General features: G+C 62.7%; 52 protein-coding genes and 5 pseudogenes (2 of these 57 only partly in view). 26 read left to right on the forward strand and 31 right to left on the reverse strand.

Annotation, left to right across the window (positions count from 1 at the left end; translation table 11 throughout):
• Positions 1–451 carry the 3' portion of a DUF1501 domain-containing protein gene (locus P3R82_RS15170; protein ID WP_283194443.1) on the forward strand. Its footprint begins 722 nt before the window's first position, so 451 of the gene's 1173 nt are visible here — the last part of the coding sequence; its start codon lies beyond the left edge, outside the window; its stop codon occupies positions 449–451.
• 26 nt (positions 452–477) lie between these two features.
• Here the strand turns inward: P3R82_RS15170 and P3R82_RS15175 are convergent, their stop codons facing one another.
• From P3R82_RS15175 to P3R82_RS15185, 3 genes are all read right to left on the reverse strand, one after another.
• A complete protein-coding gene (locus P3R82_RS15175) occupies positions 478–741 on the reverse strand; it encodes a helix-turn-helix domain-containing protein (protein WP_283196352.1) in 264 nt (87 codons plus the stop codon).
• Between the two features lie 96 nt (positions 742–837).
• Positions 838–1284 (reverse strand): SRPBCC family protein, encoded by a 447-nt coding sequence (locus P3R82_RS15180; RefSeq protein WP_283194444.1) that lies wholly within the window; start codon positions 1282–1284, stop codon positions 838–840.
• Between the two features lie 81 nt (positions 1285–1365).
• Positions 1366–1752, reverse strand: a complete 387-nt coding sequence (locus P3R82_RS15185) for an acyl-CoA thioesterase (protein ID WP_183898933.1) — start codon at positions 1750–1752, stop codon at positions 1366–1368.
• Positions 1753–1991: 239 nt separating this feature from the next.
• Here P3R82_RS15185 and P3R82_RS15190 point away from each other — a divergent pair, with 239 nt between their 5' ends.
• From P3R82_RS15190 to P3R82_RS15220, 7 genes are all read left to right on the forward strand, one after another.
• Positions 1992–3653, forward strand: coding sequence for an alpha/beta-hydrolase family protein (locus P3R82_RS15190; protein ID WP_283194445.1), 1662 nt, complete (start codon positions 1992–1994; stop codon positions 3651–3653).
• A gap of 157 nt (positions 3654–3810) precedes the next feature.
• Positions 3811–3969, forward strand: a complete 159-nt coding sequence (locus P3R82_RS15195; protein ID WP_183898931.1) for a hypothetical protein — start codon at positions 3811–3813, stop codon at positions 3967–3969.
• A 170-nt stretch (positions 3970–4139) separates the two neighbouring features.
• A complete protein-coding gene (locus P3R82_RS15200) occupies positions 4140–4379 on the forward strand; it encodes a hypothetical protein (RefSeq protein WP_183899414.1) in 240 nt (79 codons plus the stop codon).
• Positions 4380–4677: 298 nt separating this feature from the next.
• Entirely contained in the window at positions 4678–5964 is a 1287-nt protein-coding gene (locus P3R82_RS15205; RefSeq protein ID WP_283194446.1) for an extensin family protein, read from the forward strand.
• A gap of 76 nt (positions 5965–6040) precedes the next feature.
• Positions 6041–6289, forward strand: coding sequence for a hypothetical protein (locus P3R82_RS15210; RefSeq protein ID WP_183898929.1), 249 nt, complete (start codon positions 6041–6043; stop codon positions 6287–6289).
• 149 nt (positions 6290–6438) lie between these two features.
• On the forward strand, positions 6439–7365 hold the full coding sequence (locus tag P3R82_RS15215; protein ID WP_183898928.1) for an ABC transporter ATP-binding protein: 927 nt from the start codon (positions 6439–6441) through the stop codon (positions 7363–7365).
• Positions 7362–8123: an ABC transporter permease gene (locus tag P3R82_RS15220; RefSeq protein WP_183898927.1), complete on the forward strand. Its 762-nt coding sequence runs from the start codon at positions 7362–7364 to the stop codon at positions 8121–8123. The genes P3R82_RS15215 and P3R82_RS15220 overlap by 4 nt, the downstream gene beginning before the upstream one ends.
• A 7-nt stretch (positions 8124–8130) precedes the next feature.
• Here P3R82_RS15220 and P3R82_RS15225 read toward each other — a convergent pair whose 3' ends face one another.
• Genes P3R82_RS15225 through P3R82_RS15235 form a run of 3 tightly spaced genes read right to left on the reverse strand, consistent with a single transcriptional unit; the run spans position 8131 to position 9840 of the window.
• The gene (locus tag P3R82_RS15225; RefSeq protein WP_183898926.1) at positions 8131–8832 is read right to left on the reverse strand and encodes a TIGR02281 family clan AA aspartic protease; all 702 of its coding nucleotides are present in this window, start codon (positions 8830–8832) and stop codon (positions 8131–8133) included.
• Positions 8829–9038 (reverse strand): DUF1289 domain-containing protein, encoded by a 210-nt coding sequence (locus P3R82_RS15230; RefSeq protein WP_283194447.1) that lies wholly within the window; start codon positions 9036–9038, stop codon positions 8829–8831. The genes P3R82_RS15225 and P3R82_RS15230 overlap by 4 nt, the downstream gene beginning before the upstream one ends.
• 19 nt (positions 9039–9057) lie before the next feature.
• Positions 9058–9840: an adenosylcobinamide-GDP ribazoletransferase gene (locus tag P3R82_RS15235; protein ID WP_283194448.1), complete on the reverse strand. Its 783-nt coding sequence runs from the start codon at positions 9838–9840 to the stop codon at positions 9058–9060.
• 137 nt (positions 9841–9977) lie between these two features.
• Between P3R82_RS15235 and cobT the strand changes: the two genes are divergently transcribed.
• Both cobT and P3R82_RS15245 read left to right on the forward strand, forming a co-directional pair.
• Positions 9978–11000 (forward strand): nicotinate-nucleotide--dimethylbenzimidazole phosphoribosyltransferase, encoded by a 1023-nt coding sequence (gene cobT / locus P3R82_RS15240; RefSeq protein ID WP_183898923.1) that lies wholly within the window; start codon positions 9978–9980, stop codon positions 10998–11000.
• A 135-nt stretch (positions 11001–11135) separates the two neighbouring features.
• Positions 11136–11515: pseudogene (locus tag P3R82_RS15245) on the forward strand (diacylglycerol kinase).
• 5 nt (positions 11516–11520) lie between these two features.
• Here P3R82_RS15245 and P3R82_RS15250 read toward each other — a convergent pair.
• Positions 11521–13056 (reverse strand): HAMP domain-containing sensor histidine kinase, encoded by a 1536-nt coding sequence (locus tag P3R82_RS15250; RefSeq protein WP_183898920.1) that lies wholly within the window; start codon positions 13054–13056, stop codon positions 11521–11523.
• A 105-nt stretch (positions 13057–13161) separates the two neighbouring features.
• On the opposite strand from P3R82_RS15250, the gene P3R82_RS15255 reads away from it, so the two are divergent.
• From P3R82_RS15255 to P3R82_RS15265, 3 genes are all read left to right on the forward strand, one after another.
• Complete coding sequence (locus P3R82_RS15255; RefSeq protein ID WP_283194449.1) at positions 13162–13701, forward strand: thermonuclease family protein; 540 nt, start codon at positions 13162–13164, stop codon at positions 13699–13701.
• A complete protein-coding gene (locus P3R82_RS15260; RefSeq protein ID WP_283194450.1) occupies positions 13695–14330 on the forward strand; it encodes a uracil-DNA glycosylase family protein in 636 nt (211 codons plus the stop codon). The genes P3R82_RS15255 and P3R82_RS15260 overlap by 7 nt, the downstream gene beginning before the upstream one ends.
• A 66-nt stretch (positions 14331–14396) precedes the next feature.
• A complete protein-coding gene (locus tag P3R82_RS15265) occupies positions 14397–14885 on the forward strand; it encodes an Lrp/AsnC family transcriptional regulator (protein ID WP_037178648.1) in 489 nt (162 codons plus the stop codon).
• A gap of 86 nt (positions 14886–14971) precedes the next feature.
• Here P3R82_RS15265 and P3R82_RS15270 read toward each other — a convergent pair whose 3' ends face one another.
• Positions 14972–15841, reverse strand: coding sequence for an NAD(P)-dependent oxidoreductase (locus P3R82_RS15270; RefSeq protein WP_283194451.1), 870 nt, complete (start codon positions 15839–15841; stop codon positions 14972–14974).
• 260 nt (positions 15842–16101) lie between these two features.
• Between P3R82_RS15270 and P3R82_RS15275 the strand changes: the two are divergent.
• The 4 genes and pseudogenes from P3R82_RS15275 to P3R82_RS15290 all read left to right on the forward strand — a co-directional run bounded on the left by P3R82_RS15275 (position 16102) and on the right by P3R82_RS15290 (position 20044).
• Positions 16102–17063 (forward strand): annotated as a pseudogene (locus P3R82_RS15275) (aliphatic sulfonate ABC transporter substrate-binding protein).
• A 28-nt stretch (positions 17064–17091) separates the two neighbouring features.
• On the forward strand, positions 17092–18267 hold the full coding sequence (gene ssuD / locus P3R82_RS15280) for an FMNH2-dependent alkanesulfonate monooxygenase (RefSeq protein ID WP_283194452.1): 1176 nt from the start codon (positions 17092–17094) through the stop codon (positions 18265–18267).
• Positions 18268–18365: 98 nt separating this feature from the next.
• Positions 18366–19214 (forward strand): ABC transporter permease subunit, encoded by an 849-nt coding sequence (locus P3R82_RS15285; protein ID WP_283194453.1) that lies wholly within the window; start codon positions 18366–18368, stop codon positions 19212–19214.
• Between the two features lie 10 nt (positions 19215–19224).
• Positions 19225–20044 (forward strand): annotated as a pseudogene (locus P3R82_RS15290) (ATP-binding cassette domain-containing protein).
• A gap of 18 nt (positions 20045–20062) precedes the next feature.
• Here P3R82_RS15290 and P3R82_RS15295 read toward each other — a convergent pair.
• From P3R82_RS15295 to P3R82_RS15320, 6 genes are all read right to left on the reverse strand, one after another.
• On the reverse strand, positions 20063–20749 hold the full coding sequence (locus P3R82_RS15295) for a glutathione S-transferase family protein (protein ID WP_283194454.1): 687 nt from the start codon (positions 20747–20749) through the stop codon (positions 20063–20065).
• Between the two features lie 94 nt (positions 20750–20843).
• Positions 20844–21659, reverse strand: coding sequence for a methyltransferase (locus tag P3R82_RS15300; RefSeq protein WP_283194455.1), 816 nt, complete (start codon positions 21657–21659; stop codon positions 20844–20846).
• Between the two features lie 82 nt (positions 21660–21741).
• Positions 21742–22008, reverse strand: a complete 267-nt coding sequence (locus P3R82_RS15305; protein WP_018900581.1) for a USG protein — start codon at positions 22006–22008, stop codon at positions 21742–21744.
• A gap of 158 nt (positions 22009–22166) precedes the next feature.
• The gene (locus P3R82_RS15310; RefSeq protein ID WP_283194456.1) at positions 22167–22997 is read right to left on the reverse strand and encodes an ABC transporter permease; all 831 of its coding nucleotides are present in this window, start codon (positions 22995–22997) and stop codon (positions 22167–22169) included.
• Positions 22994–23797, reverse strand: a complete 804-nt coding sequence (locus P3R82_RS15315; RefSeq protein WP_183898909.1) for an ABC transporter permease — start codon at positions 23795–23797, stop codon at positions 22994–22996. Before P3R82_RS15315 ends, P3R82_RS15310 begins: the two co-directional genes overlap by 4 nt.
• 108 nt (positions 23798–23905) lie before the next feature.
• Positions 23906–24682, reverse strand: a complete 777-nt coding sequence (locus P3R82_RS15320; RefSeq protein ID WP_283194457.1) for a transporter substrate-binding domain-containing protein — start codon at positions 24680–24682, stop codon at positions 23906–23908.
• Between the two features lie 316 nt (positions 24683–24998).
• Here P3R82_RS15320 and P3R82_RS15325 point away from each other — a divergent pair, with 316 nt between their 5' ends.
• Entirely contained in the window at positions 24999–27200 is a 2202-nt protein-coding gene (locus tag P3R82_RS15325) for an OmpA family protein (protein ID WP_283194458.1), read from the forward strand.
• A gap of 70 nt (positions 27201–27270) precedes the next feature.
• Here the strand turns inward: P3R82_RS15325 and mobB are convergent, their stop codons facing one another.
• The 4 genes and pseudogenes from mobB to moaA all read right to left on the reverse strand — a co-directional run bounded on the left by mobB (position 27271) and on the right by moaA (position 30522).
• Entirely contained in the window at positions 27271–27792 is a 522-nt protein-coding gene (mobB, locus tag P3R82_RS15330) for a molybdopterin-guanine dinucleotide biosynthesis protein B (protein ID WP_283194459.1), read from the reverse strand.
• Positions 27789–28436 carry a molybdenum cofactor guanylyltransferase MobA gene (mobA, locus tag P3R82_RS15335; protein WP_283194460.1) on the reverse strand — a complete coding sequence of 216 codons (648 nt, stop codon included), beginning with the start codon at positions 28434–28436 and terminating at the stop codon, positions 27789–27791. Before mobA ends, mobB begins: the two co-directional genes overlap by 4 nt.
• Positions 28436–29342, reverse strand: a pseudogene (locus P3R82_RS15340) (DMT family transporter). Before P3R82_RS15340 ends, mobA begins: the two are co-directional and overlap by 1 nt.
• Before the next feature lie 133 nt (positions 29343–29475).
• Entirely contained in the window at positions 29476–30522 is a 1047-nt protein-coding gene (gene moaA, locus P3R82_RS15345; protein WP_283194461.1) for a GTP 3',8-cyclase MoaA, read from the reverse strand.
• A 134-nt stretch (positions 30523–30656) separates the two neighbouring features.
• Here moaA and P3R82_RS15350 point away from each other — a divergent pair, with 134 nt between their 5' ends.
• Together P3R82_RS15350 and P3R82_RS15355 are read left to right on the forward strand one after the other, a co-directional pair.
• A complete protein-coding gene (locus P3R82_RS15350; protein ID WP_183898902.1) occupies positions 30657–31031 on the forward strand; it encodes a DUF971 domain-containing protein in 375 nt (124 codons plus the stop codon).
• A gap of 99 nt (positions 31032–31130) precedes the next feature.
• Positions 31131–31742, forward strand: coding sequence for a pyridoxamine 5'-phosphate oxidase family protein (locus tag P3R82_RS15355; RefSeq protein WP_283194462.1), 612 nt, complete (start codon positions 31131–31133; stop codon positions 31740–31742).
• Between the two features lie 31 nt (positions 31743–31773).
• Here the strand turns inward: P3R82_RS15355 and P3R82_RS15360 are convergent, their stop codons facing one another.
• Positions 31774–32841: a GGDEF domain-containing protein gene (locus P3R82_RS15360; RefSeq protein WP_283194463.1), complete on the reverse strand. Its 1068-nt coding sequence runs from the start codon at positions 32839–32841 to the stop codon at positions 31774–31776.
• Positions 32842–33194: 353 nt separating this feature from the next.
• Between P3R82_RS15360 and P3R82_RS15365 the strand changes: the two genes are divergently transcribed.
• Positions 33195–33410 carry a hypothetical protein gene (locus P3R82_RS15365; protein ID WP_283194464.1) on the forward strand — a complete coding sequence of 72 codons (216 nt, stop codon included), beginning with the start codon at positions 33195–33197 and terminating at the stop codon, positions 33408–33410.
• Positions 33411–33414: 4 nt separating this feature from the next.
• Here the strand turns inward: P3R82_RS15365 and P3R82_RS15370 are convergent, their stop codons facing one another.
• Both P3R82_RS15370 and fumC read right to left on the reverse strand, forming a co-directional pair.
• Entirely contained in the window at positions 33415–35022 is a 1608-nt protein-coding gene (locus tag P3R82_RS15370; protein ID WP_283194465.1) for a fumarate hydratase, read from the reverse strand.
• 193 nt (positions 35023–35215) lie between these two features.
• Entirely contained in the window at positions 35216–36607 is a 1392-nt protein-coding gene (gene fumC / locus P3R82_RS15375) for a class II fumarate hydratase (RefSeq protein ID WP_283196353.1), read from the reverse strand.
• 404 nt (positions 36608–37011) lie between these two features.
• Here fumC and P3R82_RS15380 point away from each other — a divergent pair, with 404 nt between their 5' ends.
• Positions 37012–38889 carry a L,D-transpeptidase family protein gene (locus P3R82_RS15380; RefSeq protein ID WP_283194466.1) on the forward strand — a complete coding sequence of 626 codons (1878 nt, stop codon included), beginning with the start codon at positions 37012–37014 and terminating at the stop codon, positions 38887–38889.
• A gap of 73 nt (positions 38890–38962) precedes the next feature.
• On the opposite strand, the gene recG is transcribed toward P3R82_RS15380, so the two are convergent.
• Entirely contained in the window at positions 38963–41080 is a 2118-nt protein-coding gene (recG, locus tag P3R82_RS15385) for an ATP-dependent DNA helicase RecG (protein ID WP_283196354.1), read from the reverse strand.
• Between the two features lie 91 nt (positions 41081–41171).
• Between recG and P3R82_RS15390 the strand changes: the two genes are divergently transcribed.
• Together P3R82_RS15390 and mfd are read left to right on the forward strand one after the other, a co-directional pair.
• Positions 41172–41486 (forward strand): succinate dehydrogenase assembly factor 2, encoded by a 315-nt coding sequence (locus P3R82_RS15390; protein WP_283194467.1) that lies wholly within the window; start codon positions 41172–41174, stop codon positions 41484–41486.
• Positions 41486–44986 carry a transcription-repair coupling factor gene (gene mfd / locus P3R82_RS15395; RefSeq protein WP_283194468.1) on the forward strand — a complete coding sequence of 1167 codons (3501 nt, stop codon included), beginning with the start codon at positions 41486–41488 and terminating at the stop codon, positions 44984–44986. Before P3R82_RS15390 ends, mfd begins: the two co-directional genes overlap by 1 nt.
• 160 nt (positions 44987–45146) lie before the next feature.
• On the opposite strand, the pseudogene P3R82_RS15405 reads toward mfd, so the two are convergent.
• A pseudogene (locus tag P3R82_RS15405) lies at positions 45147–45819 on the reverse strand (DsbA family oxidoreductase).
• 137 nt (positions 45820–45956) lie between these two features.
• A complete protein-coding gene (locus P3R82_RS15410; protein WP_283194471.1) occupies positions 45957–47762 on the reverse strand; it encodes an extracellular solute-binding protein in 1806 nt (601 codons plus the stop codon).
• A 269-nt stretch (positions 47763–48031) separates the two neighbouring features.
• On the opposite strand from P3R82_RS15410, the gene P3R82_RS15415 reads away from it, so the two are divergent.
• Positions 48032–48685, forward strand: coding sequence for an invasion associated locus B family protein (locus P3R82_RS15415; protein WP_283194472.1), 654 nt, complete (start codon positions 48032–48034; stop codon positions 48683–48685).
• A gap of 143 nt (positions 48686–48828) precedes the next feature.
• Here the strand turns inward: P3R82_RS15415 and hspQ are convergent, their stop codons facing one another.
• From hspQ to P3R82_RS15430, 3 genes are all read right to left on the reverse strand, one after another.
• Positions 48829–49158 carry a heat shock protein HspQ gene (gene hspQ / locus P3R82_RS15420; protein WP_183901851.1) on the reverse strand — a complete coding sequence of 110 codons (330 nt, stop codon included), beginning with the start codon at positions 49156–49158 and terminating at the stop codon, positions 48829–48831.
• Positions 49159–49309: 151 nt separating this feature from the next.
• The gene (gene glnA / locus P3R82_RS15425; protein WP_018900557.1) at positions 49310–50719 is read right to left on the reverse strand and encodes a type I glutamate--ammonia ligase; all 1410 of its coding nucleotides are present in this window, start codon (positions 50717–50719) and stop codon (positions 49310–49312) included.
• A gap of 53 nt (positions 50720–50772) precedes the next feature.
• A complete protein-coding gene (locus tag P3R82_RS15430) occupies positions 50773–51111 on the reverse strand; it encodes a P-II family nitrogen regulator (protein ID WP_018900556.1) in 339 nt (112 codons plus the stop codon).
• Between the two features lie 342 nt (positions 51112–51453).
• On the opposite strand from P3R82_RS15430, the gene P3R82_RS15435 reads away from it, so the two are divergent.
• The gene (locus P3R82_RS15435) at positions 51454–52929 is read left to right on the forward strand and encodes an NAD(P)H-hydrate dehydratase (RefSeq protein WP_283194473.1); all 1476 of its coding nucleotides are present in this window, start codon (positions 51454–51456) and stop codon (positions 52927–52929) included.
• A 16-nt stretch (positions 52930–52945) separates the two neighbouring features.
• On the opposite strand, the gene P3R82_RS15440 is transcribed toward P3R82_RS15435, so the two are convergent.
• The 4 genes in view from P3R82_RS15440 to uvrA are tightly spaced (each overlapping or abutting the next) and all read right to left on the reverse strand, a layout consistent with a single transcriptional unit that may run on beyond the window.
• The gene (locus tag P3R82_RS15440) at positions 52946–53752 is read right to left on the reverse strand and encodes a DUF72 domain-containing protein (RefSeq protein ID WP_283194474.1); all 807 of its coding nucleotides are present in this window, start codon (positions 53750–53752) and stop codon (positions 52946–52948) included.
• Complete coding sequence (locus P3R82_RS15445; RefSeq protein ID WP_283194475.1) at positions 53749–54012, reverse strand: hypothetical protein; 264 nt, start codon at positions 54010–54012, stop codon at positions 53749–53751. The genes P3R82_RS15440 and P3R82_RS15445 overlap by 4 nt, the downstream gene beginning before the upstream one ends.
• The gene (locus P3R82_RS15450) at positions 54009–54335 is read right to left on the reverse strand and encodes a DUF4258 domain-containing protein (protein ID WP_283194476.1); all 327 of its coding nucleotides are present in this window, start codon (positions 54333–54335) and stop codon (positions 54009–54011) included. Before P3R82_RS15450 ends, P3R82_RS15445 begins: the two co-directional genes overlap by 4 nt.
• On the reverse strand, positions 54332–55787 hold the 3' portion of the coding sequence (gene uvrA, locus P3R82_RS15455) for an excinuclease ABC subunit UvrA (RefSeq protein ID WP_283194477.1). It continues 1466 nt past the right edge of the window; the window shows 1456 of its 2922 coding nt (coding positions 1467–2922); the start codon falls outside the window, past its right edge — the gene reads right to left on this strand; its stop codon occupies positions 54332–54334. The genes P3R82_RS15450 and uvrA overlap by 4 nt, the downstream gene beginning before the upstream one ends.

The following is a 55787-nucleotide window of genomic DNA, read 5'->3' on the forward strand; positions in this document are numbered from 1 at the left end:
TTACCGGATCGCCAGCTTCTCCATCACCGGCTGGGACACGCATGTCGGCCAGATCGGACAATTCAAGCGTCCGGTGCAGGATCTGACGGAGGCGATCACCACGCTGAAGTCGACGCTGGGGCCGGATATCTGGTCGAAGACTGTGGTGCTGGCGATGACCGAGTTCGGGCGGACGGTGCGGGAGAACGGGTCCGGAGGGACCGACCACGGCACGGGCGGCTGCGCGGTTCTGGCGGGCGGCGCGATCAGTGGCGGTCGCATTCTCGGCCGCTGGCCGGGCCTTGGCGACCAGCAGCTTCTCGACGAGCGCGATCTGGCGCCGACGGCCGACGTGCGCGAGCTTGCGGCCGCCATGCTCTACCGACAGTTCGACGTGACGGTGGACGATCTGACGGCGAAGATATTTCCCGGCGTCAGCTTCGACAAGGGATCGCAGTTCCTGCAGGCTTGAACCGGCGCGCCGGTTCGTCCGGGCCCTCAGCGCTCGACGAAGGCGCGCAGGCGTTCCAGCGCATCGTCCCACTGCCGGGAGACGCCGTCGAGATAGCCGCGCATGATATCGATGCCGTCGCGCCGGAAACTGTAATGGCTTTCGCGGCCGACCTTGATGCTTTCGACGAGGCCGGCTTTTTCGAGCACGATCAGATGCTTGGTGACCGCCTGGCGTGTCAGCTCCGTGCCGCCGGAGAGACTGGAGATCGAGGATGTGCGGCCGTCGCTCAGCGCCGTCAGCAGGGACAGGCGAGTGGGGTCGCCGAGGGCCGAAAAAGTGCCGCGGCGTCCCGGCCGCTGGTCTCGGCATCGACCTGCGGCATGCTTTCACCGTTCGGCATTCGATCAGCGCTCGACATGGGCCTTGATGTTCTTCACCTGCTCCGCCCAGCCGCCCTCGTTCATCCGCAGTGCTTCGGCGCGGCGATATTCGGGGACCTTGTCGAAGCCGGATTCGGTGATCGTCAGGCGCGTGCCCTTCGATGTCGGCTCGAGGCGGAATTCGACCAGCGTCGGCGTTTCGCTGGAGTAATCGGTATCGGGATCGACCGCGTAGGGGATCCAGGTGAAGGAAAACAGCGTCGGCTCGTCCATGCACTTGATCGTGGCGGTCCAGCGAACATGCTCGTAGCCGGGATAGGTGATCTGGCCGGTTGCGACCTCACCCGAGACGAAGGGGGCGTCGATCCTGACGCGGAACCACTCGCCGAATTCGCGATGATCGGTGATGGCCTGCCAGACTCTGCTGACAGGGGCATTCAGTTCGATGGTCTTCTCGATGCGATCTGACATATTGGCAACCTCCCGGTTGCCTTTTATCGCCCCGGTTCGATTGGAAAGGCAACCAAAAAGTTGCCTTTCCTCGTTTGTGACCTATTCGGCCGGCACGGGCGTCGGCTGACCATTCTCGTCGAGCGCCACCATGATGAAGGTGCCGGCGGTGACTTTTTCCATCTTGTTGTAGCGGGCTCGGGTCGCCCAGGCCTCGACACAGAGGGTGATCGAGGTGCGGCCGACGCGTTCGATGTCGGTATAGATGGACAGCGTATCGCCGATCTTCACGGGCAGGGCGAAGGCCATCTCCTTGACGGCGGCGGTGACGACGCGCGCCTTGGCGCGTTCGGCGGCCGAGATGCCCGATGCAAGGTCCATCTGCGCCATGACCCATCCGCCGAAGATGTCGCCGGCCGGGTTGGCATCGGCGGGCATCGCCATGGTCCTGAGGGTCAGCGTGCCTCTCGGCTTTTGTTCTTCGGTCATCGGCGCTCCTTTTGACGGCGGGTTTTCTGGTCGATTCCGACGGACCCTAGCGTATCGGCCTGAAAACCGAAATCGCAGCGTGCCGACAAAGTGCGGCTTCGTGAGCGGACCGGCGAGTGGATGCTTTCGGTGGGGTGGAAACGCTTGAGTTTTCGCGTTCCGATAGTAAGCTTCGCGGCGTCTGTCCGGTTCCTGTCGTGGCCGAGGGCGGGCTTGTCCGTACGGGGATGGGGAAGCGTATGAGGCGTCTGCTCGGTGGTCTTTTTCGCTCGCTTTCGGTCGTCGGGCTGGCGCTCGCCTTCGCTTTCTTCGCCGCGTCGCTGACGCCGACGCTGATGCCGCGATCCTACATCGTCCAGGGCGTTCTGTCGGGTGTTTGCGCGGCTGTGGGTTATCTCATCGGCGTGGCCGCCGTCAGTCTCTGGAAGTATCTCGAACTCCCGTATCGCGGGCCGCTCCTGTCGCAGCGGATCGCAGTTCTGATCTGCGGGTTGATCGTTGCGGTCGTCTTCCTGTGGCAGGCGGCCGGCTGGCAGAATTCGATCCGGGAGCTCTGGCGGATGCAGCCGCTCGAAAGCGCCGAGCCCTTCAAGCTCGGAGCGCTGGCTTTCGTCGTCTTCCTTGCGGCCGTGCTTATCGGGCGATTGTTCCTGCTGACCGTTCGATGGACATCGCGGCGGCTCGATCGCTTCGTGCCTCGGCGTGTCTCCAACGTGATCGGTTTTGCGATCGCCGTGGTGCTGTTCTGGTCGGTTGCCGAGGGCGTGCTGCTGCGCGGGGCGCTGCACGCGATCGATTCCTCGATGCAGCGGCTGGACGCGCTGATCGAGGACGACGTGCCGATGCCCGCGGATGCCGCCAGGACGGGAAGCAAGGCGTCGCTGGTCACCTGGGACGGCCTCGGGCGGCAGGGGCGGCATTTCGTTGCCTCCGGTCCAAGCGCTTCCGATATCGGCGGCTTCTGGAAAGGCGAGGCGCGCGAACCCATACGCGTCTATGTCGGTCTCAACAACGCCGATACGATCGAGGCCCGCGCCAGGCTTGCGCTCGAGGAGCTGAAGCGCAACGGGGCTTTCGAGCGATCCATGCTTGTCATCATCGCGCCGACCGGCACCGGATGGGTCGATCCCGCCGCGATGGACACGCTCGAATATCTCAAGCGCGGCGACGTCGCCAGCGTGGCGCTCCAATACTCCTACCTGTCGAGCTGGTTGTCGCTGCTGGTTGAATCGGAATATGGCGCGCAGTCGGCAAAGGCGCTATTTCGCGAGGTCTATGGCTACTGGACGACGCTGCCGCGCGACAAGCGGCCGAAGCTCTACCTGCACGGCTTGAGCCTCGGCGCGCTGAACTCGCAGCTGTCCGCCGACATCTTCGACGTCATCGCCGATCCGTTCCAGGGCGCGCTCTGGAGCGGGCCGCCTTTCGAGAGCAGCATGTGGAACGCGGTGACGGCAGGACGCAATCCGCAATCGCCGGCATGGCTGCCGACATTCCGCGACGGCTCGATAATCCGGTTCACCAACCAGGAGAACCAACTCGATTTTCCCGGCGCTGCGCCATGGGGGCCGATGCGGATCGTCTATCTGCAGTATGCGAGCGACGCGGTGACGTTCTTCGATCCGCGCTCCTTCTACCGGGAGCCCGCATGGATGCAGGCGCCGCGCGGGCCGGATGTTTCCAAGAGCCTCAGATGGTTTCCTGTTCTGACCATGTTCCAGCTGCTGTTCGACCTGATGATTGCGACGACGTCGCCGATTGGCTATGGCCATGTCTACGCGCCCGAACACTATATCGATGCATGGATCGCCGTTGCCGCGTTGACCGTCGATCCTGGCGAGGTGGCCGCGCTCAAGGCACGTTTCGCTAATGCGGCGGCGCAACAGGGCGACAACGATTGAACTGGAATCTGGCCGCGCGTTCACCGTCTGTCCGGTTTCGAGTGTTCATAAGCGGGAATATCGTCCCGATTAACCACGTTTGTTATGGGTTCGTTTAGGCTCTCATAGCAGTTTGCCCGCGAGTGGCTGGGAAACCACATCTTTGAGGTTCAAACTGATGACTTATAGCGGGTTGCTTTTTTCCGCCGTCGTTGCCGGCCTGGTCACGATCCTTGCCATCGGCAGCCGTCCTGCATCCGAGACCGCGTCCAACTGGCCGCAGATGAATCTGGAGAAGACCGATCGCATCGTTACCGGAAGCGTGCAGGCGCGGTAACTCCACGGATCGGGTGAAGCCGCTGCGCGCAGCTTTGCCAATGCCATCGCGGCGGTGGCCGTCGGGAAGGTGCGGAATACAATAAATCATCCATTCGTTTTCACGGGTGGCGCAAAGAAACAATTAATCGGCCGCAACCTAGGAGAGTGAGGTAGTGAAGGCGTTTACTGATGAATAGCTCCAGACCACGTTACGATGTCATTTGCGATCCGCTCGATATGTGGATGGTCTGGGATCATCAGACCGACGAGCCTGCATGCTTTGGCGGCCAGATTCTCAACGGATTGACCGAAGGCTATGCCGTCGAGGTCGCCAAGATCATGAACGAGATCTACGGAACCGGCCGCCCGGCTGGTCATCGCGTCGCGATCAAACTGTCCGACGACAAGGAAGTGCTTTACGCCAACTGACGCCTGATGCGACGCGGCTTGCGTATTCGCGCCGCCATACTTTCATCCGCTTCTTCAAATTCCTGATCGCCGCGTGCAGTCGCGTGACGAGAAGCCCGTTCGCATCGCCGGCTGGTGACTTTCGCGCCGTGATCATCGCATTCCCGCAGCCGAACAGGGCTATTGTTTCAAACTTCCCGGCAATCGTGATCGGTGAGCCCTCGGTCGCTCAACCCGGGGTAAGGTTTCGTTCACCGCTTTTTATTAAATTTGAACTGAAGTTTCTTGGTCACTGCCGATCTCAGGAAGCGATAAGAGTATGGCGTTTGTTTCCACCATGCGGCGTTACGTGCTGCCCGTGCTGTTGTCGACGGCGCTGGTGACGTGCTCGACGGACGCGCTTGTTCCGCCCGGCAGCGTGGATCGCGGCACGAAGGTCGGGTCCATCTCGCCGCCACGACGCCAGGCGCCTGTCGACATTCCGTCCTCCGCCACTGAACAGGCCTATCCCGCCAGCAGCCAGCCGGTCCAGGGCTCAGCCGATTATCTCAATACGGCCGATCGTGCCGGCCGCGGGCAATCGACCGCGCTGCCGCCGATGAACAGCGATCAGGCGTCCGCGGGCGCGCGCGGTGTCGCGGGCCAGTTCGGCGGCCAGCCGGCGAGCTGGGGCGGAACGCAGTCGCTTGCCGTGCCGGCCGAGGGCGTCAACATGGATGCCGAACTCGGAGCCGAGCCGGTCACCGGGCTTGCGGAGGAACAACAGCAGCAGATCGCCGAGGGGCAATCGGACCAGCCTGTCGTCGATGGTATCGGCACGGACAATCCCACGCAGTTGAACAGCATGCGTTCACCAGGATCGCGAAGTCAGCCGACGGGCGGGCAGGAGCAGATATGGAACGACGCCAGCACTGTCGCGGCGCCGTCGCGGGTGCCTGAAGAGAGCGAGCCGCAGGACGTGGCGATGCTGCGGCCGAACGATCCGATGGCGAACGACCGGATGGCGAGCGAGCCCCAGATGAGCCAGCCGGCGGTGCCGGACGTGATGCCGAGTTCGGAACTGGCCTGCCGGCGCGAGCTGAAGCGCATGGGCGTGATCTTCACCGACAAGCCGCCGATCTCCAACGGGGCGGCGTGCCAGGTGCCTTACCCGATTTCGCTGCAGGGTCTGTCCGGCAATATCGGCGTGCGCCCGGCGGCGACGCTGAACTGCCAGGTGACGCTGGCCTTCGCCAAGTGGGTGAAGAACGAGCTGGCGCCATCGGCGCGGTATCGCTACTGGTCCGGCATCAAGACGATCGAGCCGCTCGGCGGCTATAGCTGCCGCCGGATGAACAACAGCCGGCAGAAATACAATCCGATGTCCGAGCATTCGCGCGCCAACGCGATCGATGTCGGCAAGTTCGTGCTGAAGAGCGGGCAGGAAATCGACGTACGCAAGAAGGGGCTGTTCTCCTTCCGCGAGGGGCGGCTGCTGCAGGCCGTGCGTTCCGACAGCTGCAAGTATTTCAACACGGTGCTCGGTCCGGGCAGCAATGCGGAGCACTGGAACCACTTCCATTTCGATCTGCGCGAGCGCAAGAGCGGCAAGATCTATTGCGACTGAGCGTGTGGGCGGTCCGGCATCGACGTAGCCGCGGAATCGCTTTAAACGGGCTCCCCATCGATAAGAGGAGACCGCCGTGGTCGAAGGCAAGCGCCCCAATATTCTGTTTTTCGTCGCGATCGTCGTCATTGCCGCCGTCGCGGTGTTCGGCGGCCGTTGGTACATGTATGTGGCCTATGCGAGCGATCCGTTCGATGAGGTCGGTATCAGCCTCAACATGAAGATGCCGGAATTCATTCGCGCCAAGGGCTGCGAGATGCTGAAAGAGCGCTTCGAGGGCAAGACGCTGCCGCCGGCGGGCTGCAGCGTCAATGGTGCCTGGTAGGCGGGACGCTTGCCGGAAGGCGAAACCGCGTTTTCAATTGCGTCGTTTTCGAGCAAATGAATACTCTGTTCGGCGTGCATGGGATGTCAAATTGTCGCCGAGCGGCTATATAGCGGCGAAATCCTTCCGTTCGTCTTCAAGAGCCCTGCATGGCCCCCATCATTTCCATCCGCAATCTTACGAAAATCTACAGTAACGGCTTTCAGGCCCTGAAAGGCATCGATCTCGATGTGGAGAAGGGCGAGATCCTCGCGCTGCTCGGTCCGAATGGCGCCGGCAAGACGACGATGATCTCGATCGTCTGCGGCATCGCCAATCCGAGCGGCGGGACCGTGCTCGTCGGCGGCCACGATGTGGTGAAGGATTTCCGGGCGACGCGGTCGATGATCGGCCTCGTGCCGCAGGAGTTGACCACCGACCAGTTCGAAACGGTATGGAACACGGTGAGTTTCTCGCGTGGCCTGCACGGCAAGAAGGCCAATCCCGCGCATATCGAGAAGGTCCTGCGCGACCTGTCGCTGTGGGACAAGAAGGACAATACGCTGCGCCAGCTCTCGGGCGGCATGAAGCGGCGCGTCCTGATCGCCAAGGCGTTGAGCCACGAGCCTGAAATCCTGTTCCTGGACGAACCGACGGCCGGCGTCGATGTGGCCCTGCGCAAGGACATGTGGCACGTCGTGGAAAAGCTGCGCGAGGCGGGCGTCACGATCATCCTGACGACACACTACATCGAGGAGGCGGAGGAGATCGCCGACCGCGTCGGCGTGATCAATGGCGGCGAGTTGCTTCTGGTCGAGGACAAGACGGCGCTGATGGCCAAGCTCGGACGCAAGCAGTTGATCCTGGAGCTGACCGAGCCGCTCGACGCGCTGCCGGAGAGCTTCCTCGGCAACGGCCTGGCGATCACATCCGGCGGCAACCGTCTGACCTACGACTTCGACGCCGAGAACGATCAGGAAAGCATCGCCGCCCTCCTGAAGCGGCTTGCCGAACACAACATCCATTTCAAGGACCTGTCGACGCAGCAGAGTTCGCTCGAAGACATTTTCGTGGCGCTCGTGGGAGGCGCAAAATGAACTTCGAAGCCATCAAATCCATCTATCTCTTCGAAATGGCCCGCACCCGCCGCACTTTGCTGCAGAGCGTGGTCTCGCCCGTGATCTCGACGTCGCTCTACTTCATCGTCTTCGGCGCCGCCGTCGGTTCGCGCATCCAGGAAGTCGAGGGGATTTCCTATGGCGCCTTCATCACGCCGGGCCTGATCATGCTGACTCTGCTTGGGCAGTGCATCGGCAATGGTTCCTTCGGCATCTATTTTCCGAAGTTCACCGGCACGATCTACGAAGTTTTGTCGGCACCCGTGGCGATGGCCGAGATCCTGCTCGGATATGTCGGGGCAGCCGCGACCAAGGGGCTGATGATCGGCGTGATCATCCTTTTGACGGCGAACTTCTTCGTCGAGGTCAGGATCGAGCACCCGTTCATGATGGCGCTGTTCTTCGTGCTGACGGCCGTGACCTTCAGCCTGTTCGGCTTCATGATCGGTCTGTGGGCGAACAATTTCGAGCAGCTGAACCTGATCCCGATGCTGGTCGTTCCACCGCTGACATTCCTCGGCGGCAGCTTCTATTCGATCAACATGCTGCCGCCCTTCTGGCAGGCGGTCAGCCACTTCAATCCGGTGCTCTATCTGGTCAGCGGCTTTCGCTGGAGCTTTTACGGCATCGCCGATGTCAATCCGCTGATCAGCCTCGGGATGATCTCGCTGTTCCTGGCGATCTGCCTGGGAACGCTCGGCTGGATGTTCAGGACGGGTTACAAGCTGCGCAACTGACGCGGCTCTAATCGCGCATCCTGAGTTCGTCCGGCTGCATCTGCAGCGAGCCCAGCGTTCCGAGGAAGCTCATGCCGAGCAGGCTCTGGTCGAGCCGTCCATCCTCGGCGACGCTGCCGGCGATGTTGTTGCGCACGATGGGGCCGATCGCCACTTCCGACAGCGTGACAGGCGCTGCCTGGGTGCGGCCGTTGGCGGTGGTGACGCTCATGGAATAGGTCAGGTTGTCGGGGATGATGCCGACGCGCTCGGCATCCTGGCGCGAGAGCGCGATCATGCTGGCGCCGGTATCGACCAGCATCGAGATGGTCTGGCCGTTGATCTGGACATCGGCCTCGAAATGACCGTTCTGCAGCTTGTACAGGATGACCTCCTTGCTGCCGTCGCTCGTGGTTGTGACGACGGCCCGGCCGGGTATCAGCCCCGCCAGCAGGCGGTTGCCGACGCTGAGTGCGTCGTAGCGGTAGAGGTAGGCGGTGGCGAGGCCGAGGATCAGCACCAGCCAGATCATCATATGGCGCATTGTCTCGCCGACGCTGATGCGTCGTCCCCATATGCCGGCGGCCAGCATCAGCGCGATGGGAAGGAGATAGAGCATGCGGCCGAAATCGTCGGTCCTGACGCCGAGGATCCTGGGGCTGTCGCTGTTGAAGAGCAATATGAGAAGGCCGATGCCGAGACCGCCAAGTCCAATCGTCAGCCTGTTCATGCGGTGAGCTCCGTGCTTGCCGTGGTCGCGGGCGATGTCGAGGGCCCAATCATTTTCATCCGGGCGGGCAGCAGGCGCATCACCGCGTGCCGCTCTTCATCTGAAAACGCCGCCCAGCCGGCGATTTCCTCGATCGTTCGGCCGCAGCCCGCGCACAAGCCGCTGGATGAAGCAATGGAGCAGATGTTGATGCAGGGGCTGACCATGAGAAATCATATCGTTGTTTCACAAAGCCATGGCAAGAGCGCACAGCGCCGCCATCTCGGAAATTTGAGCGGTGGCGCCCAGCGTATCACCGGTATGGCCGGATAGGGTAAGACGGGCCAGTCGGGTGAAGATCATCGCGCTCAGACCGGCGGCGAGCAGGGCGCAGATGAGCGGCAAGAGGCCCAGGCTCGGCCAGATCAGCAGTGCCGCCAGCGCGCAGGCCGAGACGACCGCCATCTGCATGACGCCTTCGCTCGGCTGGCCGACGGCGGCGGCCACGCCATCGGCTTTCGCCGGCGGCAGGCGGTGCCAGTGCCAGACCAGCGCGCCGCGGCTCATGCAGCCAACGGCGGGCAGGGCGAGGGCGGCCGCGAGCGGAACCGCGCCGCGGGCGATCGCGGCAATGGCGGCGGCGCGAATGGTGAAGGAGAGGATCAGCGCGATGGCGCCATAGGTGCCGATGCGGCTGTCCTTCATGATCGACAGGCGGTGGGCGCGATCGCGGCCGCCACCGATGCCGTCGGCGCAATCGGCAAGGCCGTCCTCATGCAGGGCGCCGGAGACGATCGCCTGTATGGCCAGCGCCACCAGGGCCGACATCAGCCGGTCCGCTTGCAAAGCGAGCATCACCAACAGAACCGCCGCCGGCAGCAGGCCGATGACGATGCCGGCGACCGGAAAGGCGCGCGCGACGCGGCCGAGTTTTCCGTCGTATCCCGCGAAGGCGGCTTTCGGCATCGGAATGCGGCTGAGGAACGCGGTGGCGCGCGCGATATCCGCCACATAGGTTGCGATGTTCATGCGCGTCCGCTCCCGGGGATGATATTAGGCGCTTTTTAGAGTTGTTCCGCTTCGCGGCTGGATTTAAGAGTGGCCGCGAAAGAAGCTGATTTGCAGCCATAAGACAAGATTACAGACGAGACAAGGAAGCCGCATCCATGAGCGTTTCAGGCCTGCCGTTCGACGATTTCCGGGCACTTCTGCGCGATCTGCCGGGGCCGGACCCACGGGCTCTTGTCGCCGCCCGCGAGCGCGATGCCCAGTTGACCAAGCCGCCGGGCTCGCTCGGGCGTCTCGAGGAAATCGCTTTCTGGCTGGCCGCCTGGACCGGCCGCACGCCCGCCGTCAACCGGCCGCTGGTGGCGATCTTCGCCGGCAACCACGGTGTCGTGAAGCAGGGCATCACGCCCTTTCCGCCGACGGTGACGCAGCAGATGGTCGAGAATTTCGCGGCCGGCGGGGCTGCGATCAACCAGATCTGCGTGGCCTACGATCTCGGGCTGAAGGTGTTCGACCTGGCGCTCGATTACCCGACCGGTGACATCACCGAGGAGCCCGCGCTTTCGGAGCGCGACTGCGCCGCGACCATGGCCTTCGGCATGGAGGCCATCGCCGGCGGCACCGATCTGCTCTGCATCGGCGAGATGGGCATCGGCAACACGACGATCGCAGCCTCGATCAACTACGCGCTCTATGGCGGCAACGCCCGCGACTGGGTCGGCCCCGGCACCGGTTCGCAAGGGGACATGTTCGAGCGCAAGGTCGCCGCCGTCGAGAAGGCGGTGGCGCTGCACAGCGATCACCTCGACGATCCGCTGGAGATCATGCGCCGCCTCGGCGGCCGCGAGATCGCCGCGATGGCGGGGGCGATCCTGGCGGCGCGCGTCGAACGCATCCCTGTGCTGATCGACGGTTACGTGGCGACGGCGGCGGCCGCCATCCTGCAGGCGGCCAATCCTTCGGCGCTCGATCACTGCCTGATCGGTCACGTTTCCGGCGAGCCCGGCCATCTCAAGGCAATCGAGATGCTCGGCAAGACGCCGCTTCTGGCGCTTGGCATGCGGCTCGGCGAGGGCACGGGGGCAGCGCTTGCCGCCGGTATCGTCAAGGCCGCGGCGGCCTGCCATTCCGGCATGGCGACGTTTGCACAGGCGGGTGTGACAAACAAGCACGAGCACTGAGCCCATCGCCTGTATTCAGGTTCGTGACAGGTTTATGACAGAAGGCTTGCGATACGGGCGTGCGCACGCTATTCGCATTTTTCTGATATGAAGCGGCAGGCATTGCCGCCATCTACCTGACGACGAGGACGCCTGATGAAACCTGCCGTGACCAAACTCACCGGCATCAGCCACTTTTTGCCGCCGCCGGCTACTCGCTCGGCGGCTTCAGGCGGCTGATCAAGGAAGCGGCGTTCCGGCAGGAGCTTCTATTCGCCGTCGTGGCGCTTGTCCTGCTCCTGGCGGTGGACGCGACGCTTGCCGAACTGATGATCGCCGTCATCCTGTTTCTCACCGTCTTCGCCATCGAAGCGCTCAACACCGCGATCGAGGAAGTCATCGATCGCATTTCACCGGAAATCTCGAGCGTCGGCAAGCACGCCAAGGATCTCGGCTCGTTCGCCGTGCTCTGCATGCTGACGGCCTGCGGCATCTTCATGCTGTTTACGATCGGCAAGCATTTGATGTTCGGCTGAGGATATCAAGCAAAGCTGCGGCGCTTGCGGGAGACGGCCTGGGCGTCCTCGACGGCCGGAACCGATTGCAGCACGCGCCTTGCCGGCAGGATGGCGATGACTTCGGTGCCTTCGCGCAGCTTGGACTTCAGGATGAACTGGCCGTCGTGCTTGGCGAGGATCGCCTGAACGATCGGCAGGCCGAGGCCGGTGCCCTGTTCGGCGCTCTTGATGGCGATCGAGCCCTGGCCGAAGGCGGATAGGACGACCGGTATCTCGTCCTCGGGAATGCCCGGTCCGTTGTCCTTGATCGAGATGTACTGGCCGCCGCCGGCCGTCCAGCCGACCTTGACCATGATCTCGCCGCCCTGCGGCGTGAACTTCACGGCATTGGACAAGAGGTTGAGGATCACCTGGCGCATCGATTTCTCGTCGGCCCAGACCGCGGGAAGTTCGAGCTCGAACTGCTGCGAGATGGTGATGTTCTTGCCGCGTGCGCGCAGCTGCACCATGCCGATGCAGTCTTCGGAAATATCCAGCAGCGAGATCGCCTCCTCGCTGAGCTCGTATTTTCCGGCCTCGATACGGGAAAGGTCGAGGATTTCGTTGATCAGGTTCAAGAGATGCTGGCCCGAGCGGTGGATGTCGCTCGTGTATTCCTTGTAGGTCGCGTTGTTCAGCGGTCCCATGACTTCGGCCGACATCACCTCGGAAAAGCCCAGGATGGCGTTCAGCGGCGTGCGCAGCTCATGCGACATGGATGCGAGGAAGCGGGACTTGGCGAGGTTTGCCTCTTCCGCCCGGCGCCGCGCCTCGTCCGACATGGATTTGGCGACTTCGAGTTCGGCGATCAGGTCGTCCTTCTCAGCCTGATAGGCGAGGATGCGCAGGTTCTGCCGAAACAGCTGGTCGCTGATGTAGTGAAAAAAGATGACGGTCGTGGTCAGCGTCGCGGTCAGGCTGATCTCGAGGATCTCGCGCGAAATGCCGGATTTGGCGACGAGGGCGAAGACGACGGGCGAAAAGGTCACCAGCACGCACGGCGTGAGCATGTAATTCCACATCGCCGTCAGCGACAGGGCGATCAACAGCGTCGCGCCCTTGTAGAGCACGAGGTTGGCCGGCTCGCAGGTGGCGCAGTCCTGAACGGCGAAATAGGCCCAGCAGCAGCCGATCAGGAACTGGCCGAGCAGGAGCAGGCGGCGCCATTTGCGGGTGCGGATCAGCGTCATCTCGTGCTTGCGGGCGCGGCGCGCCAGATACACGTTGGCGGCATGGGCCGTCAGCGTCAGTATGGCCCAGAGCACGATCTGGGTGTCGCCGGTGAAATAGATGCCGAGTATCGCGATGATGATCACGAACAGCGGGATGATCGAGGCGCCCTGCAGCACGGCGTTGATATAGATGGTCAGCACGTCGCGATCGAAGGCGCCGCTCGGCGCATGGCTCGATTGCAGGCGCTCACGCGTCACACGTACAGCCTTTGCGACGGGCTTGTTGCGGTGACTCCGTGACTTGTCGACGATATTCTTATCGGTCGATGTGCTAACGCCGTTACTCATTCCACACGTGACGCTTGATCTGCAGACGTCGGAATATTAGGGCTCAAATATTAAGAAGTTGTTTGCCAATTTTGCCAAGGGTTTGTTTTTGAAGGAGGCGAAACCGTGACGTGGGGTTTCAGGACCGTTCGTGACGGGGTGACGGCGTTCGCGCTGCTCGCTGTCATCTGGATGATCGCGGCCAAGCTCAATGATGTCTCGGAGATTTCCCTTGCCGGCCGCTTCCGCGCCGCCGATGGCGACAGCCTTGCGATCGGCGCGGAGAGGATGCGGCTGAAGGGGATCGATGCGCCCGAGCTTGCCCAGGCATGCGAGCGGGGCGGTGCGCGATGGGCATGCGGCGAGGAGGCGAGGCGCATGTTGCAGGGCCTCGTCGCCGCCGGCGATGCGCGCTGCGCCGGCACGCAAAGGGATCGTTTCCAGCGGCTGCTCGTGGTGTGTCGTGCCGGCGGCGCCGATCTAAACGCTTTGATGGTGCGGCGGGGCATGGCGGTTTCTTACGGCGCCTATGGTGACGAGGAGGCCGAGGCGCGGTCGCGAAAGGCTGGTCTTTGGGCTGGCTCCTTCGAGAGGCCTCGCGATTTCCGCGACGGCAGCCAGGATGGCAGCCGCTCCGGCGGCGGCAGAGGTTTCTTCGGATGGTAGACGCGACGGATGGACTGGAAGCGATGCGCGCCGCGATCGGGCGCTGCCGGGTCTGTCGCGACGAACCTTTGCGCGGAACTGGTCACCAGCTGCCGCATGAGCCGCGGCCGGTCGCGGTGATTTCGACCAAGGCGCGGATATTGATCGCGGGGCAGGCGCCGGGCTTGAAGGTTCATGAGAGCGGCATTCCCTTCAACGATGCATCGGGCGACCGCTTGCGCGAATGGCTGCAGGTCGATCGCGACACCTTCTACGACCGCGACCGCTTCGCCATCGTTCCGATGGGCTTCTGCTTTCCCGGTTATGACGCCAAAGGCAGCGACCTGCCGCCCCGGCGGGAATGCGCGCCGCTGTGGCGGCTGCCCGTGCTTGCGGCCATGCCGCAGATCGAACTGGTGCTGGTCATCGGGCAATATGCACAGGCATGGCATTTGCGGAACGAGCGACGCGGCAGCGTGACCGAGACGGTCCTGATGTGGCGGGAGATCCTGTTCGCCAATCGATCGCCGGCGATCCTGCCGCTGCCGCATCCGAGCTGGCGCAACTCAGGCTGGATCAGGCGCAATCCGTGGTTTGAGGAGGAATTGCTGCCGGTCTTGCGGACGCGCGTCACGATGCTGTCAGCCTGAAACAAATTTCTTTCAAATGGCTGGAATCGCGCTATACAAGAAAAATAATTCGAAGGGGGCTGCGTTATGGACCGTCTGGACCGCAAGATTCTGCGTCTTTTACAGGAAGATTCAACATTGGCGGTTGCCGATCTCGCAAAGAAGGTCGGCCTTTCCACCACCCCTTGCTGGCGCCGTATCCAGAAAATGGAGGAAGACGGTGTCATCAAGCGCCGTGTGGCCATCCTCGATCCGGAAAAGGTCAACACCAAGGTCACGGTTTTCGTGTCCATCCGCACCGCAACGCATTCGATCGAATGGCTGCGGCGTTTTTCGGAAGTTGTGGCGGAATTCCCCGAGGTCGTCGAGTTCTACCGGATGAGCGGCGACGTGGACTATCTGCTGCGCGTCGTGGTGCCTGACATCGCGGCCTATGACGCCTTCTACAAGCGGATGATCGCCAAGATCGAGATCCGCGACGTCTCCTCTGCCTTCGCGATGGAGCAGATCAAGTATTCGACGCAGCTGCCGCTCGACTACATGATCCTCGACAGCTCGAAGTCCAACGAGGACTGATCCTCAGCCGCTGATTTGACTGACGACGGGCGAGAGGTTTCTCGCCCGTCTGTTTTCTTGTTGCCGTCAGTCCGGGAAAAGGATCGTCATTTTTCCAGGCGGGCGAGCAGCGAGGACGTATCCCAGCGATTGCCGCCCATGGCCTGGACGTCGCCGTAGAACTGATCGACGAGAGCGGTGAGGGGCAGCTTGGCGCCGTTGTGGCGGGCCTCGTCGAGCACGATGCCGAGATCCTTGCGCATCCAGTCGATGGCGAAGCCGAAGTCGTACTTGCCTTCGTTCATCGTCTTGTGGCGGTTTTCCATCTGCCAGGAGCCGGCCGCACCCTTGGAGATGACGTCGACGACCTTCTCGATATCGAGGCCGGCGCGCTTGCCGAAATGGATGCCCTCGGCGAGGCCCTGGACGATGCCGGCGATGCAGATCTGGTTGATCATCTTGGTGAGCTGACCGGCGCCCGGCGCGCCCATCAGCCCGACCATGCGGGCGAAGGCGTCGATGACCGGCCTGGCCTTTTCATAGACGGCGTCCTCGGCACCGCACATGACCGTCAACACGCCATTTTCGGCACCTGCCTGGCCGCCCGATACGGGGGCGTCGATAAAGCCGACGCCTTTTTCCCTGGCCGCGGCATGGAGTTCGCGGGCAACGTCGGCACTGGCGGTGGTATTGTCGATCAGGATCGCGCCTGATTGCATCGTCTGCAGAACGCCGTCCTTGCCCGATGTCACCGATCGGAGATCATCGTCATTACCGACGCAGGTGAAGACGAAATCGGCATCGCGTGCCGCTTCGGCCGGTGTCGGGGCCGACTTGCCGCCGAACTTCTCGACCCAGGCGGCCGACTTGGCGGCGGTGCGGTTATAGACAGTGACATCATGGCCGCCTTTCACCTTCAGATGACCTGCCATGGGAAAACCCATGACGCCGAGACCGATGAATGCGACTTTTGCCATTTGCCTATCCTTTCATGAATGCTGGCTTGAGGAGTAGCCCAAATAGGGCGAGGCGGAAAGCCGCCGAAATGGTGCGCGTCGTGCCTCTTGGAACAAAATTCCGCTCAACGGCCGAAATCGGGTCAGGATAATTTCGAGCGGGCCGAAAATCACAAACATAATTGTCGATATAATTTATAGAATTCAACAAACTTTCCTCATCGTAAACACGGCGGCTTCGGAGATCGGGCCGGAACACGCCGATCGAAAAGGGGACAGCCATGATTTCACGTCGACAGACACTGGGACTTCTGGGCGCCGCAGCAGCGACCGCCGTGCTGCCGGCCATCCGGCCGGCGCGCGCCGCGCCACGGAGTTTCGCATCGGCTGGCAGAAGAACGGCGTGCTGGCGCTCGCCAAGCGCCGAGGCGCGCTGGAGACGCGGCTTGCCGACAAGGGCATTGCGGTAAGCTGGTCCGAATTCACCTCGGGGCCGCCGCTGCTCGAGGCGCTGGGGGCCGGCGCGCTCGATTTCGGCGCGACGGGGGACGTGCCGCCACTGTTTGCGCAGGCGGCGGGCGGTCAGCTCTATTATGTCGGCACCTATCGCGGCAGCGCCGCCGGCTCGGCGATCGTCGTGCCCGAGGATTCCGACATCAAGACGGTCGAGGACCTGAAGGGCAAGAAGGTTGCGTTCAAGCGCGGATCGAGCGCGCACAACGTGACCGTCAAGCTGCTGCGCAAGGCCGGCCTCAAGATCGAAGATGTCGAGCCGATCGACCTGTCGCCGGCGGATGCCGCGGCCGCCTTCAAGAATGGCAGCATCGACGCCTGGTCGATCTGGGACCCCTATCTCGCGATCGTCGAGGCCGATCCGAAGACGCGCATCCTGTCGACGGCCGAAGGGGTCGTGCCGTCCTACAGCTACTTCCTCGCCAATTCCGGTTTCACGGATGCGAACGGCCAGGTCGTGAGCGATGTCATCGACGAACTCGCGAAGGTTGGCCGGTCGGCGCAGGGCAGCCTCGATGACACGATCAAGGAGCTTTCGGAAATCACCGGCGTTCCTGTCGACATCACCCGCGTCACGCTGACGCGCGCGGGCGCGGATCTCGGCGGCGTTTCGACGATCAGCGACGAGGCGGCCGCCTACCAGCAGGCGCTGGCCGACGAGTTCTACAATCTCGGCATCGTGCCGAAGCAGCTCACCATCGGTAGCGCCATCTGGCATCCGGCCAGCTGAGCGCGTCTCCCATACAAGGATCACTCTCATGAGCATCAAGCACGATCCCATCAATTTTCTCTGGTTCATTCCGACATCGGGCGATGGCGCCTATCTCGGTTCCAACGATCTGAACCGCGCGCCGGACTTCGATTATCTCACGCAGATCGCCCAGGCGGCCGATCGTCTCGGCTATTCCGGCGTGCTCCTGCCCACCGGTGTCTCCTGCGAGGAATCCTTCGTGACGGCGGCGGCCCTTGCGACGAAGACGGAGAAGCTGCAATTCCTGGTCGCCATCCGTCCCGGCACGGCATCGCCCGCCTATTACGCCCGGCTGACGACGACGCTCGACCGCATCTCGAATGGGCGCTTGCTGCTCAACATCGTCGTCGGCGGCAGTCCCGGCGAGCTTGCCGGGGACGGCATCACGCTGGCGCATGACGAGCGCTACGCCCATGCCGACGAGTTCTTCACGGTGTTCGAGGAACTGCTCGAGAAGGGTGTCGCCAGCTATGACGGCAAGTACATCAAGGCCGCCAATGCGCGCCTCGGTTTCCCCTCCGTGCAGAATCCGCGTCCACCGCTCTACTTCGGCGGCTCCTCGGATGCCGGTATCGATTTTTCGGTCGGCCGGGTCGACAAGTATCTGACCTGGGGCGAGCCGCCGGCACAGGTGGCGGAGAAGGTCCAGAAGGTGCGCGCGGCCGCCGCGCATAAAGGCCGTGAGGTCAGCTTCGGCATACGCCTGCATTTCATCGTTCGCGAAACAGACGAGGAGGCTTGGGCGGCGGCCGATCGGCTGATCTCCAAGCTCGACGACGAAACCATCCGGGAGGCGCAGCAGCGCTTCGTCAACGAGTCCGATTCCGTCGGGCAGAAGCGCATGGCGGCCCTGCATGGCGGCCGCCGCGACAGGCTTGAGGTGTCGCCGAACCTCTGGGCCGGCGTCGGGCTGGTACGCGCCGGCGCCGGCACGGCTCTGGTCGGTTCGCCGAAGACAGTGGCCGCGCGGCTGCGCGAATACCAGGATGCCGGCATCGATACGGTGATCGGCTCCGGTTACCCGCATCTCGAGGAAGCCTATCGCGTCGCCGAATTGCTGTTCCCGGAACTCGGCATCACCCGCAAGGAGCAGCGCCACGGGTTCGACAGCGACTTCGGCAAGCGCCAGATCTTCGGCGGCGGCAGCCATGGCGGCAATCTCAAGGTGGTCTCCGGATCCTGATCGAACATGCGCGCTGCCCGCCAGGCGCGGGCGGCGTTTCAATGGACACATGTCTGCCGCGGGCCTGACCACGGCGACACAGAGGCGAGGAAGAATCCATGTCGACATTCGATACGCCGATCGGCCGGGCGCCGGCGGAGCGGAAAGCTGGCAGGAGCGGAGGCGGAGCGGGCTTTCGCCTGCCGGCGCCGGGGCGCGACAAGTTGCTGCCATATCTGGTGCCGCTCGCCATCATCGTGGCGTGGCAGGCCGGCTGCTCGATGGGCTTGATCTCGTCGCGGATCATGCCATCCCCGGCCGACGTGGCCATGGCCTTCTGGTCGACGACGCTATCGGGGCAGTTGCCGAACGACATTCTGGTCAGCGCGGGGCGAGCCTTCGCCGGGCTCGTCGTCGGCGGTTCGATCGGATTTCTGCTTGGGATCGCCAATGGTGTCTCGAAGCTTTCCGAGCAGCTGACCGATACGACGCTGCAGATGCTGCGCACCATTCCGCATCTGGCAATGATCCCGCTGGTCATCCTGTGGTTCGGGATCGGCGAGGAATCCAAGCTGTTCCTGACGTCGCTCGGCGTGCTGTTTCCCGTCTATCTCAACACCTATCACGGCGTGCGCAATGTCGACCGCGATCTGATCGAGATGGGCCGGGTCTACGGGATGAGCAGCTGGACGCTGTTTCGCAAGGTGGTCCTTCCCGGCGCGCTTCCGTCGATCTTCGTCGGGCTGCGCTATGCGCTCGGGATCATGTGGCTGACGCTGATCGTCTCAGGATCCATCGCCGCGTCGTCGGGGATCGGTCGCATGGCCAACAATGCCCGCGAATTCATGATGACCGATGTCGTCGTGCTGGCGCTCGTCATCTACGCGCTTCTCGGCAAGCTCGCCGATGTCGTGGCCCGTTCGCTCGAGCGCCGCGCGCTCAGGTGGAACCCGGTCTATCAGAAGTAGGAGACAGGCCATGACCCTCATCGCACATGAGCGCTTCCAGGGCGCAGCGGATGCGCCGGAATATACGATCGACACGGACCGTCGGGCGCGTAGCGGCGGCGCCGCGATCACGCTGAAAGGGCTGGAGAAGAGCTTTGGCGCCAACCGGGTGCTGCGGGGGGATCAACCTGCACATTCCGGCCGGGCAGTTCGTCGCGGTGATCGGCAAGAGCGGATGCGGCAAGAGCACGCTTTTGCGTATCCTCATGGGGCTGGACGCGCCGACATCAGGCGAGCTTGCCTTCGATGCGCCCGGCGGCGTCGAAGCCAATGCGCGTATCGCCTTCCAGGAGCCGAGGCTGCTGCCATGGCTTGATGTCGCCGACAACGTCGCCGTCGGACTTGGCGACAAGCTCGACCGGCGGATCGTGGCGCGGGAGGTCGAGGCCGTGCTCGCCGAAGTGCAGCTGGCGGAAAAGGCCGGTGAGTGGCCGGCGCGGCTTTCGGGCGGGCAGCGGCAGCGCGTGGCGCTTGCCCGTGCGCTTGTGAGCCGTCCAGGTGTCTTGGCGCTGGACGAACCGCTTGGCGCGCTCGACGCGTTGACGCGGATCAGCATGCAGGAGCTCTTGGCGCGGGTCTGGCGGGAGCTCGGCTTCACCGCCGTTCTGGTCACGCATGACGTCAGCGAGGCCGTGCATCTGGCGGACCGGGTGATCGTGCTCGACGAGGGCAGGGTGTCGCTCGACCTCGCCATTCCCCAACCGCATCCACGCCGTCACGGCAACCCGGATCTGGCGGAGCTGGAGGGGCGGCTGCTATCGGCCATTCTCGGAACGGATGGTGGTCACTGATTAGTGACGGGGTGCGCTTCAGCCTTCGGCGTCGTTCGGCCTGAAACGGGTGGGCAGGTTCTCCTTGTAGGGATAATACTTGAAATATGGCATGGCTTCCTCGAGCACCCGGGCCACCGACGGGCGCTGCATCAGGCGCTGGTGATAGGCTGCAAGCTTCGGCAAGTCGCTGCCGTAAGGCACCAGTGTCTCGGCGTAGAACAGGCCGGGTGCGGCGGCGCAATCGGCCATGGTGAAGCTTTCACCGGTGATCCAGCCGCCAGCCGCCAGCTTGTCCTCGATCACGGCATAGGCGCGCTTCAGCGCCTGACGCGCTTCCTCTGCCCTTGCCTCGCTTCCATCGGACCGCATGCGCTCGCTGACGATCTGCTGCATCGGCTCCTGAACATAGAGATCGAAAAAACGGTCCCATAGCCGCACATCCAGCGCCGCGTCGAAATCCCCGGGGATCAACCGCGCGCCGCCGGGATGATAGCGGTCGAGATATTCGATGATGATGGAGGTCTCGAAAACGGTCCGGCCACGGCCCTTGTCCTCAAGCGCCGGCATCTTGCCGAGCGGCGAGAGCGCGAGAAACGCCGTGCGCGAGGCCTGATCGCCGAGATCCACCAGCACACGCTCGAAGGGCGTGCCGCCTTCGTAGAGCGCGATCAGCACCTTGTGGCAGAAGGAGGCAAGCGGATGCTGATGCAGGACGAGTGTCATGAGAACGTATCCTTCGCGCCATTCCTGGATGTCGAATGGCGCGATATCAGCATGTCGTCATGTCAGCGGCAAGCGCTTATCCGCCAGCGGGCCTTTAGCGCAGCTTCGCGATCACCAGGTGTCCCGGCGTCGGCTGGCCTTCTTCCATGCGGACGTTGATGTCGGTGATCTCGATCAGCTCGAAGCCGGTGGCGTCGAGGCGTTCGCGGACATAAGCCGCGGAATGGGCGAAGCGCTGGTGCGGGCCGACCATGTAGGCGCGGCCGGCAAGCGTCTCCTCGGGCAGGGTTTCCGAGGAAAAGATGAAGAGGCCGCCCGGTGTCAGGTTCTCGGCGGCGCCGAAGAACAGGGGCTCGAGGCCGCCCAGATAGGGCAGGACGTCGGTGGCGGTGATGATGTCGAAGGGCTCTTCGTCATTGTCGTCGAGGAAGTCCTCGACCTCGGCGACGAACAGCGTTTCGTAGAGGTCCTTCTCGTGGGCGATCTCGACCATGTTTTCCGAGAGATCGATGCCGGTCATCTCCTCGCAGAGATCGCGCAGCGTGCCGCCGGTGAGACCCGTTCCGCAGCCGAGATCAAGCAGGCGCTTGAATGGGCCGAGGTTAAGCGCCTGCAGGCGCTGGCGCACCAGCATGGGGACGTGGTAGCCGAGCTGCTCGACGAGGACGTCCTCGAAGACTTCGGCGTGCTGGTCGAAGAGCGTTTCGACATAGGCGTCGGGCGCCTTGGCCGGCGTTTCGCCGCGGCCCATGGCGGCGATGCGCACGGCAGCACCACCGTGATCGTCGGGATCGATCGCCAATACTTCTTCATAGGCCTTCACGGCGGCATCAACATCGCCGGCCTTTTCCAGCGCCAATGCGCGGTTATAGGCTTCCGCGAGCGCGTCTTCGTCGATCTTCCTGGCCATCACAATCCACCATCGTTTTCTCGTTGCCCTGCCTCTAAGGCGAGAGGCGCGGTTTTGCAATGGCGAGGTTGACGGCGGCCGATCAGTTGATGATGAACTCGCCCTTCAGCGCGCGCCATTCCGTGGCCGAGATCAGCTTGCGGTGAATGTAGCGCACCGAGTGCAGCGGTCCGTCCAGCGTCTCCTGCCAGAATTTCAGGAAGCCGCGCATTTCGGGAAAGTCGGGAGCAAGATCGTAATCCTGCCAGATGTAGGTCTGCAGGATCGCGTGATGATCCGGCATGCGATAGAGGATCTGGGCCGTTGTCAGGCCGTAACCCTGAAGCTGTCTTTCCATGTCCTTGTGCATTTGATGCCTCGCCTGTTCCCATCCGGCGCTTATTAGCGTCAGATGAAATGAGAGCATGACATGGTTACGCGAAGCTTGCGAAAAAGCTACAAGAAAGCATATATCATTGTTTATTTTCAATAGCTTGGCAGCTCTCCGTCGGGAGTGCTGCCAAGGCTTTAGCGCTTCAGGTGCCGCGTCAGGCGGCGCTCGATCCAGTTCCAGAGGTGCCTCAGGCTTTCGACCATGGCGAGATAGAAGATCGCCGCCCAGAGATAGGTCTGGTAGTCGAAGGTGCGCGAGAAGGCGTAGCGCGTCTCGCCCATGAGATCGAGCACGGTGATGATGGCGACGACGGCCGATCCCTTGATCAGGAGAATGATCTCGTTGCCATAGGGGCGCAGCGCCACGATCAGCGCCTGCGGCAGCACGATCTTGCGGAAGGCGATGATCTTGTGAATGCCGAGCGAGGAGGCCGCTTCGTGCTGGCCGCGCGGGACGCTCTCGATGGCGCCGCGCAGGATCTCGGCCTGATAGGCGGCGGTGTTGATGGTCATGGCGAACAGGCCGCAATACCAGGCGTCACGGAAGAACCACCAGAGCCCCACCGCCTCGAGCTGCGGGCGGAACTGGCCAAGGCCGTAGTAGATCAGGAAGAGCTGGGCGAGGAGAGGCGTGCCGCGGAAGACGTAGACATAGCAGAAGGCGAGCCCGTTGATGATCTTGTTCTTCGACATGCGGGCGAAGGCGAGCGGTACCGACAAGATGGCGCCGCATGCGACCGATACTGTCACCAGCACGATCGTGGTCATCAGGCCGTGGAGATAGCGCGGGCCGTAGCGGGTGAATTTCTCGACGTCCCAACCCTTGATGATCATGCCGACCAGCGCGATCGCGAGAACGATCCACAGGGCGACCACGAGACAGCCCATGACGCGGGAGAAGGTCAGCGGCTTGTCGAGGTGTTTCGGGGCCGGCTGCGGGGGGATCAGGACCTCTGCATGGCTCATCGGCTGATCTCCGAGCGCTTCGCCCACCGTTCGATATAGCGCAGGCCGAACGAGGAAAGGATGGCAAGCCCGAGATAGATGGCACAGGCCAGTGTGTAGAACAGAAACGCCTCCTTGGTGACCTTCACCGCCACGCCCGTCTGGCGCAGCACGTCGGCGAGGCCGATGATCGAGACGTAGGAGGTGTCCTTGAGCAGGATCATCCAGAGATTGACCAGGCCCGGGAGCGCGATGCGCACCAACTGCGGCAGGATGATCAGCATCATCGTGCGACCGCGATGCAGACCGAGCGCGTCGCCGGCTTCGTACTGACCCTTGGGGATGGCGCGGAAGGCGGACAAGAGCACTTCCGAGCAATAGGAGGAGAACACGACCGACAGGGCGATGACGCCGGAGAAGAAGGCGTTGATCTCGACGCGACCGTCGTAGCCGAACCAGGCGAGCACCGACTGGATCAGGATCTGCATGCCGTAATAGATGATGAACAGCGTCAGCAGTTCGGGCAGGCCGCGAAATATGGTGGTATAGATACCGGCGGCGAGCCGCACGGCCTTTTCTTCCGATTGCTGGCCAAGCGCCACGATGAAGCCGATCAACAAGCCGATCGGAAGCGTCACGAGGGCGACCGCGACCGTCACCTTCAGGCCGGCGGCGATCTCATCGCCCCAGCCGGTGTCGCCGCAGGCCAGAATCGTCGATTGGCCGAGCCATGTGAAAATGCCGACTGGTCCGCATAGCGGGTCAAACACAGATCCAATCCAGGTCCAGAGCGAACCCAGTGCGGAGGACAATCCGCCCATGCCAAGTTTCCCCTCGCGGCTTTTGCCGCCTTGATATTGCACTCTTTGTCAAACAAAAATGGCGGAAGGGCAAGCCTCCCGCCATGGCATTCTTTCGAGGACTACAGCTTATTCGGCGCCGTAGACGTCGAAATCGAAATACTTGTCCTGGATCTTCTTGTAGGTGCCGTCGGCACGGATCGCGGCGATCGCCGTGTTCAGCTTTTCGCGGAGCGGATCGCCCTGACGAACCGCGATACCAGCGCCAACGCCGTTGATTTCCTTGTCGACCGGCAGGGTCGTCAGGATCTTGCAGCATGCGCCGGCATCCGACTTAACCCACTGCGACAGAACGACGACGTCATCGATGACGGCATCGACGCGACCGCTGGAAATGTCGAGCTTGTACTCGTCGGCCGTCGGGTAGAGCTTCAGCTCCGTGTCGGCCAGGTGCTTTTCAGCATAGTTGGCGTGGGTGGTCGAGGTCTGCGCGCCGATCGTCTTGCCCTTGAGGCCAGCAACGTCGGTGACGGTGGAGTCCTTCGGCACGGCAACCGCCGGCGGGGTGTTGTAGTACTTGTTGGTGAAGTCGACGAGCTTCGAACGCTCCGGCGTGATCGACATCGACGAGATGATCATGTCGAACTTCTTGGCGTTGAGGCCGGGGATGATGCCGTCCCAATCGCTACTGACGATGGTGCAGTCTGCCTTCATCTGGGCGCAGAGCGCGCGGGCGATATCCATGTCGAAGCCGAGGAACTGGCCGCTGGCGTCAACATATTCGAAGGGCGGGTAGGTCGAGTCCGTACCGATGACATACTTCTCGTCATCGGCCATGGCCGAGCCCGCGAAAAGAGACATCGCGGCGATCGAGGCGGCTGCGAGAAAACGGGTGGAGATATGCATGTGAGTCCTCTCTGTTGGTTGCCGCATGCCATCCTTTTGTTTTTTGGGGCATGAAGCAGGACGCTGCTTTGCAACGCCTTGCCGCGATAATCAAACCTTTTTTGCGTGAATTGCAACTGCTTTCACTGGCTTCTTGTGCATCGCAACCATGGCAAAGCTGAACCTTCGCAGACCGTCATATTCATACCGGGTTAATGCGGCAATTCATAAGACCATGGAACGAATCCTGGCGTGCTCAGTTTAGCAAGGCTTGTTTGCGTGCCGAAAAGAGACGTCGTTGCGAACGCGAAGAATAAAACAAGGAACGAGGAACCCTATGGGAATGAAATCCAGATTGTTTGCCAGCGCGGCCTTTCCGCTTCTGTCCCTGTCGCTTGTGCTGCCGCCGGCGCACGTGTTTGCGGCAGCGACGAGCGTGGAAGAGGTCGGAGCGACAAATCGGGTCGCCGCGGGCAGCTACGGGGTGGCGCAGGATGCAACCTCCGAAGAAGAGCTCCTGAAGAAGCGTCAGCAGCAGGAACAGGAACAGCAGCAGCAGGCGCCGGCCGAAGCGCCTCAGGCTGCCGAACCGCCGGCCGAGGCACCACCCGCACCGAAGCAGGAAGCACCCGCCGAAGCTCCGCCACCGGCCGCCGAGCCGGCGCCGCAGGCCGAAGCGCCGGCGGAAAAGCCGAGAAAGCGCGAGCCCGCCGCCGAACAGCCCGCAGCGGAGCAACCCGCCGCCGAGCAACCCGCCCAGCAGGAAGCGCCGGCCGAGAAGCCGCGCCGCCAGAAGCAGCCCGCCGCCGAACAGCAGCAGGAACAGGTAGCGCCGAGCGCCGAGCAGCCGGCCGAACAGCCGCGCCGCAAGAAGCGTGAACAGCAGCAGGACCAAGCCGCTCCGCAGGCGGAGCAGCCGCAGGCCGAACAGGCGCAGCCTCAGTCGGAGCCCGAGCAGGCAAAACCGCCGCGCAAGAACGGCAAGCCGGCCGCCGCCGATGGTGGTGAGCAGCCGGAAAAGCCGCGGAAGAAGCCAGCAGCCGAAGCACCGCAGGCCGAACCGGCTCAAAAGCCTACCGCCGAGACCGCTCCGGCCGGCGAGCAGCCAGCCCCCGACAACGCCGCGAAGCCGCAGGAAACGCCCGCAACCGGCAAGGCGCCGGTTCCCGCCGGGCAGCCGGGCGAGGCGCAGCCGCAGGCTAACCCCGGCGAAGCACCCGCCCAGCAGCAGGGCGAGCAGGTCGTTCCGACTCAGCCGGACGGCACTCCCGCCGAGCAGCCAGCCGGCCAGGCCGGCCAGCCGCCAGCAGGTCAGCCACCCGTCGCGCAGACCGAGCAGCCTATCCCGGCGCCCGAGAAGGTGACGCCACAGGAACTCGAGCGTCGCAAGGAAATCGCCGCCGATCCGAGCAAGAGCACGGAGACCGTCGTTCTGCCGGTCCAGAACGGCGCGGCCGTTCTCGACAGCGACAAGGACGCGGATCGTTCCGGCGGCGTGCAGTCTCGCCGCGACCGCGACAGGCAGCGCGGGCAGGAGCAGCAGGTGCGCGTGCCGAAGTCCGACGCCGACGCGCAAATGGCGCCGGGTGGGGCGCAGCCGGCGCCGCTGAAGATCGAGGCGATCACCAGCGAGCAGGGTCGGCGTCTCGATCGTAGGCCGCAATTTGCCCGTCCCGACGGCGCCAACTTCGGCCAGCGTGGCGACGACAACCGCGTCATCATCCAGTTCAACAACCAGACTTACGTTCGTGGCGACGACGACCGCCGGTTCCTGCGTGACGGCGAGCGGCCGATCTACGAGCAGTTGCCGCGCGACCGCTATCGCGAGACGATCGATCGCGACGGCTACCAGATCGTGACGGTGCGCAATCGCTACGGCGATATCATCCAGCGTTCGCGCCTCGACAATCGCGGTCGTGAGCAGGTGCTCTATTACACGCCCGAACTCTACGACAATCCGGACCGCGACTACTTCGACGATCCGGGCGCCGAGCTGCCGCCCATGCGCCTGCGCATCCCGCTGCAGGACTACATCATGGATACCAGCAGCGACGAAGGCCGCGACTATTACGACTTCCTGCGCGAGCCGCCGGTCGAGCCAGTCGAGCGCGTCTACTCGCTCAACGAAGTCAAGTATTCGGCCCGTATCCGCGACAAGGTTCGCCGTATCGACCTGGATACCGTGACGTTCGCGACCGGCAGCGCCGAGATCCCGATGAGCCAGGCGCGCAGCCTGCGCAAGGTGGCCGACGCGATCAACGAGGTGCTGAAGAAGGACCCGACCGAGACCTTCCTGGTCGAAGGCCACACCGACGCCGTGGGCTCCGACCAGAGCAACCTGATCCTGTCCGACCAGCGCGCGGAATCGGTGGCCAATGTGATGACCGATGTCTATGGCATCCCGCCGGAAAACCTGGCTACCCAGGGCTATGGCGAGCGTTACCTGAAGGTCAACACGCAGTCGGCCGAGCAGCAAAACCGCCGCGTCACCATTCGCCGCGTGACGGCGCTGGTAAGGCCGGTCGCGTCGAACAACTAAGGACGCCGGCAAGTATCGACAAGCGAAAGGCCGCCGGGCGATCGGCGGCCTTTCCCGTTTCAACCGCTGCTCACTTCAGCGGCGGGAGATCGATGGTTTTCGCGATGAAGTCGGCGATGGCGAGCGTGTCGTCGAGATCGAAGACGGGCAGGGTGGTGTCCGTGATCGGGTGATCGGCGGCGATGGCGACGATATGGGGATCGCCGGGCGCGAGCGGTTCGCGGTTTGCCGCCTCCAGCCGACGGGCCTCGATCTTCGGGATGGGCTCGCGCTTGTAGCCCTCGATGAGGACGAGATCGCAGGGGGTGATGCGCGAAAGGATCTCTTCGAAACTCGGTTCGGCGGCGCCGCGCAGCTCGTGCATGATGGCGTAGCGCGTGCCCGACACGATCGTCACCTCATGCGCGCCCGCCTGCCGATGCCGGTAGCTGTCGGCGCCCACCTTGTCGATGTCGAAGTCATGATGGGCATGCTTGATCGTCGAGATCCGGTAGCCGCGGCGGGTGAACTCCTCGACGAGCCGGACCGCAAGCCCGGTCTTGCCTGAATTCTTCCAGCCGGAAATGCCGAAGATTCTTGGCCGCCCGCTCATGTCAGCACCTTCATCCAGCGCTCCGCCTCGGCGAGATCGTCGGGCGTATTGACGTTGAAGAACGGGTCGAGCAGGCTTGCCCGGGTCGGGCGCAGCGGGAAGGCAACTTCCGTAACGTCATGCCGTAACAGGAAGTCGCGAACGCTGCGTTTCTCGTCGGTTGCGATCCAGCTTTCCAGGTCGTTTGCCAGTGCGACCGGCCAGAGGCCGAAGACGGGATGGCTGCGCCCCTCGGAGGTGGCGATGGCGATCTTCGCGGGCGTGTCGATGGCGGCTGCCAGCCAGTCGACGAGATCGTGCGGGAAGAAGGGGCTGTCTACGGATACGGTCACGACATGGGTGACACGGGGCAGGCGCGCGCCGTGCGCCATGGCGGCGTGGATGCCGGCCATGGGGCCGGCCTTGCCGGGAATGATATCGGGAATAAACGGCCGGTCGCAGCGATCGGGGACGGTGTCGGCATTGACGGCGACGGAGATGACCTGCGGCGACAACTGCTCGATGACGCGATCGAGAAGCGTGCGGCCCGAAAGCGCGACACCTGCCTTGTCGCGCCCCATGCGCGAGGAGCGGCCGCCGGCAAGCACGACGCCTGGGATGTTGGATCGCTCGAGCGTAAAGCTGCTTGCTGTCGGGTTGGCCATCAGACCGGTACTCTCGGTTCGGATTCCTGTGCGACCGGCGCGCCGCGCCGTTTGGCCTCACGATAGAAAGTGTAGAGCCCGGAGGCGATAACGATCAAGGCGCCGATCACGGTCCAGCGATCCGGGACTTCGAAGAAGAAGACCCAGCCGAGCAGCGCCGAGAAGATGAGGCTGGTGTAGCGCAGCGGCGCGACGAAGGAGATTTCGCCGGTTCGCATCGCTGCGATGATGCACTGGTAGCCCACCAGTACCGTGACCGCGGCAACCGCGATGTGCGAGAACGACGTCGCGCTGACTGGCCGCCAGCCGCCGAGGACGGGTGTCAGCAGAGCGCCGAACACGGTGACCGCCATGGCGGTGATGACCGTTATCATCAGCGAGGGGATTTCGGGATCGATCCTGCGCGTCGCGAGGTCGCGGCCGGCGGTGACGAGCACGCTGGCGATGCAAAGCAGCGCCGCCGAGGTGAAGCCGCCGGCATCGGGGCGGACGATGATCATGACGCCGATCAGGCCGGCCAATATGGCCAGCATGCGCCGCCAGCCAACGGGCTCGCCGAAGAACAGCACCGCGCCAAAGGTGACGACCAGCGGCAGCGACTGCAGGATCGCCGATGCATTGGCAAGCGGCATCATGCCGAGCGCGGTGATGTAGGTCGCGGCGGCGAGGATTTCGCAGATCACGCGGATGACAACCATGGGCTGGAGCAGGATGCGCCAGGAGCGCAACGCACCCATGTGGCGCGCGATCAGATACACCAGCGCGCTGGTGATGACCCCGCGCATGAACATGATCTGGCCTGCGTTCATTTCCGATATGACCGATTTCGACAGGGCATCGCCCGCGGAAAAAGGCCATCGCGATCGTCATGTAGATCGCGCCCTGAGTATTGCTTGACCGCGGCATGAAGCGATTCCGATTCCGTCCCGCGCTCTTTTAGAGCGGGAGCGTGGCGATTGGAATCGAATGCTGGGAGCACGCGCGATAATTCGATTGCGCAGTGCACAATGCAGTCGTTCAGACAGCCGTGATGGTGCGGTCACCCGCCGGTGACGCTCATGTGGCGGCTGACGGCGGGACGGTTGTGGGTGCGGTCGATGATGAAGTCGTGGCCCTTGGGCTTGCGGGAGATGGCTTCGTCGATCGCGGCGTAGAGCAATCCGTCGTCCTCGGTGGCGCGCACGGCCGAGCGCAGGTCGGCGGCATCGTTCTGCCCGAGGCACATGTAGAGCGTGCCGGTGCAGGTGAGGCGGACACGGTTGCAGCTCTCGCAGAAATTATGGGTCATCGGCGTGATGAAGCCCATGCGGCCGCCGGTTTCCTTGACGGTGACATAGCGGGCAGGGCCACCCGTGCGGTAGCCGATTTCACTCATCGTGAACTGCTTCTCGAGATCGGCGCGCAGCTTGGAGAGCGGCAGATAGCGATCGGTGCGATCCTCCTCGATCTCTCCCATCGGCATGGTCTCGATGACGGTCAGGTCCATGCCGCGGCCATGCGCGAAACGGATCATCTCGGGCATCTCGACGTCGTTGAAATCCTTCAGTGCGACGGCGTTGAGCTTGATGTGCAGGCCCGCCTTCTGGGCGGCATCGATGCCTTCCATGACCTTGTGGAAATCGCCCCAGCGGGTGATCTCCCGGAACTTGTCCGGATCAAGCGTATCCAGCGACACGTTGATGCGGCGAACGCCGCAATCGTAGAGCTCGTCGGCGAAGCGGGCGAGCTGCGAACCGTTGGTGGTCAGCGTCAGTTCGTCGAGGCCGGAGCCGATCCGCTTGCCGAGTTCGCGCACGAGATGCATGATGTTCTTGCGCACCAGCGGTTCGCCGCCGGTCAGCCTGAGCTTGCGAACGCCCTTGGCGATGAACGCGGAACAGAGCCTGTTCAGTTCTTCCAGCGTCAGAAGATCCTTCTTTGGCAGGAAGTTCATGTTCTCGGCCATGCAATAGGTGCAACGAAAATCGCAGCGATCGGTCACCGAGACGCGCAGATAGGTGACGGCCCGCTTAAACGGGTCGATCATCGGTTTCGCATCGGCCACGAGGGGCGCGGCGTTGGCGATCGTTCCAACCTTGCTGTTCACTACAGCCTCCAATCCATACCCAATGTGCGTACTGTGCGGGGCAACGTCAAGCAATAGGCGGCACGCATACGCTAATTTGAACTTGCCTCAAAGAGGCGCATTGCCTACTCCTCAAAACGAAGAGGAGCATTCTCATGAGCGACATCTGGCCAACGGAGCTGAAGGTATCGAAGGATCGGCAGCGGCTGATCGTCACCTTCAACGACGGCGAGAGTTTTACGCTCAGCGCCGAGATGCTGCGCGTGCTGTCGCCATCGGCGGAAGTGCAGGGCCATGGACCGGGCCAGAAGGTTACCGTTCCCGGCAAGCGCAACGTCGCGATCATCTCGATGACGCCGACCGGCAATTACGCCGTCAGGATCGGCTTCGACGACATGCACGACACAGGCATCTTCACATGGTCTTACCTGCGTGAACTCGGCGAACGCGGCGAGGAACTCTTTGCCGCCTATGAGAGCGAACTCAGCGAAAAAGGCATGAACCGCGATACATCGGAAAAGCCTCGCTAGGCGCGACGCGGGCCCGATCGCAACGCCAGATGCCGCGTGTCACTCCCGCGTCATCTTAGGCGGCTAATTACCGTGAAGAAACAAGGCGATGGCACAGTCATGAAAATCATCGAGACCGTCGAGGAGCTTGCCGCGATCTACGGCGGTGGCGTGTCGGAAGCATCCGTGGCGAAGGTGACGCATTATCTGACGCCGCTCTACCGGCAGATGATCGAGGCGTCGCCCTTCGTCGCGCTGGCGACCGTCGGACCGGAGGGGCTGGACTGTTCGCCGCGTGGTGACCTCGGCGGCGTCGTGCGCGTCGTCGACGACAAGATGCTGCAGATGCCCGACTGGCGCGGCAACAACCGGGTCGATTCGCTGTCGAACATCGTGCGCGATCCACGGCTGGCGCTGATGTTCCTCATCCCGGGCTCGAACACGACGATGCGGATCAACGGACGCGGCGTGGTTTCCAACGACGATGCGCTGCTGTCGTCCTTCGAGATGGATGGCAAGCATCCGCGCACGGTCATCGTGGTGACGATCGATGAGGTGTATTTCCAGTGCGCGCGGGCGCTCATCCGCTCGGAACTGTGGAATCCCGATCATTTCGTCGATCCGAAAGGCCTTCCGACGCCGGGCCTGATGCTGAAGGCGGCGACGGAAGCGTTCGATCACGAGACATATGATCGCGAATGGGCCGCGCGCGCGGCCAGGACGATGTGGTAGCGATCGACAAGAGCCTGCCGCGCGGCGACGGTCAGGCCTTGTAGATCAGCCAGCTCTTGGTGAAATCCTTCTGCATGCCGTCCTCGAAGAGGATGCTGCAGTTGCGGCCGGCATTCTTGGCGCCATAGAGCGCGACGTCGGTCTTGTGGTAAAGTTCGCCCGCGTCCTCGGTGTTCGATGCCATGCAAACGCCGACCGACACCGTGACCGGCCCGTAGTTGACGCGCGTGCGCGAATTCTTGAACGGCGTGGCCTCCAGCGTACGGCGAATGCGCTCGGCTATGGCCATGACTTCGTCGGCGGTGTTGCCCTCGATGATCAGCGCGAACTCTTCGCCACCCGTGCGGGCGACGAAAACGTCACGGCGCACGTTGGCGCGGATCACCGAGGCAACCGTCGCCAGGATCTTGTCACCGACCGGGTGACCGTAGGTGTCGTTGATCTTCTTGAAGTTGTCGATATCGGCGAGCACGAGCGCCGTGACCGGGCGCATGGCCGGGTTGTTGAAGACGGCGGCGAGGCGATCGTCGAAGGCGCGGCGGTTGGAGAGCCGCGTCAGCGAATCCGTGTTGGCGATGCGCTTGTACTCGTCGAGTTCCTTGCGGACCTGATCCATTTCGTTGGAGCGCTGGACGACGTTTTCGACGGTGCGCTCGCCGTGCGCCATGGTGCTTCCGGTGGCCTCGGTCAACAGATGCAGTGCGTTCTGGATGAGGTCGGCGCTCGATGCATTCTTGGAGGTGATGCGGCTATAGGTCTCGCCAAGCAGCCTGTTGTAGCTCTCGAGAGACGTCTGCTCCTGACGGAGAACACGCAGTACCGATTCGAGTTCGGCGGCGATGCGGGTGTGGGCGTCGTCGAAGACGCGGCCGGCACCATGGCTGAAGTGCTGGGCGCCGAGCTCGTCGAGCTCTTCCTGTGACGCCTGGTTGCCAAGGGCAGCGAGATCGCGCGTCAGCGCCGGATTGGAGCCGATATAAGCTTCGTAGAAGAGTTCGTAATTCCGCGGAATGGGCGCCACACCCATGGAGCGCATCGCAAAAGTGATCTGGCTTGCCACATCGGGAACTTGCGTCTTTGGCGCCACAGCCGTCGTCATCCGGCCACTCCTCTGGTATATCTCAAAAGTCTTCTCTTATTTCTTAAGCTACAATTGTTTTGAAATGATTAAGGTTGGATATACCAGAGATTACATGTGAATTTTGTTTCATTTGGTTTCTCTCTTCTTATCCGTATGATTTTTATATAGGAATCCGCACGATGCCGGAGGGCGCCTACGCGTTTTGAGGGTATCTTTTTCTTTAAATTATAAAGCCGAGATATTCGTCGCCATTAACGTCGTCAATGCTGCGTTGACAATGGGTGTCTTATTTCGGCTCTTTTGTGAACGACGACAAGCTGCCAAGTTATCCTTCGAAGCACCGTATCGGTGCCAATGGAAGGCAGTAAGCCATGCAGACGTCCCGCAACTCACCCCCTGCCATGCTGGCGGCCGCAATCATCGCCGGATCTCTTTTCCTGATCCAGCAACAGGGCTTCTTTCATGGTGCGTTTTCGTCGGAAATACTGGCAAGCATCGATGCCGGCGATGTGCTTGTCACGAGCGATCATATCGCGACAAGCAAAGACCGGTCGGCCGGCGGCCGCGTGACCGCCGTGGCCCGCTGATCGATCAACCGAGGTTGAATTCCTGGAAGAAGTCGTTGCCCTTGTCGTCGGTGACGATGAAGGCGGGGAAGTCCTCGACCTCGATCTTCCAGACGGCTTCCATGCCGAGTTCGGGATATTCCAGCACCTCGACCTTGCGGATGCAATCCTGCGCGAGGCGGGCGGCGGGGCCGCCGATCGAGCCGAGATAGAAGCCGCCATGGGTCTTGCATGCTTCGCGCACCGCGCGGGAGCGGTTGCCCTTGGCGAGCATGATCATCGAGCCGCCAAAGGACTGGAACTGGTCGACATATGAGTCCATACGGCCGGCCGTGGTCGGGCCGAAGGAGCCGGAAGCGTAGCCGGCGGGCGTCTTGGCCGGGCCGGCGTAGTAGACCGGGTGGTTCTTCATGTAATCGGGCATGCCTTCGCCCTTTTCCAGCCGCTCGCGAATCTTGGAGTGCGCGAGGTCGCGGGCAACGATGATCGTCCCCGTCAGCGACAGGCGGGTCTTGACCGGATGCTTGCTGAGTTCGGCAAGTATATCGGCCATCGGCTGGTTGAGGTCGATGCGAACCATCGATTCCGAAAGCTTCGTCTCGTCGATCTCAGGCATATACTTCGACGGATCGGTTTCCAGTTGCTCGACGAAGATACCGTCGCGGGTTATCTTGCCCTTGGCCTGGCGGTCGGCGGAACAGGAGACGCCGAGGCCGATCGGCAGCGACGCGCCATGGCGGGGCAGGCGGATGACGCGCACGTCGTGACAGAAATACTTGCCGCCGAACTGGGCGCCGACGCCCATCTGCTGCGTCAGCTTGTGGATTTCCTTCTCCATCTCGACGTCGCGGAAGGCATGGCCGCTTTCCGAACCCTCAGTCGGGAGATCGTCGAGATAACGCGTGGAGGCGAGCTTGACGGTCTTCAGGTTCATTTCGGCCGAGGTGCCGCCGATGACGATCGCCAGGTGGTAGGGAGGACAGGCCGCCGTCCCCAGCGTGAGGATCTTCTCCTTGAGGAAGTCGATCATCCGGTCATGCGTCAGCAGCGACGGCGTTCCCTGATAAAGGAAGGTCTTGTTGGCCGAGCCGCCGCCCTTGGCGACGAAGAGGAAGTTGTATTCGTCCGTGCCTTCCTCGTAGATGTCGATCTGGGCCGGCAGGTTGTTCTTGGTGTTCTTTTCCTCGAACATCTTGATCGGCGCCAGCTGCGAGTAGCGCAGGTTCTTCTTCTCGTAGGCATCCATGACGCCCCTGGCGAGTGCCGCGTAATCCTCGCCCTCGGTCCAGACACGGCGGCCCTTCTTGCCCATGATGATCGCGGTGCCTGTGTCCTGGCACATCGGCAGGATGCCGCCGGCGGCGATGTTGGCGTTCTTCAAGAGGTCGTAGGCGACGAAACGGTCGTTGTCGGTCGCTTCCGGGTCGTCGAGGATCGAGGCGAGCTGCTTCAGGTGGCCGGGACGCAGCAGGTGGTTGATGTCGGCGAACGCGGTCTCGGCCAGCAGACGGATGCCCTCGGGCTCGACGGTCAGGATATCCTGGCCCTTGAAGCTGTCGACAGAGACATGGTCGCTGCTGATCTTGCGGTATTGGGTGCTGTCTTTGCCGAGGGGGAAGAGATCGTCAGCCATAAAATGACCTTTCGTGCGGGCCTGAATGGAAATCGCAGACGGTCTATGCGGGCGTTTGGCCAATTGCAATCATTCTAAAACCTTCAAAAAACGCTCAAGAATGCATGAAAAACACCGCCACGGAGGTCGTGACGGTGTCTTGTCGGTCATGAGTGGTTTGGAGGCGGCTTGCTTGCCGTAAGTTCGCTTGACGTTACTTGGGGCCGATCATGGTTTCCGGGCGGACGTACTGGTCGAACTCTTCGTTCGTCAGATAGCCGCCGCCGACGGCTTCCTCGCGCAACGTCGTGCCGTTCTTGTGGGCGGTCTTGGCGATCTTGGCGCAGATGTCGTAGCCGAGGCGGCCGTTGAGCGCCGTCACCAGCATCAGCGAGTTCTCGACGCCCTTCCTGATGTTGTCCTCGCGGGCCTCGATGCCGACCACGCAATTGTCGGTGAAGGAGACGGCGGCATCGCCGAGCAGCTGCACCGACTGCAGGAAGTTATAGGCCATCATCGGATTGTAGACGTTGAGCTCGAAATGGCCCTGACTGCCGGCGAAGGTGAGGGCGGTGTTGTTGCCGAAGACATGGGCGCAGACCTGCGTCAGCGCCTCCGACTGCGTCGGGTTGACCTTGCCGGGCATGATCGACGAGCCGGGCTCGTTTTCCGGCAGCGACAGTTCGCCGAGGCCCGCGCGTGGGCCGGAACCCAGGAAGCGGATGTCGTTTGCGATCTTGAAGAGGGCGGCGGCGGCGGCGTTGATGGCGCCGTGGGCGAAGACCATCGAGTCATGCGAAGCCAGCGCCTCGAACTTGTTCGGCGCGGTGACGAAGGGCAGGCCGGTGATGCCGCTGATCTCTTCGGCGACCTTCTCGGCAAAGCCTACCGGCGCGTTGAGGCCGGTGCCGACGGCGGTGCCGCCCTGGGCGAGCTTGGAGAGGGCCGGCAGTGTCAGCTCGATATTGGCGATCGCGGAAGCGACCTGCGCGGAATAGCCGGAGAATTCCTGGCCGAGCGTCAGCGGCGTGGCGTCCTGCGTATGCGTGCGGCCGATCTTGATGATGTGGCTGAACTCGGTGACCTTCATGTCGAGCGCGGCATGCAGGTGCTTCAGGCCCGGCAGCAGGTGATGGACGATCTGCTCGACGCAGGCGATGTGCATGGCCGTCGGGTAGGTGTCGTTCGACGACTGGCTCATGTTGACGTGGTCGTTCGGGTGCACCGGCTTCTTCGAGCCCATGACGCCGCCGAGCTTTTCGATGGCGCGGTTGGAGATCACCTCGTTGGCGTTCATGTTCGACTGCGTGCCGGAGCCGGTCTGCCAGACGACCAGCGGGAAGTGGTCGTCGAGCTTGCCGTCGACGACTTCCTGGGCGGCGTCGATGATGGCGTTGCCGATCGCGGGTTCCAGCTTGCCGAGCGCCATGTTGGCGCGGGCGGCGGCCTGCTTGACGATCCCCAGCGCGCGCACGATCGACAGCGGCTGCTTCTCCCAACCGATCTTGAAATTGCCGAGCGAGCGCTGCGCCTGCGCGCCCCAATACTTGTCGCTTTGTACTTCAATCTCGCCGAAAGTATCGGTTTCGATACGGGTGGAAGTCATGGCCATGCCTTTCTTTCGCGTAAGCGGCTGCAAAGATGCCGTCTTATAGGTCGCAAACCAGCCCAAGAAAACAGCGGGGATCAAAAATATGATCCGAATAGTCATATTATTGGCCGTATCATGCGTGGTTTTTTGGCCACGTCTTATTTTTTATCGAACAACACCTTTTGGGGGACTGTGTGGGCAGGTGAAAATAAGGTAAAAAATTAACCAATAATTTCATAATTTTGTGTGAACTGTGACAAGGCGGCGGGTTTGCTGCGTCACGTAAGAGCGAGTTCCTCGAGGCTGGCGGTGGCGTCCCGTTTCTGCCATGTCACCTGGCGGCGACGGGTGAGTAAAAGAGTTTTGAGCTGGGCGAAGCCCATCACCGAAGACAGCATGAGACTGGGACTGGAAAAAGCATGACATTCTTCTTGAAAGGTGCGGTTTCCGCACTGGCACTTTCTTGCGGCGTGGCCGCGATGGGTGTTGCACCCGCGCATGCCTATACGCTCATGGACATGATCCGAGGTGATCGTGCCCGTACCCAGAGCACGATCGTCAATCCGGCTCCCGAAGTGGCGCCGCCGCCGCAGGTCAATACCAGCGCACCGCTGCCGAAGGTGTCTTCGCCGCAGTATTACACCTACAAGGTGGACCCGATGCGGCTTGTCGATACCGGCAAGTTCACCGATCCTGTCGTGACGGGCGCCGTTGTCGCCGCCGTCGGTACGCCGGGCGATGCCACGCCGTCGGTGCAGCGTCGCTATCTGATCGATGCGAAGGTGCGCGCGCCCGTCGACGTCGCCAAGGCGCTCGAGAGTTACTACGGCGACAGCAAGAACGAGATGGTCTGGCTGACCGGCACCGAGATCAACGATCGCGCCAAGTCGGCGATGGCCTTCCTCGCCAATGCCGGTTCCGTCGGTCTCGACCCGGCCGACTATGCCGTCGAGGTTCCCGCCGTCGATCCGGCCAGTCCCGATCCCGCGATGCGCGACCGCGCCCTGACGCAGTTCGAACTGCAGCTGTCGGCCAAGGTTCTTGCCTATGTGCAGGACACGGTTCGTGGCCGCGTCGACCCGAACAAACTTTCCGGCTATCACGATTTCGTCCGCAAGACGGTCAATCTCGATCCGGTTCTGAAGCTGGCGCGAATGAGCCCTGACGTCGGCGCCTATCTGTCGAGCCGTACGCCCAATGGTCCGCAGTTTTCGGCGCTGAAGGCCGAGCTTGCGAAGCTGAAGGGCGAGGGCAGCGGAGAGCAGCCGATCACCATCGCGATCAGCGGCGCGCTGCGTCCCGGCGAAACGTCTTCGGAAATCCCCAACATCGTCAAGGCGATCGGCAAGTACGGCTCGGCCGCGCTGAAGAGCGAAAATGCCGCAACGCTTTCGGCTTATGCCGGCGGTACCGACTACTCGCCCGAGATCGTCTCGCTCGTCGAAGCGTTCCAGAAGGAACGCGGCCTGAAGCCTGATGGTATCATCGGCCAGGCGACGGTGCGTGTCATGACTGGCGGCGACAGCAATGGTTCGAAGATCGAGAAGCTGATCGTGGCCATGGAGCAGGCCCGCTGGCTGCCGGCCGATCTCGGCCCACGCTACGTCTTCATCAACCAGCCCGCCTACATGGTCTATTACTACAACGACAACAAGCAAGAGTTGTCGATGCGCACGGTGATCGGCAAGACCACCAACCAGACCTTCTTCTTCCAGGACCAGGTTCAGACCGTCGAGTACAACCCGTTCTGGGGCGTGCCGCAGTCGATCATCATCAACGAGATGCTGCCGAAGCTGCGCGCCGACCCGGGCTATCTCGACCGCATGGGCTATGAAGTCGCTGTCGGCGGCAAGGCCGTGCCGTCCGCGAGCGTCGACTGGTACGGTTCGACCGCGAATGTCGCGGTGCGCCAGCCACCGAGCGGTGACAACGCGTTGGGCAAGCTGAAGATCCTGTTCCCGAACAAGCATGCCATCTACATGCACGACACGCCGGAGAGGACCTTCTTCAAGCGTGACATGCGCGCGCTCAGCCACGGCTGCGTCCGTCTCGAGGAACCGCGCGTCATGGCGGCGGCCGTCCTGAGCACCACGGTCGACAAGGTGAACGAGGAGATCGCCACCGGCAAGAACCACGCCGTGCAGGTGCCGCAGAAGTTCCCGATCTACATTGCCTACTTCACGGCATGGCCGGACAAGAACGGCGTCGTCCAATACTTCAACGACGTCTACGACCGCGATAGCTACGTGCGCAAGGCGTTCGACGCCACGACCAAGGCACGCGGCGCACAGATCTGATGTTCGACGCCGCGCGGCCGACCGGTCGCGCGGCGTTTTCTCTAGATATTTCGATGTCCAATGATATCGGCGGTCAGCCTGCGTGGAGGAAGCGGATCGCTTCGTCGCGGCGGAAGAGATAGAGCAGGGTGCGTACCGCATTGCCCCTTTCGGACGTCAGTTCCGGATCACGCTCGATCAGATAGGCCGCATCCTTGCGGGCGATCTCCAGCAAATCGGCGTGTGCCTCTAGGCTTGCAATCCTGAAGCCCGGGGTTCCCGACTGCCGCGTTCCCAACAGTTCGCCTTCGCCGCGTAGTTTCAGATCCTCTTCGGCGATCCTGAAGCCGTCTTCCGTGTCGCGCATGATCGTGAGACGCGCGTGGCCGGTTTCACCGAGCGGACCGCGATAGAGCAGGATGCAGGTCGATGCCTCGTCGCCGCGCCCGACGCGGCCGCGCAGCTGGTGCAGCTGTGCCAGACCGAAACGTTCGGCATGTTCGATGACCATGATCGTCGCATCGGGGACGTCGACGCCGACCTCGACCACGGTGGTCGCCACAAGGAGGCGGATCTCGCCCGATTTGAAGGCCATCATGATCGCGTCCTTCTCCGAGCCGCTCATGCGGCCGTGGATCAGGCCGACCTGGCTTCCGATCGCGCGCCCGAGCGCCGAGACCAGCGTGGCGTGGCGTTCTTCGACCGACATCAGGTCGCTCTCTTCGGATTCCTCGACCAGCGGGCAGATCCAGTAGGCCTTCTTGCCGTCGGCGAGCGCCGCCTTCAGGCGGCTGACGATATCGCCGATGCGTTCGGTGGGGATGGTGATCGTCTGGATCGGCTTGCGGCCGGCGGGTTTCTCGGTGAGCTTGGAGACGTCCATGTCGCCGAAGGCGGCAAGCACCAGCGTGCGCGGAATCGGCGTGGCGGTCATGACCAGCATATGGGGCGTGATGCCCTTGGCGGTCAGGCGCAGGCGCTGGTGGACACCGAAGCGGTGCTGCTCGTCGACGACAGCCAGCATCAGGTTCTTGTAGTTGACGGTATCCTGGAACAGCGCGTGGGTGCCGATGACGATCTGGGCCTCGCCCGAGGCGATGCGCTCAAGGATTTCGTCGCGTTCCTTGCCCTTGGTGCGGCCGGTCAGCACTTCGATGCGGATGCCGGCGGCGGCCGTGTATTTGGCGATGGTCGCGTGGTGCTGGCGGGCGAGGATTTCGGTCGGCGCCATCAAGACGGCCTGGCCACCGCTTTCGATGACGGCAGCCATCGCCATCAACGCCACCAGCGTCTTGCCGGAGCCGACATCGCCCTGCAGCAGCCGCAGCATGCGGTCTTCGCCGGCCATGTCCTTCAGGATCTGCGCGATAGCCTCGGTCTGGCTGCCGGTCGGCGAAAAGGGCAGGGCCTCGAGGATCTGGCGGCTGAGGTGGCCCGTCGCATGCACCGGCTGGCCGGCGACCTTGCGCAATCGCTGGCGCACCAGCGCCAGAGACAGCTGGCCGGCCAGGAACTCGTCATAGGCAAGGCGGCGGCGGGCAGGCGCCTGCGGGTCGATGTCGGCGGGGTCGCGCGGCTCGTGCAGGCCGTGGAAGGCATCGGCGGTCGAGGGCAGGCCCTGCTTTTGGGCCAACGCCGCATCGATCCATTCGGGGAACTCGGGCGTCTTCGGCAGCGCGGCTTCGATGATCTTGCGCAGCGTCTTCGGCGAAAGACCCGCCGTCAGCGGATAGATCGGCTCGACCAGCGGCAGGTTTTCCGCTTCGCTGGCTTTGACGATGTAATCCGGGTGCACCATCGAGGCGCGGCCGTTGAACCAGTCGATCTTGCCGCTGACGGTCACCTCTTCGTCGAGAGGCAGCTGCTTCTCCAGCCATGTCGACTGGCCACGGAAGAAGACGAGCGTCAGTTCGCCGGTCTCGTCATGCAGGAAGACGCGGTAGGGGATGTTGCTCTTCTTGTTCGGCGGCGGCTGGTGGCGGTCGACGCGGCCGGTGATGGTCACGATGGCTCCCTGCGGCGCGCGCGCGATGCCCGGCTGGTTGCGCCGGTCGATCAGCGAGTGCGGCGCGTGGAAGAGCAGATCGACGACGCGGCAATCCTCCGGCGTCTCGCGGCCGAAGAGCTTGGCGAGCAGTTCGGCGATCTTCGGGCCGACGCCGGGCAGGCCGGAGACGGAGGAGAACAGCGGATCGAGAATGGCGGGGCGCATGCCGGCAAAATGCGACGAACAATGCGTGCTTGGCAAGGCTGACAAGCCGCTTTCGAGGGTCTATAGAGGCGCATCAACAGGAAGCTATGCCATGACAGGTGTCACACTCTCGAGCGCCGATCTCGATCCCCGCCGCCGCCGGATACTGTTCCGCTGCTGGCATCGCGGCATCCGCGAGATGGATCTGGTGTTCGGACAGTTCGCCGAGCGCGAGATCGCCGGCCTCTCGGATGCGGAACTCGACGAGTTCGAGACGATCATGGCGGAAGAGGACAACGATCTGGTGCGCTGGATCATGGGAACATGGCCGACGCCTGAGCGTTTCCAGACACCGATGTTCGAGCGCCTGTGCGCCTACAAGCCCGATTTCGAGTACCCCGCCGACAGCCTGCCCAGGAATGGATGATGATCCCCGGTTTTGATGCGAAGAAGCTGACGGCGCTGAACGTGCCGCTGACGATAGGCAATGTGCCCGCCGGACTGGAGCCGATGCTGCTGGCGGAGCTTGCCCGCGCCGGTGCGCCGGTTGCCTACGTGCTCTCGGACGGGCAGCGCATGGCCGATCTGGAGCAGATGCTCGGTTTCGTCGCGCCCGATATTCCGGTTCTGACGCTGCCGGCCTGGGACTGTCTGCCCTACGACCGCGTGTCACCGAGCGCAGACACCTCCGCGCGCAGGCTCGCCGCACTCGGCGGGCTGATCGCGCATCGCAAGAAGCCGCATGCGGCGATCGTGCTGGTAACCGTCAATGCGATGCTACAGAAGGTGGCGCCGCAGGATGTGATCGAGAGCCTGACGTTTTCGGCGCGGCCGGGCAATCAGGTGCGGATGGACGACATCGCCGGACGGCTGGAGCGCAATGGCTTCGACCGCGTCGCCACGGTGCGCGAAGTCGGCGAATACGCGGTGCGCGGCGGTATTCTCGATGTCTTCGTGCCGGGCTCTGAGGAGCCGGTGCGGCTCGATTTCTTCGGCGACACACTTGAGAGCATCCGCAGCTTCGATCCGGCCAGCCAGCGCACGACGGGGCAGGTGCGCTCGCTCGACCTCAATCCGATGAGCGAAGTGACGCTGACACCAGATACGATCAGCCGCTTCCGCAAGAATTATCTCTCGACCTTCGGTGCCGCCACCCGCGACGACGCTCTTTATCTGGCGATCTCGGAGGGGCGGCGCTATCCTGGGATGGAGCACTGGCTGCCGCTGTTCTACGACCAGCTGGAGACGGTGTTCGACTATCTCAAGGGCTTCCGCTTGGTCACCGACCACACGGTGCGGGAAGCCGCCGAGGAGCGCTCGAAGCTGGTCTTCGACTATTACGACGCGCGTCTGAATTCGGGCAAGCCGGTGAAGGGCATGTCGCAGGGCACGCCCTACAAGCCCGTGGTGCCCGGCCAGCTCTATCTCGACGGCAAGACGTTCTCGGCGACGCTCGACGCCTTCGATGCGATGCGGATCACGCCGTTCAGCGAGCATGAGGGCGAGGCGCGCCGCGTCGTCAATCTCGATGCCCGCCAGGGCGAGCGCTGGGCGCGGCCGAGTGCCGAGGGCGGCGGCAATGCCGAGCGCGTCAACGTGTTCGACGTCGTCGTCAAGCACATCGCCGACAGGCGGGCGAGCGGCGCCAAGGTGCTGATCACCGCCTGGACCGAGGGATCGCTGGAGCGGCTGCTGCAGGTTCTTTCCGAGCATGGGCTGGCGCGCGTGAAGCCGATCGCGGCATTGAAGGAGATCGACAGGCTCGAACAGGGCGAGGCGGCAGCCGGCGTCTACAGCCTGGAGACGGGCTTCGAGGTCGGCAATCTCGTCGTCATCGGCGAGCAGGACATTCTCGGCGACCGCATGGTGCGCCGCTCGAAGCGCCGCAAGCGGGCGGCCGACTTCATCTCCGAGGTCGCGGGTCTCGACGAGGGCTCCGTCGTGGTCCACGCCGAGCACGGCATCGGCCGCTTCATCGGTCTCAGCACCATCCAGGCGGCCGGCGCGCAGCATGCGTGTCTGGAGCTGCAATATGCCGACGAGGCGAAGCTGTTCCTTCCCGTCGAAAACATCGACCTCCTGTCGCGCTATGGCGGCGAGGGGACGGAGGCACAGCTCGACAAGCTCGGCGGCGGCGCATGGCAGATGCGCAAGGCCAAGCTCAAGAAGCGCCTTCTCGACATGGCGGACGGCCTGATCCGCATCGCCGCCGAGCGGCTGACGCGGCATGCGCCTGTTCTGACGACGCCTGAGGGGCTCTACGACGAGTTCGCCGCGCGCTTCCCCTATGACGAGACGGAAGATCAGGACAACGCCATCGAGGCAGTGCGCTCGGATCTCGGCGCCGGACGGCCGATGGATCGCCTCGTCTGTGGCGACGTCGGCTTCGGCAAGACCGAGGTGGCATTGCGCGCGGCCTTCGTGGCTGCGATGAACGGCATACAGGTCGCGGTCGTGGTGCCGACGACGCTGTTGTCGCGCCAGCATTTCAAGACTTTCGCCGAGCGGTTCCGGGGTCTGCCGGTGCGCGTGGCGCAGGCCTCACGCCTCGTCGGCTCGAAGGAGCTGGCGCTGACCAAGAAGGAAGTGGCCGAGGGCAAGACCGATATCGTCGTCGGCACGCATGCGCTGCTCGGCTCCGGCATCAAGTTCGCCAATCTCGGCCTGCTGATCATCGATGAGGAGCAGCATTTCGGTGTCAAGCACAAGGAGCGGCTGAAGGAGCTGAAGAGCGACGTTCACGTTCTCACGCTATCGGCGACGCCGATCCCGCGCACGCTGCAGCTGGCGATGACGGGTGTGCGCGAACTGTCGCTGATCACCACGCCGCCGGTCGACCGCATGGCGGTGCGCACCTTCATCTCGCCGTTCGATTCGCTGGTGATCCGCGAGACGCTGATGCGCGAGCATTATCGCGGTGGCCAGAGCTTTTATGTCTGCCCGCGGCTGGCTGATCTCGAGGAGGTTCACGCCTTCCTGCAGTCCGATCTGCCGGAACTGAAGGTTGCCATCGCGCATGGCCAGATGCCGCCGGGCGAGCTCGAGGACATCATGAACGCCTTCTACGAAGGGCGTTACGACGTGCTGTTGTCGACGACGATCGTCGAATCCGGTCTCGACGTGCCGACGGCCAATACGCTGATCGTGCACCGCGCCGACATGTTCGGCCTGGCGCAGCTCTACCAGCTGCGTGGCCGCGTCGGCCGCTCCAAGGTGCGCGCCTTCGCGCTGTTCACGCTGCCTGTCAACAAGGTGCTGACGGCGACGGCGGAGCGCCGGCTGAAGGTGCTGCAGTCGCTCGATACGCTCGGTGCCGGGTTCCAGCTCGCTAGCCACGACCTCGACATTCGCGGTGCGGGCAACCTGCTCGGCGAGGAGCAGTCCGGCCATATCAAGGAGGTCGGCTTCGAGCTCTACCAGCAGATGCTGGAAGAGGCGGTGGCCGAGGTGAAGGGCGTCGACGAGATCCAGGATACCGGCTGGTCGCCGCAGATCTCGGTGGGCACGTCGGTGATGATCCCCGACGGCTACGTGCCGGACCTGCATCTGCGCATGGCGCTCTACCGGCGCCTCGGCGAGATCACCGAGCTCAAGGAGATCGATGCCTTCGGCGCCGAGATGATCGACCGCTTCGGGCCGATGCCGATCGAGGTCCAGCATCTCTTGAAGATCGTCTACGTCAAGTCGCTCTGCCGTATCGCCAATGTCGAGAAGGTGGATGCCGGGCCGAAGGGCGTGGTCATCCAGTTCCGCAACAGGGAGTTCCCGAACCCCGGCAATCTGGTGGGCTATATCGCCAAGCAGGGCTCGATGGCGAAGATCCGCCCCGACCACAGCGTGTTTCTGACCCGCGACCTGCCGACGCCGGAAAAGCGGCTGCAGGGAGCGGCCGTGATCATGACGCAGCTTGCCGAGCTGGCGAAGTAGGACGGATCACCACTCTCCTCATCCCGGCCTTCTGCCGGGATCCAGCAGGCCCAAGTCCTTGGGCCGTAAGAGTCTTTTCGCCGCGCGGACGCGCGTCGGCTGGATTCCTGTGACATCGCCCGAGCGAAGCTTGGGCACAGGAATGAGGGAGCAGCGGAATTCAGTTCATACCGGCGCGGGCTTCGGCCTTGGCCTTGGCGATATCGCGCAGCGCGCCGGCGATGACATCAGGCGTCTGGGCGCCGCTGACGGCGTATTGCTGGTCGAAGATGAAGAAGGGCACGCCGTTGACGCCCATCTTCTGCGCCGATTCTGATTTCCTCGACGACGAGGACCTTGTCGGCATCCGAGGCGAGCAGGGAGGTGGTCACGGCGCGGTCGAGGCCGGCCTTCTCGGCGATGTCGAGCAGAACGGCGTGATCGCCGACATTCAGGCCTTCCTCGAAATTCGCCTTGAACAGGCCATTGACCACGCGATCGGCCTTGTCGCGATCCTCGATCATTGCCCAATGAATGAGGCGGTGGGCGTCGAGCGTGTTCGGGCCGATCTTGATGGCATCGAAATTGAAATTGATTCCGACCTCACGACCGAGCTCGGTCAGCATCTTGTGTCCCTCAGCGACACGCTCAGCACCGCCGAGCTTCTTCTCGAGCGCTGCCTTCTGGTCGACGCCTTCCGGCGGATAGTCGGGATTGAGCCGATAGGGGCGCCAGTTGATGTCGACGCCGACTTCGTCCTGAACCTCCGATATCGCCAGCTCTAGCCTGGCCTTGCCGAGATAGCACCAGGGGCAGACGACATCCGATACGACGTCGATGACAATGCGTTCCATTGGCTTTCCTTTCCGGGTTGCGGCCGGGACTGCTGATTGAGATGATGGCCCTGACGCCATTTTCGGACGCCGCGGTTTGAAGCCATCTAGTCTCTGAGGACGCTCAGTTCAACCAGGCAGGAAAAGAGAACCACCTGTTACTGGACGCTCTGGTCCCACCATGCCGGCAGCTGGTAGCCGTAAAGCGGCACCGTGTCGGGACGGCCGATGCGCTTGCTGCGAGCGACCCACTGGTTGTTGACGTGATAGAGCGGCAGCACATAGTGCCCCGACAGGAGCATGCGGTCATGCGCGCGGACGGCGGCGGTGAAGTCCTCCGCGGAGCGGGACGTCAGGATGTTCTGGATCAGCTTGTCGACATCCGGGTCCGCGACGCCGGCGAAATTGTCGGTGCCATCGCGGTCGCGTGAGGCCGACGACCAGCGGCCGACCTGCTCGATGCCTGGAGACAGCGACGAGGTGAAGGATTTGACGATGACGTCGTAGTCGAAGGTGTTCGTACGGCTCTGATACTGCGAATCATCCACGGTGCGGATGGAGACGCTGATGCCGAGCAACTGCAACGATCGCTGGAAGGAGACGGCGAGTTTCTCCTGATCGGTGTTCTGCGTCATGATCTCGAAGGCCAGCGGCCGGTCGTTGGCGTCGCTCATCCTGCCGTTCTTGATCGTGTAGCCGGCCTCCTTCAGTATAGCGGCGGCTTGCTTCAGCACATTGCGGTCACGCCCGGAGCCATCCGTGACCGGAAGCTTGTAGGTGCCATCGAGGATGGCGGGATCGATACGATCCTTGATCGGGCCGAGCAGCTTCAGTTCGCGCTCGTCGGCGGGGACGCCGAAGCTGGAAAGACCGGAGTTCTGCCAGTAGCTCTGCGTCCTGATATAGGCGCTGGAGAAAAGGTTCTTGTTGGCCCATTCGAAGTCGAAGATCAGCGACAGGCCCTCGCGCAGCTTCACGTCGGCGAAGAGCGGCCGGCGGGTGTTGAAGACGAAGCCGAACATGCCCGAAGGCAGCTTGGGCTGGAAGGTGTCCTTGACGACGTCGCCTGACGTGACCGCCGGAAAATTATAGGCGCTGGCCCAGTGGCCGGGGCTGCCATCGGGATAGACGTCGATATCGCCCTTCTTGAACGATTCGAACAGTGTCGTGTCCTGCAGGAAATACTGGACGGTGATCTGGTCGTAATTGTCGAGGCCGACCTTGGCCGGGACATCCTTGCCCCAATAGTTCGGATCGCGCTCGAAGGTGATGCTTTCGCCGGGTTTCAGCGACTTGATCTTGTAGGGGCCGGAGCCGATCGGCGGCTTCAGCGTCGAGCGGTCGAAATTCTCCGCGTCGATCGCGTGCCTGGGGAGAATCGGCGTCGAGCCGGCGAGAATCAGCGGGAATTCGCGGTCGGCCTTGTCGTTGAAGGTGAAGCGGACGCTGTTGTCGCCGACCTTCTCCATTTTCTCGACGGCATTGAGGCGCGTGCTGAACGGCACGCGGCCTTTCTCCTTTAGGATATTGAAGGAGAAGATCACATCCTCGGGCGTCACCGGCTGGCCATCCGACCATCTGGCGGCGGGGTTCAGATTGAACTGGATATAGGTTCGGTCGTCGTCCCACTCGACGGATTGGGCGAGCAGGCCATAGAGCGTGAATGGCTCGTCGCGCGAGCGCAGCATCAGCGTCTCATAGACAAGGTTGCCATATTCCGGGTCCCACATGCCGCGGGCGGTCGTGCGCATGCTCTTCAGGATGAACGGGTTCAGGTTGTCGTAGGTGCCGACGACGCCATAGGAGATCTTCCCGCCCTTCTTCACATCCGGATTGACGTAGGGAAGGTTCTTGAAATCCTGGGGCAGGGCGGGCGCGCCGTGCATCGCGATGCCGGTCACGGGCTCGGCAAGTGCTGTGCCGCAAACGAGAGCGAAGGCAACGGGGAGAACGATCCGGAGCATAGTCGAAATCCTTTCCGGAAAACGGCGCGATCTCGCGCGAAGACTATCATGCGCGCGGCCCGATTCACCATCCACGGCGAATTCTTTCGGGCGACACGCAAAACGCCAAAGAAACACTGGAAATCTCCGACAACGCGATGTAACAGGGACCCCGAAGTCGGGGGGTCATGCATTTGCCTTATTGTTTTAAGAGGTCAGATGCGAACAACCCTGTTGGTGAGGATGGCATATCGGCTGTCCCAACGGGATATCAGGAGACGGAATTCGTTATGATGTTCAAGTCTGAAAAGAAAACACGGGCAGCCCTGTCCGTTATGGCAGTGATGCTTGGCGCCTCTATGGCTCCGGTGTCTTCTTTCGCGCAGGATGCATCGGCCGATGCCGCAAGCCAGGCCCCGGGCGCTCCGCGCCTTGGCTGGTACAAGACCTGCAGCAAGCAGCAGGACAACGACGTTTGCGTCGTCCAGAACGTCGTTCTGGCAACCGGCGGTCAGCTCGTTACCGGCGTTGGCCTCATTTCGGTTTCCGGCAAGGTCAACAACAAGAGCCTGCAGGTTTCTGTTCCGCCGGCACGTCTCATTCCTCCGGGTATCGGCATGCAGATCGACGGCGGCAAGCCGCAGAAGATCGACTATCTGATGTGCATGCCCGATCGTTGCGTCGCTCAGATTCCGCTGACGGATGCCATGGTCGCCAGCCTGAAGAAGGGCACCGACCTGATCCTGACCTCGGTCAACTTCCGCCGTGCGCCGAACCCGATCAAGATTTCGCTTGAAGGCTTCACCGGCGCATTCGACGGCGAAGCGGTTTCCGCTTCCAAGCTCGCCGAGAGCCAGAAGAGCCTGCAGGACAGCATGCAGAAGAAGGCCGACGAAGCGCGCAAGAAGCTTGAAGACGCCCAGAAGGCCGCCAAGGCTCAGTAATGCCAGAGGCTCGGTAATGTCTAGCCCTAAGGATTTTCGAGAAACCCGGCTTCGCGCCGGGTTTTTTGTTGCCTGCAATCCGGATCGCATCCAAAGAAAAACCCCGCTGGGTGAGCGGGGTTTTGAAATGGATATGCAGCGGCTTAGTGGGTGAAGCTCATCTTGGGTTTGAACTGCCCCGTCGGTGCCATATCGAAAATCTGGTAGACCTGTTCATTGCGAAGCGGCTCTCCGCTTTCGTCATTCATCAGGTTCTGTTCGGATACGTAGGCGACGTATTCGTTGTCTTCGTTTTCGGCGAGCAAGTGGTAGAAGGGCTGGTCCTTGCTGGGGCGCACGTCGGCGGGAATAGAATTCCACCATTCTTCCGTATTCGCGAATTCCGGATCGACATCGAAGATGACGCCGCGAAACGGAAATACCTTGTGCCGAACCACTTCGCCGATACTGAACTTAGCTAGTCTTTCTTTCATGGTACGACTTCCTTTCATCACCTGATTTGGTGATTGGTCTCACCCAAATCAAGATTTGTGCGAGAACTCGTCACATGAGTGTCACATTCGCGCGCGGCGTCCGCGACATCTGGCAGGCGAAAGCCCCGGCGAACCGGGGCTTTCCAAGGGCTTATGCCGAGTAGTACATGTCGTATTCGACCGGATGCGGGGTCATGTCGTAGCGCATGACCTCGATCATCTTCAGCTCGATGAAGCTATCGATCTGGTCGTCGTCGAAGACGCCGCCGGCGGTCAGGAACTTGCGGTCCTTGTCCAGGCTTTCCAGCGCTTCGCGGAGCGATCCGCAAACCGTCGGGATCTTCTTCAGCTCCTTCGGCGGCAGGTCGTAGAGATCCTTGTCCATGGCCTTGCCGGGATGGATCTTGTTCTTGATGCCATCGAGGCCAGCCATCAGCATGGCGGCGAAGGCGAGGTAGGGGTTCGCCATCGGGTCCGGGAAGCGGACTTCGACGCGCTTTGCCTTCGGGTTGCTGCCGAACGGAATGCGGCACGAGGCGGAACGGTTGCGCGCCGAATAGGCGAGCAGAACCGGTGCTTCATAGCCCGGGACGAGACGCTTGTAGGAGTTCGTCGACGGGTTGGTGAAGGCGTTCAGCGCCTTGGCGTGCTTGATGATGCCGCCGATGAAGTAGAGGCAGCTCTCGGAGAGGCCCGCATATTCATCGCCCGCGAAGCTCGGCTTGCCGCTCTTCCAGATCGACATGTGGACGTGCATGCCCGAGCCGTTGTCGCCGAAGATCGGCTTCGGCATGAAGGTTGCCGTCTTGCCGTAGGCATTGGCGACCTGGTGCACGACGTACTTGTAGATCTGCATCTTGTCGGCGTTGCGGACGAGCGTGTCGAACTTGATGCCGAGCTCGTGCTGGGCGGCCGCCACTTCGTGGTGGTGCTTTTCGACGACGACGCCCATTTCCGACAGGACGGTCAGCATCTCGGAGCGCATGTCCTGGCAGCTGTCGATCGGCGGAACCGGGAAATAGCCGCCCTTGACGCGCGGACGGTGGCCGAGGTTGCCGGTCTCGTATTCGGTGTCGTCGTTGGACGGCAGTTCGGTGGAATCGAGCTTGAAGCCGGTGTTGTAGGGATCGGCCTTGTAGCGAACGTCGTCGAAGATGAAGAACTCGGCTTCGGGGCCGACGAAGACGGTGTCGCCGATGCCGGATGCCTTCAGATAGGCTTCGGCCTTCTTGGCGGTGCCGCGCGGATCGCGGTTATAGGCTTCGCCGGAGACCGGATCGAGAATGTCGCAGAGGATGACCATGGTGGACTGCGCGAAGAACGGGTCCATGTGGACCGTTTCCGTGTCGGGCATCAGCACCATGTCGGATTCGTTGATCGCCTTCCAGCCGCCGATCGAGGAGCCGTCGAACATGACGCCATCGGCGAACATGTCTTCATCGACGCAAACGACGTCCATCGTGACGTGCTGCAGCTTGCCCTTGGGATCGGTAAAGCGCAGGTCAACAAACTTGACGTCGTTATCCTTGATTTGCTTGAGGATTTCGCTTGCGGTCGCCATAAAATGGTTCCTTCATTTGAGAAGACGGGACGATTGTCTCGCCTGGACCAACGTCAGATCGCGTCGACACCGGTTTCGCCGGTACGGATACGAATGACTTCTTCGATATTGGATACAAAAATTTTTCCATCGCCGATACGGCCCGTTTGCGCGGCCTTGCGGATCGCGTCGATGACGGCCTCCGCATTTTCATCGGCGAGGACGACTTCGACCTTCACCTTCGGCAGGAAATCGACGACATATTCGGCGCCACGGTACAGTTCCGTGTGACCCTTCTGGCGACCGAAGCCCTTTGCTTCCGTGACTGTGATCCCCTGCAGGCCAACTTCCTGAAGGGCTTCCTTCACTTCGTCCAGCTTGAAGGGCTTAATGATCGCTTCGATCTTTTTCATGAGAAAATGACTCTCCGCTTCTCCCGTTATAGCAGGCTCATACCCACCCCCCGATATGATGCAGTTATCGTGCCAGTTGGAAAGTGGAATCTTCGCGGAAATGGCGGCCACAGGCCGAAAGTCGAGTGATTTTCAGTAATTTCAACGATTTTTTTGTCAAAATCGGCGCGGGTTGTGCGCGAAAAGCTTAAAATTCAATCGAAATCTGGAATATTCGCGATGTCTGATGCTTTCTTTATGGTTTGGGCGCGCGGTTAAAATATATGCAAATGGCTAAATAATAAGCTTCCAGATTTTGCGCCAATCGGTTGTTTTTTAGGCGGATTCTGTTTGAATGACCGGATGGACACTCAGCTCGCCGACCTTCTCCTTACACCCGCCGAAATGACCGCCGTCGATGCCGCCGCTGCTTCCTCGGGTATCGACAGTTTTGGGCTCATGTTGCGGGCGGGCGCCGGGGTGGCAGCGACTTTTCTGCGCCACTATCCGTCGGCGAGGCGGGCTGTCGTGCTGTGCGGCCCCGGCAACAATGGTGGCGACGGCTACGTGGCGGCGCGGTGCCTTGCGGACAGCGGTGTCGAGGTGGCGCTTTTTCATCTGGGCGATCCCGCGCGATTGACGGGCGATGCCGCGCGGGCGCGCAGCCACTGGTCCGGTGTCGGCGCGCCGATCGAGGACTACAGGCCCGCGGACGGTGACGTGGTGATCGACGCGCTGTTCGGGGCCGGGTTGGCGCGGGTGGTGCCCGAGGCCGTCGGTGCCGTGATCGGTCGTATCGCCGATGCCGGCCTGCCGGTACTTGCCGTCGACCTGCCGTCGGGCATCGACGGCCGGACTGGCATGGTGCTGGGAGCGGCGTTTTCCGCCGCGCGGACGATCACCTTCATGACGCGCAAGCCGGGCCATCTGTTGATGCCGGGCCGCGAGCTTTCGGGCGTGCTCGAGGTGCTCGATATCGGCATACCCGCGCGGATCGTGCGCGGGCAGGCATCGGGCAAGCTGGCGGAGAACAGGCCGGACGCGTGGCGGCGGTGGCTCCCGTCATCGGGGCAGGAGACGCACAAGTATAAACGCGGCCACCTCGTCGTCTTCTCGGGCGAGAAGGGCAAGACGGGTGCGGCACGACTGTCGGCCATGTCCGGATTGAAGGCCGGCGCCGGGCTGGTGACGATCGTCTCGCCCGAGGATGCCATGGCGGAGAACGCGACGCATCTGACCGCCGTGATGCTGCACGGCATCGATGGGGACGCCGAGCTCGCCGATTGGCTGAAGGATGAACGGTTGCGCAGCTTCGTGCTCGGGCCGGGCTTCGGGGCCGGCCAGAAGGCGCGGGGTTTCGTGGCCGCACTTTCGCAAAGGCATCTGGTGCTGGATGCCGACGGCATAACATCGTTCCGCGATGATCCGAACGCGCTGTTCTCATTGTTCGCCGAAGGGGAGACGCGGCTGGTTCTGACGCCGCATGAGGGCGAGTTTGCGCGATTGTTTCCGGACATCGCCGCGGACCCGCGTCTCGGCAAGGCTGACAAGGCGCTGGCGGCGGCGGCGAGGGCCAATGCAGCCATCGTCTACAAGGGGCCCGACACGGTGATCGCCTCGCCGGATGGGCGAGCGTTGATCAACGCCAATGCGCCGATCTGGCTCGCCACCGCGGGATCCGGAGATGTGCTGGCGGGGATCATCGGAGCGCTGATGGCGCAGGGGCTGCCGGCCTTCGAGGCGGCGGCGGCCGGCGTCTACATGCATGGCGAAGCAGGCAGCCGCGCTGGCAAGGGGCTGACGGCGGAAGACCTCGTCAGCCAGGTGCTGCCGCTCTGACGATCTGGCAGGCTGACTACTTGCCGACCTCTTCCTGCAGCGCGATGGCGCCGAAGGGGGCGTTGACCTTGCCCTCGTGGATCATGAAGGCGAAGACGTCGCGCGGTTCGACCTTGACCTTGCGATCACTATCGATGAGCGGCAGATCATCAGGCACCTTGCCCTCGGCCCAGCTCTCCAGGCGATTGGCCCAGGCCTTGAGCTCCTTCGGCGGATAGCAGGTCCGGATGTCGTCCGAGCCCTTCTGCAGGCGCGTGTAGACGAAATCGGCGGTGACATCCGCCACCATCGGATAATCGAAATGCTCGGCGACAACAGGGGCGACGCCGTATTTCGCGAGCAGGGCCACGAACTCCGGCACCTTGAAGCTGTCGTGGCGGACTTCGACGACATGTTTTAGCGGCAGGCCATCCTGCTTCTCTGGCAAGAGCTTCAGGAAGCCCTCGAAATCCTCGGGCTCGAACTTCTTGGTCGGGGCGAACTGCCAGAGAATGGGGCCGAGATGCGGGCCGAGCTCGACGATGCCCTGGCCGAGAAAGCGCTCGACCGATTCACCGGCTTCGGAGAGGATCTTTCTGTTCGTGCTGAAGCGGCTGGCCTTCAGCGAGAAGATGAAGCCTTCAGGCACATCGGCGGCCCACTTGGCGAAGGTCTCGGGCTTCTGCGAGCTGTAATAGGTGCCGTTGACCTCGATGACCTTCAGCTGTCGGCTGGCATAGTTCAGCTCGTCCTTCTGCTTCAGGTCGGAGGGGAAGAAGTGGTTGCGCCAGGGCTCGAACGTCCAGCCGCCGATGCCGACGCGAATGGTGCCGGGTTTTGTCATGACTTCAATCCATCCTGTTCGTTTTCGCCGAAACCGATTTTCGGATAGTCGACCTCGCGCGGCACCAGACGAAAGACGCGCAGATCCTTCTCGGCACGTTCGAAATCGCGGTCACGAAGCGCGCGGCGTACGCGATCCAGCTTGCGGATATCCTCCGGGCTTACCGTCGGGGACCATTCACCACCATCGTCGCGAAGCTCCACGACGACCTCCGCGGCATATTCCCCCTCGCGAATGAGCTGCGACGCCTGTCTCGTCATTGCGGCTTCCTCCTAGTGAAATCGTCATTCCAGCGGTCTGGATCGGGAATGTATGCGGTTATCAACACCGCCGGTTCGAATGCACCTGATGGGATGCCCCAAAGCAAATGAATGGGGCGTCCCCGCTCGTCCGTCTGCAGAACCAGAACACAGGGTCCCTTGTGATAGCTCGGATACTCCTCCACGAGCACCGCTGACGCGACATCGGTCACCAACGGTTCGATCAGCAGATCGTCGTTCAGCAACTCCCGCAGCGCATGTGCCGAGACCCTGAATTTGCCGTCAGCGATCAGCACACGCACCGTGGAGAGGATATCGCTCACTCCGCCGCCTGCACCTTCTTCACCGGCCGCCGCTCCAGCAGCTCCTTCAGGAACTGGCCGGTGTAGGACCGCTTTTCCTTGACGATCGTCTCGGGCGTGCCTGAGGCCACGATCTCGCCGCCGCCGTCGCCGCCCTCGGGGCCGAAGTCGAGGACCCAGTCGGCGGTCTTGATGACTTCGAGGTTGTGCTCGATGACGACCACCGAATTGCCCTGGTTGACCAGTTCGTGCAGCATCTCCAGCAGCTTCGCCACGTCGTGGAAGTGGAGACCCGTCGTCGGCTCGTCGAGGATGTAGAGCGTGCGACCGGTCGAGCGCTTCGAGAGTTCCTTGGCGAGCTTGACGCGCTGGGCTTCGCCGCCCGACAGTGTGTTCGCCTGCTGGCCGACCTTGATGTAGCCGAGGCCGACATCGAAGAGGGCCTGCAGCTTGTCGCGCACGGCGGGGACGGCTGCGAAGAACTCGACGCCTTCCTCAACGGTCATGTCGAGCACGTCGGCGATCGACTTCTGCTTGAAGGTGACGTCGAGCGTTTCGCGGTTGTAGCGCTTGCCGTGGCAGACGTCGCAGGTGACGTAGACATCAGGCAGGAAGTGCATCTCGATCTTGATGACGCCGTCGCCCTGGCAGGCCTCGCAGCGGCCGCCCTTGACGTTGAAGGAGAAACGGCCCGGCTGGTAGCCGCGCGCCTTGGCTTCCGGCAGGCCGGCGAACCAGTCGCGGATCGGCGTGAAGGCGCCGGTATAGGTGGCGGGGTTGGAGCGCGGCGTGCGGCCGATCGGCGACTGGTCGATGTCGATGACCTTGTCGATATGCTCGAAGCCGTCGATGCGATCGTGATCGGCCGGGATTTCGCGTGCGCCCATGACGCGACGGGCGGCTGACTTGTAGAGCGTTTCGATCAGGAAGGTGGACTTGCCGCCGCCGGAGACACCGGTGACCGCCGTGAAGACGCCGAGCGGGATCGATGCCGTGACGTTCTTCAGGTTGTTGCCGCGGGCGCCGACGACCTTGATTTCCTTACCCTTCTTCACCTTGCGGCGCTCTTCGGGAACGATGACGCCGAGTTCGCCCGACAGGTATTTACCGGTCAGTGACTTCGGGTTGGCCATGATGTCCTGAGGCGTGCCGTGGGCGATGACCTGGCCGCCATGGATGCCGGCGGCGGGGCCGATATCGACGACGTCGTCGGCCTGCAGGATGGCGTCCTCGTCGTGTTCGACGACGATCACGGTGTTGCCGATGTCACGCAGGTGCTTCAGCGTTTCCAACAGGCGGGCATTGTCGCGCTGGTGCAGGCCGATCGATGGCTCGTCGAGCACGTAGAGAACGCCGGTGAGACCCGACCCGATCTGAGAGGCCAAGCGGATGCGCTGGCTTTCGCCGCCCGAGAGCGTGCCGGAGTTGCGCGAGAGGCTCAAATATTCGAGGCCGACGTCGTTCAGGAAGCGC

This window comes from Rhizobium sp. AN80A (assembly GCF_030053015.1).
Taxonomy (GTDB): domain Bacteria; phylum Pseudomonadota; class Alphaproteobacteria; order Rhizobiales; family Rhizobiaceae; genus Rhizobium; species Rhizobium metallidurans.

Excerpts from the sequence above, each read along its gene's own strand:
- P3R82_RS15235 (WP_283194448.1), bottom strand. The coding sequence starts at position 9,840 with ATGAACATCGCAACCTATGTGGCGGATATCGCGCGCGCCACCGCGTTC.
- mfd (WP_283194468.1), top strand. The coding sequence starts at position 41,486 with ATGATCCCCGGTTTTGATGCGAAGAAGCTGACGGCGCTGAACGTGCCG.
- P3R82_RS15270 (WP_283194451.1), bottom strand. The coding sequence starts at position 15,841 with ATGGCAAAAGTCGCATTCATCGGTCTCGGCGTCATGGGTTTTCCCATG.
- P3R82_RS15435 (WP_283194473.1), top strand. The coding sequence starts at position 51,454 with ATGGACACTCAGCTCGCCGACCTTCTCCTTACACCCGCCGAAATGACC.
- P3R82_RS15415 (WP_283194472.1), top strand. The coding sequence starts at position 48,032 with ATGATGTTCAAGTCTGAAAAGAAAACACGGGCAGCCCTGTCCGTTATG.
- P3R82_RS15355 (WP_283194462.1), top strand. The coding sequence starts at position 31,131 with ATGAAAATCATCGAGACCGTCGAGGAGCTTGCCGCGATCTACGGCGGT.
- glnA (WP_018900557.1), bottom strand. The coding sequence starts at position 50,719 with ATGGCGACCGCAAGCGAAATCCTCAAGCAAATCAAGGATAACGACGTC.
- P3R82_RS15320 (WP_283194457.1), bottom strand. The coding sequence starts at position 24,682 with ATGCATATCTCCACCCGTTTTCTCGCAGCCGCCTCGATCGCCGCGATG.
- P3R82_RS15260 (WP_283194450.1), top strand. The coding sequence starts at position 13,695 with ATGGTAGACGCGACGGATGGACTGGAAGCGATGCGCGCCGCGATCGGG.
- fumC (WP_283196353.1), bottom strand. The coding sequence starts at position 36,607 with ATGACTTCCACCCGTATCGAAACCGATACTTTCGGCGAGATTGAAGTA.
- P3R82_RS15285 (WP_283194453.1), top strand. The coding sequence starts at position 18,366 with ATGTCGACATTCGATACGCCGATCGGCCGGGCGCCGGCGGAGCGGAAA.
- P3R82_RS15190 (WP_283194445.1), top strand. The coding sequence starts at position 1,992 with ATGAGGCGTCTGCTCGGTGGTCTTTTTCGCTCGCTTTCGGTCGTCGGG.
- P3R82_RS15325 (WP_283194458.1), top strand. The coding sequence starts at position 24,999 with ATGGGAATGAAATCCAGATTGTTTGCCAGCGCGGCCTTTCCGCTTCTG.
- P3R82_RS15440 (WP_283194474.1), bottom strand. The coding sequence starts at position 53,752 with ATGACAAAACCCGGCACCATTCGCGTCGGCATCGGCGGCTGGACGTTC.
- P3R82_RS15185 (WP_183898933.1), bottom strand. The coding sequence starts at position 1,752 with ATGACCGAAGAACAAAAGCCGAGAGGCACGCTGACCCTCAGGACCATG.
- P3R82_RS15350 (WP_183898902.1), top strand. The coding sequence starts at position 30,657 with ATGAGCGACATCTGGCCAACGGAGCTGAAGGTATCGAAGGATCGGCAG.
- P3R82_RS15200 (WP_183899414.1), top strand. The coding sequence starts at position 4,140 with ATGAATAGCTCCAGACCACGTTACGATGTCATTTGCGATCCGCTCGAT.
- mobA (WP_283194460.1), bottom strand. The coding sequence starts at position 28,436 with ATGGCCAACCCGACAGCAAGCAGCTTTACGCTCGAGCGATCCAACATC.
- P3R82_RS15295 (WP_283194454.1), bottom strand. The coding sequence starts at position 20,749 with ATGACACTCGTCCTGCATCAGCATCCGCTTGCCTCCTTCTGCCACAAG.
- P3R82_RS15205 (WP_283194446.1), top strand. The coding sequence starts at position 4,678 with ATGGCGTTTGTTTCCACCATGCGGCGTTACGTGCTGCCCGTGCTGTTG.
- P3R82_RS15365 (WP_283194464.1), top strand. The coding sequence starts at position 33,195 with ATGCAGACGTCCCGCAACTCACCCCCTGCCATGCTGGCGGCCGCAATC.
- P3R82_RS15220 (WP_183898927.1), top strand. The coding sequence starts at position 7,362 with ATGAACTTCGAAGCCATCAAATCCATCTATCTCTTCGAAATGGCCCGC.
- P3R82_RS15225 (WP_183898926.1), bottom strand. The coding sequence starts at position 8,832 with ATGAACAGGCTGACGATTGGACTTGGCGGTCTCGGCATCGGCCTTCTC.
- P3R82_RS15315 (WP_183898909.1), bottom strand. The coding sequence starts at position 23,797 with ATGGGCGGATTGTCCTCCGCACTGGGTTCGCTCTGGACCTGGATTGGA.
- P3R82_RS15180 (WP_283194444.1), bottom strand. The coding sequence starts at position 1,284 with ATGTCAGATCGCATCGAGAAGACCATCGAACTGAATGCCCCTGTCAGC.
- P3R82_RS15445 (WP_283194475.1), bottom strand. The coding sequence starts at position 54,012 with ATGACGAGACAGGCGTCGCAGCTCATTCGCGAGGGGGAATATGCCGCG.
- P3R82_RS15390 (WP_283194467.1), top strand. The coding sequence starts at position 41,172 with ATGACAGGTGTCACACTCTCGAGCGCCGATCTCGATCCCCGCCGCCGC.
- cobT (WP_183898923.1), top strand. The coding sequence starts at position 9,978 with ATGAGCGTTTCAGGCCTGCCGTTCGACGATTTCCGGGCACTTCTGCGC.
- hspQ (WP_183901851.1), bottom strand. The coding sequence starts at position 49,158 with ATGAAAGAAAGACTAGCTAAGTTCAGTATCGGCGAAGTGGTTCGGCAC.
- P3R82_RS15265 (WP_037178648.1), top strand. The coding sequence starts at position 14,397 with ATGGACCGTCTGGACCGCAAGATTCTGCGTCTTTTACAGGAAGATTCA.
- P3R82_RS15410 (WP_283194471.1), bottom strand. The coding sequence starts at position 47,762 with ATGCTCCGGATCGTTCTCCCCGTTGCCTTCGCTCTCGTTTGCGGCACA.
- P3R82_RS15215 (WP_183898928.1), top strand. The coding sequence starts at position 6,439 with ATGGCCCCCATCATTTCCATCCGCAATCTTACGAAAATCTACAGTAAC.
- P3R82_RS15300 (WP_283194455.1), bottom strand. The coding sequence starts at position 21,659 with ATGGCCAGGAAGATCGACGAAGACGCGCTCGCGGAAGCCTATAACCGC.
- P3R82_RS15305 (WP_018900581.1), bottom strand. The coding sequence starts at position 22,008 with ATGCACAAGGACATGGAAAGACAGCTTCAGGGTTACGGCCTGACAACG.
- mobB (WP_283194459.1), bottom strand. The coding sequence starts at position 27,792 with ATGAGCGGGCGGCCAAGAATCTTCGGCATTTCCGGCTGGAAGAATTCA.
- P3R82_RS15195 (WP_183898931.1), top strand. The coding sequence starts at position 3,811 with ATGACTTATAGCGGGTTGCTTTTTTCCGCCGTCGTTGCCGGCCTGGTC.
- P3R82_RS15360 (WP_283194463.1), bottom strand. The coding sequence starts at position 32,841 with ATGACGACGGCTGTGGCGCCAAAGACGCAAGTTCCCGATGTGGCAAGC.
- P3R82_RS15430 (WP_018900556.1), bottom strand. The coding sequence starts at position 51,111 with ATGAAAAAGATCGAAGCGATCATTAAGCCCTTCAAGCTGGACGAAGTG.
- P3R82_RS15370 (WP_283194465.1), bottom strand. The coding sequence starts at position 35,022 with ATGGCTGACGATCTCTTCCCCCTCGGCAAAGACAGCACCCAATACCGC.
- ssuD (WP_283194452.1), top strand. The coding sequence starts at position 17,092 with ATGAGCATCAAGCACGATCCCATCAATTTTCTCTGGTTCATTCCGACA.
- P3R82_RS15230 (WP_283194447.1), bottom strand. The coding sequence starts at position 9,038 with ATGGTCAGCCCCTGCATCAACATCTGCTCCATTGCTTCATCCAGCGGC.
- P3R82_RS15380 (WP_283194466.1), top strand. The coding sequence starts at position 37,012 with ATGACATTCTTCTTGAAAGGTGCGGTTTCCGCACTGGCACTTTCTTGC.
- recG (WP_283196354.1), bottom strand. The coding sequence starts at position 41,080 with ATGCGCCCCGCCATTCTCGATCCGCTGTTCTCCTCCGTCTCCGGCCTG.
- P3R82_RS15250 (WP_183898920.1), bottom strand. The coding sequence starts at position 13,056 with ATGAGTAACGGCGTTAGCACATCGACCGATAAGAATATCGTCGACAAG.
- P3R82_RS15310 (WP_283194456.1), bottom strand. The coding sequence starts at position 22,997 with ATGAGCCATGCAGAGGTCCTGATCCCCCCGCAGCCGGCCCCGAAACAC.